Genomic DNA, 57,671 nt, shown 5'->3' on the forward strand with positions numbered 1-57,671 from the left:
GAGCCGTGAGTGGGGTTCTGTTTGGGGGGGGGGAAAGAGGGCAGGGTGACGAACCCCCAACACCCTGGCCCCCGGGGTTTCCCCCACTGAACGGGGCGGAACCCCCGGCGGCCCGAGGTCGTCGTCATCGTCGTCCTCATCGACATGGAGAGGGCGGGACGGCCGTCACGCCGCCGCCCGCCCGCCGCGCCGTCAGTCCTCGCGGGGCCAGTTCTCGGCCTCGAACATCCAGTGCTGCTTCTCCAGCTCGTAGGTGACGGAGATCAACAGGTCCTGTGTGACCTTGTCGGCCTCCTCCACGGACTCGATCCGCTCGCGCAGGCGCCCGATCGCCGTCTCCAATGCCTCCACCAGCAGCTTCACGACCTCGGTGTCCCGCAGCCAGCCGTCCTTCGGTCCCTGCAGGGCGAACCGGGCGGCCACGGTCTCCGGCCGCCCGTCGGGGGACACCCCGAGCGCCGCCGCGCGCTCGGCGACCTGGTCCGCGAACGTCCGTGCCGTGGACACCACCTCGTCGAGCTGCAGGTGGATCGAACGGAACCTCGGGCCCACCACGTTCCAGTGAGCCTGCTTCCCGATCAGGGAGAGGCCCAGCAGATCCACCAGGCTCTCCTGCAGCGCGTCGCCCGCGATCCGGCGGGCGGGCTCGGGAAGAGTGCTCCTCACCATCGTCATTGCGCAGTACTCCTCATCGGTTCATACCGGCGAACGCTTCGTGTCGGGCGGCGTCGGCGCTCCCGGCTCTGCGGAGCAGTTCGCCGCGTTCCTCCTCGTCCATGCCGCCCCACACACCTGCCAGCTGCCCGTTGCCGAGCGCCCAGTTGAGGCACTCACGGCGCACCGGACAGCGGGCGCAGACACGCTTGGCGGCGGCGACGTCGTCGAGCGCCGGCCCTGTGGTGCCCACGGGGAAGAACAGTTCGGGGTCCTCTCCCACGCAGGCAGCTCTCCGCAACCACTCCATGCGGGTCCGGGTGCCCGGGTCGCACGGGGGAAAACGCACGGAGTGAGGAGCGACTCAGCGCTCCAGCGCGGCGTCCACGAACTCCTTCACGTCCGCGAGCACCTCACCCTTGTTCGTCTCGTTCAGCACCTCGTGCCGGGCACCCGGATAGATCCGCTCGGTCCACTCGGCGCCCCGGAACTCCTCGATCCCGGTACGGCTGCCGGACAGCGGCACGATCCGGTCGTCGTCGCCGTGCAGCCACAGCAGCGGCAGAGCGCCGACCGGCCCGCTCTTCGAGATCGTCTCCAGGCCGCGGTGGATCGCCTCCAGCGTCGGCCGCTTGAACGGGCCGTGCCACACCAGCGGATCGCTCGCGTACGCGGCGCCGACCGCCATGTCCCGGGAGAGCAGCTTCGGGTCGAGCGGGACCTCGGGCACCTCCGGCGGCGCGAGCAGCGCCCGCAGCGGCTCCCAGATCCCGATCAGCGGCCCGGACAGCACGACCGCGGCGAGCCCGGCCCCGTACCGCTGGGCGTACCGCGCGGCGATCAGCCCGCCCATGGAATGGCCGATCAGCACCACCGGCAGACCCGGATACGCGTCCCCGGCCAGCACCTCCACCGCGCGGACATCGGTGACGACGTCCTCGAAGTCCTCGATCAGCACACGCTCGCCCGCCGATCTGCCGTGGCCCATGTGGTCGGGGCCGAACACCGCCGCGCCGTGCCGCACCAGGGCGTCGGCCACATGCTCGTACCGGCCGATGTGCTCCCCGTAGCCGTGCACCAGGAGCACGACGTAGCGCGCCCCCTCGCACGGCCATTCCCGTGCGGTGACACCGCCCCGCGTACCGGCGAAGCGGTGCTCGCGCGAGTCGGCCATGACTCCTCCAACTACGTCGGTGAAGGTACCCGGGGGATCTTGCCAGCCCGTCGGACGATGGTCCATGGGCCGACCGGGGCGAAACCCGGACCCGGCGGCGCGGGGCCGGCCGGAACCCGGACCGGGGCGGGGGCAGGGCCGACTGACGAGACGGTCCTGTCGCGTGCCGATAGGTGCGCATAGCATCGGACCCCGCATGAACACGATGACTCTCTGGCACCTGTCCACGGCCGAGTTCGCGGCCCTCGCCTTCGCGGCCCTGCTCGTCGGCTTCTCCAAGACGGCCGTCAGCGGTGCCAACACGGTCAGTCTCGCGATCTTCGCGGCCGTCCTGCCCGCCCGTGCCTCGACCGGTGTCCTGCTCCCGATCCTCATCGTCGGGGACGTCCTCGCCGTCCTGACCTACCGCCGGCACGCCCACTGGCCCACCCTGTGGAAGCTCTTCCCGGCGGTCGGCGCGGGTGTCGTCCTCGGCACGCTCTTCCTGATCCGCGCCGACGACCGGATCGTCCGCACCTCGATCGGCGCGATCCTGCTGCTGATGGCGGCCGTCACGATGTGGCGCCGGCGCACGGTCGACAACGACGACGATCCCGACGCCGTCACCACCCGCGCCGGCCGCGCCAAGGCCCGCTCCTACGGTGTCCTCGGCGGCTTCACCACCATGGTCGCCAACGCCGGTGGCCCCGTGATGTCGATGTACCTGCTCTCGGCGGGCTTCCGGAAGCTCGGCTTCCTCGGTACGTCGGCCTTCTTCTTCCTCATCGTCAACGTCTCCAAGGTCCCGTTCAGCGTGGGCCTCGGCCTCATCGACGCGCACTCCCTGCTGCTGGACGCCGCCCTCGCCCTCTTCGTGGTCCCGGGCGCCCTCCTCGGCAAGTGGGCGGTGAACCGCATCAACCAGAAGCTGTTCGAACAACTGGTCATCGCGGCGACGATCGTGGGCGGCCTGCAGCTACTGCTCCGCTGAGGGGCTCGTCGCGCAGGACCCCGGTGCCGTGTCCGTGCGGCGCAACCGGGGAGCCCAGGCTTCCGCGTCCACCGCACGGCCCTCCCGCTCCACGACGCCGGCCAGCCGCCGGGCCCAGGCCCCCACCCCGGCCAGATCCACGCCGTAGGGCCGCGGCCGTCCGCTCGCGGCACCCCATTCCTCGACGGCCCCGGCCCCGCGCCGCAGCAGCAGGACCCCGCCCCTGGCGTTCCCGCGGGCCGAGTGCGTGAGGCCCACCGCGAGCTGGGCGAGACCCCGCCACAGCGGGCGCTCCTCGTCCGGCCCGGACTTCCAGGCGTCCTCGAAGACCTCGTGCGCGTGGAACGGCTTCCCCGCGTCCAGCAGCGCCTGCGCCTCGACGACCGTCTCCTCCGGAGCCCGCACCACCCCCTCCGGCTGCCGCTCGACCCCCGGTGCCCCGTACGGCAGCGGGCGCCCCAGCCCGTCCCGGGGCCGCGCGCTGCGCGCCCGCCCCTCCTCGTCCCGGTCCCGCCCCGCTGCCGTCCCGTCCCGCACTGTCCCGCTCATCCCCCGATTGTCCCCCTGCCTCTCACCGGCTGCGGGGCAGTGGCCGACGTACGGTAAAGTTCTCAGTGCGCGATCACGCGGGTCACCGCGGACAGCGCACCGGGACGTGGCGCAGCTTGGTAGCGCACTTGACTGGGGGTCAAGGGGTCGCAGGTTCAAATCCTGTCGTCCCGACTTTACGAAGTCGCAGTGAAGTCGCAGATCAGGGGCCGTGGCGGAGCATTCCGCCACGGCCCCTGACGCATGTCCTGCCGCCGGGCCGGGTGGCCGCCCGGGCTGCACCGTGCGGCTACGCGGCCTGCGGGGTGAAGGGGCACAGCACGTTCTCTCCCGGCCGGACGACGCCGTAGCTGCTCTCTGGGACCTCGTTCCAGGCGCCGGGCATGTCGCCCAGGGGCTCGGAGACGATCAGACGGGTGTCGTCGGAGACCTCCCGCAGGAACGACACGTCGGGGTGGAGCGCGCGCAACGTCTCCACCCGGGTGCTGTAGAACAGCGAGCGTGACGCCTTCTGGCTGGAGTAACGGAAGGCCCACAGCGCCTCTCCGTCCGTCACGGCGACCGTCATCTGCAGGGGGAACTCCACCCCGTGCTCGTGGCCGACCCGTTCCACCAGCCCGGCCATCCGCGCGACCGCGCCCGGAGCGTCCTCCTCCAGGCCGAACGTGAGCGCCAGGTAGAACATCAGCTCGGAGTCCGTCTGCCCCTCGATGTCGGCGAAGAGCTCCGGGGCGACGGCCAGGGAGAGGTCCCGCCGGAGCCGGTGGAAGTCGGCGATCGCACCGTTGTGCATCCACATCCAGCGACCATGGCGGAAGGGGTGGCTGTTGGTCTGCTGCACCGCGGTACCGGTCGACGCCCGGATGTGGGCGAAGAACAGCGGGGAGCGGACATGGTCGGAGATCTCCCGCAGATTGCGGTTGCTCCACGCCGGACCGATGTCGCGGATGACCGCGGGGGTCTCCAGGTCGGGCGAGTACCAGCCGATGCCGAACCCGTCACCATTGGTGGTCTCGACGCCCAGCTTGGAGTGCAAGCTCTGGTCGATCAGGGAGTGCGCCGGCCGGTAGAGGATCGTGTCGAGCAGGACGGGCGTTCCCGAATAGGCGAGCCACCTGCACATCGGCTCCCACCTCCCTGGCGAACGGGGCGATATGGGTGAACGGGACGAAATCGGGCGAGTGGGGCGAGAGGTCCGTAGGGTGAACCCGCATCCCCATGGTCGTGCGGCCCCCCGTTGATCGCCACACGGCGGCCCGCCGGACCACGCCACGCCCGCCGCACGGCCCGCCGGACCACGCCACGCCCCAGCCGGCCGGCCGTCCGCGCGGAACCGCTCCGATGTGCGAACGACTCAGCCCCGGTACTCCCGCAGTTTCCGGTACAGCGTGGCGCGGGCGATGCCCAGCGACGCCGCCGTACGCGCCTTGTTGCCGCCGTTGCGGCGCAGGGCCTCCAGTATCGCGGAGCGTTCGGCGTGCTCCATGGGGCTCAGGCGCCGCGCCGCCGGCCCCTCGCGGACGGGATCGGGCAGTTCGGCGCGGCGGACGGGCCCGGACACGCGGCGCTGTTCGGCCAGGGCCCGTACCAGATGGACGAGTTCGGTGACATTTCCGGGCCACGGATGCCGCTCCAGGGCACGCAGGGCGTCCAGCGTCCAGGTGAGCGGCGGCTGACCGGGTTCCGGCTTCGGGGACAGGGCCGTCAGTAAATCCCGGACGTCCTCCGGCCGTTCACGCAGCGCGGGCAGGGTGACCGAGCGGGCTGCCAGCCTGTCCAGGAGGCGCTGGAGGCAGGGTCCGGGCGGTGTTCCGGGCGTGTAGGTGGCCAGCAGCGGTGTCCCCGGCTGTGATGCGAGGAGCGAGTTGAGGGTCGCGATGTCGGGCTGGACGAGGCGCTCCACATGGCGGATGAGGAGCGCGTGGCCTTCCCTCAACGCATGCAGCACAGAACCGAGTTCGCCCTCCGCCGCGTCGACGACCAGCAGCTCGGGGGTCAGTTCGCGGGCCAGCGCGGTCTTCCCGGTTCCGCGTTCGCCGACGAGCAGCAACGGTTCCGGCGACCGGGCCAGCTCCGTCGCCCGGCCGACCGCGTGCCGCCAGGGCACCGAATGCCCGGCCAGTGCCACGGCACCCCGCCCGAGCGGCACGGTGGTACCGGCTCCCAGCGGCTCCAGCACGGCCACCGCCCCGATGACCGACCCCCGGTGCGCCACCGGGGAGACCTTCGCCGAACACCGCACGCCGTCCGGCAGCCGCACGCGGTACGAGCCCGGGGCACCGGCGGTCACGGACGCCGGGGCGGGCGCGGTGGACCCTGTGACGGCCGCGGATCCCGCGACGGACACCGCTCCGGACGCCCACCCGGGACCGGACCGTGCCGTGTCCGCCCCCGGCCCGGCCTCGGCCCCCTCACCGGCCCCGTCCCGCAGCAGCGCGACCACGCTCCGCTCCAGCGCGTCCAGCCCCTCCGGTGACAGCAGCCGCCCCGCGGCCTCGCTGACCAGACGGTTGCGGCCGTCCAGGGCGACCACCGCCCGCCGCCGCTCCCGCGACGCCTGCAGATAGGCGTCCAGCAGCACCCGCTCGGCCGGCCGCGACCGAGCCAGCAGCTCCGCCTCGACGGCACCGGCCGCGGCCTCCGCGAGGGACGCCCACGGGTGCGGAGCGCGGTCGGCGCACAGTCCGGTGGTGACCGTCACCGTGCCCACGGCCCGCCCGGTCTCCGGCGCGAGCACGGGCACGCTGACCGCCGACACGTCCTGCCACAGATCGAGGAAGTGCTCAGGACCGTGCACCTCGGCGCGGCGCCGGGTGCGCAGGGCGAGCGCCGCGCTGTTGTTGCCGGCCACCTGCTCGGAGAGGTCCTCGCGGCACGGAGCGCCCGGCGCGCGTCCGGTCGCCCACAGCACCCGCAGCCGTTCGTCGGTCAGCAGGAGCGCCGCCCGCCCGGCGCCCACGACGGGGGCCAGCCGTTCGAGCACCGGCCGCGCGGCGGACAACAGGTGGCACCCCTCCCGTCGTACGGCGTCGCGCGGCACGGCGGCCGGCCCGCGGGCCGCGTCGGCGGCCGGGCCCGGCCCGTCGTGCCGCAGGCCGAAGAACCGGGCGCGCCGCCAGGCGGCGACGATCTCCTCCGGTACACCGTCCGGCAGTTGATGCCCCGCCAGGAACAACTCGCGGGCCCTGCCCAGCGATTCCAGGGCAGGGTGGACAGGAAGACGCTCCGCGGTAGTCACGACACCACTCACGGTACCCGGCGAGATCGGAAAGGTGGCGTCCGCCCGGGCAAACTCCGTCAGGTCGGCCCGCACCGCCGGCCCTCAGGGGCGCGGCCCGTCGCCGTACCCCGAACGGCCCCCGTCCGGCAAGCCGCGCGCACTGTCTCTTATTGAGACACCCACACTCCCGCGCCGCCCTCCATGATCTTGGACGCCGGTGCCTGTCCTCATCCCTTGGAGCGTCTCTCGTGCACACCGTAGAGCCGGATGTCGTGACCGACGTACTGATCGTGGGCAGTGGCCCCGCGGGCGCCACCGCCGCGCTCGCGCTGAGTACGTACGGCGTCCCGAACATCGTGGTCACCCGCTACTCGCGTCTCGCCGAGACGCCCCGGGCCCACATCACCAACCAGCGCACCATGGAGGTGCTGCGCGACCTCGGCGTCGAGGAGGAGGTCGTCGCGAAGGCCACACCGCAGGAGCTCATGGGCGACACGACCTTCTGCACCAGCCTCGCAGGGGAGGAACTGGGCCGGCTCCGCTCCTGGGGCAACGACCCGCTCGTCCAGGCCGCGCACGAGCTGGCCAGCCCCACGCGGATGTGCGACATGCCGCAGCACCTCATGGAGCCCGTACTCGTCGACGCGGCGGTGGCGCGGGGCACCAACCTGCGCTTCAGCACGGTCTACAAGTCCTTCGTCCAGGACGACGAGGGCGTCACGGTCACCGTCGAGGACCGGCTGCGCGGGGACGAGTACACCATCCGCGCCAAGTACCTCATAGGCGCCGACGGCGGCCGTTCCCAGGTGGCCGAGGACGCCGGCCTGCCGATGGGCGGCCAGATGGGCGTGGCCGGGAGCATCAACATCGTCTTCAACGCCGACCTGACGAAGTACACCGCGCACCGCCCGTCCACCCTCTACTGGGTGCTGGCCCCCGGCGCCACCGTCGGCGGGATCGGCGCGGGCCTGGTCCGGTGCGTCCGGCCCTGGGACGAGTGGCTGATCGTCTGGGGCTACGACGTCTCCGCGGGCGCCCCCGACCTGACCACCGAGTACGCCGAGTCGATCGTCCGCAGGCTGGTCGGCGACGACGAGATCCCGGTGACCATCAAGTCGTCCTCGTCCTGGACCGTCAACGAGATGTACGCGGAGACCTACTCCAACGGGCGGGTCTTCTGCGCCGGCGACGCCACGCACCGCCACCCGCCGTCCAACGGCCTCGGCTCCAACACCTCCATCCAGGACGCCTACAACCTGGCCTGGAAGCTCAAGCTGGTCCTCGACGGCACCGCGGCCCCCGCGCTCCTCGACAGCTACACCGCCGAACGCGCCCCGATCGGCAAGCAGATCGTCACCCGCGCCAACAAGTCCATCGGCGAGACCGCCCCCGTCTTCGAGGCGCTCGACGGGCTCTCCCCGCAGACCCCCGAACAGCTGTGGGCCAACATCGCCGCCCGCAAGGACGACACCGGGGCGGCCGAGAAGCAGCGGGCGAAGCTCCGCGAGGCGATCGGGTTCAAGGTGTACGAGTTCAACGCCCACGGCGTCGAGCTGAACCAGCGGTACTCCGCCGAGACCTCCGTGGCCGTCGTCCCGGACGGCACCCCCGACCCCGGCTTCGACCGCGACCCCGAGCTGTACCACCAGCCCACCTCCCGCCCCGGCGCCAAGCTGCCGCACGCCTGGATCACCGCGGGCACCCGCACCCTGTCCACGCTCGACACCGTCGGCAAGGGCCGCTTCACGCTGCTCACCGGCATCGGCGGCGCCGACTGGGTCCGGGCCGCCGGCGCCCAGGACCTGGTGGAGATCGCCACCGCCGTCATAGGCCCCGGCCGGCAGTACGAGGACCCGTACGGCGACTGGGCACGGCTCAGCGAGATCGCCGACGGCGGAGCCCTCCTCGTACGGCCGGACGGGTACGTCGCCTTCCGGCACGCGCGGGCGGCCGTGTCCCCGCAGGACGCGGAACGGTTGCTGACGGAGGCGGTGCGGCGGATCCTCGGGCGTGCCTGAGCCGGAGGTCCTCGGGGCGGGCGTCCCGGGCGTCGCGTGCGTCCCGTGCGGGGACAACAGCTGTCGGCTCCGCCGTGCGGAGCCCCGTGAACAGTCGTAGGAGTGGGGCATGAGCACCGAATTCACCACCCGGATCACCGAGGCGGTCGTCGACAGCTTCGAGGGCACGGCCGACCCGCGCCTGCGCGAACTGCTCGCCGCCCTCACCCGTCACCTCCATGCCTTCGTCCGCGAGGTCGAGCCCACGATGGCCGAGTGGGAACAGGCGATCGCGTATCTGACGGCGACCGGGCGGGCCTGCACGGACACCCGGCAGGAGTTCGTCCTCCTGTCGGACGTCCTCGGCGTCTCGATGCTGGTCGAGACGATCAACAGCGAGGGGCGCGACGGACGGGACGAGCGCCAGGAGAAGGAGAAGGTCAAGGACAAGGGCAAGGACAAGGGCAAGGCGGAGGGGAGCGGCGGGAGCGAGGGGCGCGGTGGTGTGACCGAGTCGACGGTCCTCGGTCCGTTCCACATGACCGAGTCCCCGGTCCGGGAACTGGGCGCGGACATCGACCTGGTCGGCGGCGGCGAGCCGTGCGTGATCAGCGGGCGTGTGCTGTCGAGGGACGGCACCGCGCTGCCCGGCGCGGTCCTCGACGTCTGGCAGGCGAACGCCGAGGGCTACTACGACGTGCAGCAGCCCGACGTCCAGCCGCCGGGCAACGGCCGCGGCCTGTTCACGGCGGACGCCGAGGGCCGTTTCTGGTTCCGCACCTGCGTACCCAGCCCGTACCCCATCCCCACGGACGGCCCGGTCGGCGACCTCCTGCGGGCGACCTCCCGGCATCCGTACCGTCCGGCCCACATCCACTTCATCGCCTCGGCGGAGGGGCACACCCCGGTCACCACCCACATCTTCGTGGCCGGCAGCGACCACCTCGACTCGGACGCGGTCTTCGCCGTGAAGGAGAGCCTCGTCCAGGACTTCACGGAGACCGACGACCCGGAGCTGGCCAAGCGGTTCGGCATCCCGAACCCGTTCCGGCACGCCCGGTTCGACCTCGTCCTCGGCACGCAGGACACGCCTGGCATGCACAACTCGGGGCGTGCGTGATGGAGTTCGAGTACGAGGCGCGGCCCATGCGGGTCGTCATGCGTCCCGGCGCCGCGGTGACAGCGGTGGCGGGGGAGGCCGAACGGCTCGGGCTGCGTCGGCTGCTGGTGGTGTGCGGCCCGAGGGGCGCCGAGACGGCCCGCGCGGTCGCCGACTCGCTCCGCGGCGCCCGCGCCGGACTGTTCGCCGAGGCCCGTCAGCACGTACCGGTGGAGGTGGCCGACCAGGCGGTCCGGGCAGCGCGGGACGTGGGCGCGGACGGCTGCGTGGCCGTCGGCGGCGGCTCGGCGATCGGACTGGGCAAGGCGATCGCGCTCCGCACCGAACTGCCGCTGATCGCCGTGCCGTCGACGTACTCCGGCTCCGAGATGACCCCGGTCTGGGGCCTGACCGAGAACGGTGCCAAGCGCACCGGCCGGGCCCCGTCGGTCCTGCCGCGCAGTGTCGTCTACGACGCCGAACTCACCCTCTCCCTCCCCGTCCCCCTCTCCGTGACCAGCGGCATCAACGCGGTCGCCCACGCCGTCGAAGCCCTCTACGCGCCGGACGCCTCGCCCCTGGTGTCGCTGACGGCACAGGAGGGTGCCCGTGCCATGGCCGAGGCACTGCCCGCGGTGGCGGCCGCCCCCGGGGACCTGGCGGCGCGCGGCCGGGCCCTCTACGGCGCCTGGCTCTGCGGCACCGCGCTCGGCGCGACCACCATGGGCCTGCACCACAAGCTCTGCCACGTCCTCGGCGGCACCTTCGGCCTCCCGCACGCCGAGACCCACACGGTCGTCCTGCCGTACGTCCTCGCCTTCAACGCCCCGGCCGCACCCGACGCCATGACGGCACTGGGCCGCGCCCTGAACACCGACGACCCGGTCCGGGCCCTGTGGGACCTGACGGGCAGCCTCGGCGCTCCCCGTTCGCTGGCCGAACTCGGCCTGGGCGAGGCCGACCTGGACCGCGCGGCGGCCGAGGTGACGGCACAGGCGTACCCCAACCCGCGCGAGGTCGGCACGGCGGACGTCCTGACGATCCTGCGAGGAGCGCACGAGGGCACCCGGCCGCCGGTGTGGCCCTGACCCACGTGTCCTTGGGGACCGCCCGCGGGCGTCTTCCGCTTCTCCGCACCCCCTCGTCCCGCCGTCCCCGGCCCGCCGGCCGTGTCACGGTCGTCGGGCGTTCACTCGATGGTCGCCCCCATGTCTGAGACCGGCGGCGACAGGGTAGGACCCCGGTGCCGTCGGTGCGGTCCGGCATGCTGGGGGGCGCCTTGGATCAGCCGTATTTCTTTCTCAGTTACGCCAGGCGGGACGACCGGGCGGCGTACGTGGGGCGGTTCTACAACGACCTGCTGAAGGCCCTCGCTCTCCCGGGCGCCGTGTCGGCCCGGCAGCCCACCTTCCGTGACGTCGAGAACATCATGCTCGGCGACGACTGGCTGCTGGAGCTGACCCGTGCCGTCGGAGCGTGCAGGGCGATGGTCGCGCTCTACTCACCGGCGTACTTCCGCAGTGAGTACTGCGGCAAGGAGTGGACCCACTTCGCGGCGCGTGTGCAGCGGTATCACGAGATGACCTCGGTGCAGCCGCGCGCCCTGGTCCCGGTGCTGTGGGAGCCCGTGTCGCAGCGCAGGATGCCCGCCGCGGTCAAGGCCGTGCAGTACACCGAACCGGGACTGGGGGAGGAGTACCTCAGGCACGGGCTGCTGCAGCTGATGCAGTCGGACCCCGGCGGGCCCGCGTACCGGCGTGTCGTCGAGGAGATCGCCCGCCGCGTGCGCAAGGCGGCGGACTTCTTCAACCTGCCGGTCGACGAGCCTCCCGCCTTCGACCTCTCGGCGGTCCGGGGCTGTTTCCCGGTCGGCGAGATACCCGAACTCGCGGGCCACGTGGCGATATTCGTCGCCGCCTGTACCAAGGAGCAGCCTCCGCTGGGCCGTTCGCACACCGCCTACTACGGGGAGGCACCCTGGGCGTGGGCGCCCTACAGCCCACCGCGGGTCCCGACCGTCGTGGAGCGGGCCACCCGGGTCATCACCGGTGACGGGCACACGGCGAGCGTGGAGGCGGTGAGCCCCCAGCTGATCCGCCGGCTCAACCGGGCCCGCCACCTCAACCAGGTGTGCGTGCTGCTGGTCGACGCCTGGTCGGCACGTGAGGACCCGTACCGGGAGGCACTGCGCCGCTACGACACGCTGCACCACCCGACGACCGCGGTCCTCGTGCCCTGCCACGAGCACGACAGCGAGTCGGGCACGGACAACGAGGCCCTCTGGGACGCGGTCCAGGAGGTCTTCGAGCGCAACTGGATGCGCCGCAACGACCATCACGATCCGGTCTTCTGGGCCCCCGTGGACCAGCACGACTTCGACGACACGCTGTCCCGGGCGGTGACCGTGACCCAGAACCGGATCGCGGCCAGCGGCCAGGTCCGCCGCCTGCCGCCGGGCGCGCCACCGCCGGCGATGCCCCGGCTCTGACCCGCCCGACACGACTGCCCAGGAGACCGGATGAGCATGTCCAGCGCACCGGACGGCCGAGGCCAGGTCGTCACGTTCTACTCGTTCAAGGGCGGCGTCGGCCGCACGATGGCTCTGGCGAACGTGGCGTGGATCCTGGCCAGCCGGGGCAAACGCGTTCTGGCCGTGGACTGGGACCTGGAGGCTCCGGGCCTGCACAGCTACTTCCACCCGCTGCTCACCGACCCCGAACTGCGCGACACCGACGGGCTGATCGACCTGCTGCGCGCCTACCAGCAGGCCGTTCTCCTGCCCGGCCGCGAGGAGGCCCCGCAGGACGACGGCTGGTTCCGCCGGACGCTGGACCTGACCCCGTACGTGGTCGGTCTCGACCTGAGGTTCGCGAGCGGCGGGCGGCTGGACTTCCTGCCCGCCGGGCGGCAGAACGCCGCCTACTCGGACTCCGTGACCTCCTTCGACTGGCACGCCTTCTACGAACGACTCGGCGGCGGATCGTTCCTGCTGGAGATGCGCGAGGAGATGGCCGCCCGCTACGACTACGTCCTGATAGACAGCCGCACAGGTGTCACCGACAGCTCGGGCATCTGCACGGTCCTGCTCCCCGACACCCTCGTCCTGGGCTTCGTCTACAACGTCCAGAACATGCGCGGTTCCGCCCACGTAGCCCGTGCCGTGACGAAGGGCTCCCGGCGGCCGATCCGGCTGCTGCCGGTGCCGATGCGGGTCGAGGACGCCGAGCGGGAGCGGCTGGAGATCAGCCGCGACCGCGCCCGGGACGTCTTCGGCGGCCACCTGACGTGGCTGGACGAAGGCAGCGTCGAGCGGTACTGGGGCGATGTGGAGATCCCGTACAAGACGTTCTACGCGTACGAGGAGATCGTCGCGCCCGTCGGTGACCGGCCGTTGCAGGAGGGCACCGTGCTCAAGGCGTGCGAACGCCTGACGGACTGGCTCACCGACGGCGAGGTCCGGCGCGGGGTGCCCCTGCCGGACGAGGAACGGCAGCGGCTGCTCACCGCGTACATGAACAAGAGCCGGGCCGTCAGCGCCTGTCTGTTCGTCAGTCACGTGCCCGAGGACCGGGTCTGGGCGGAGTGGGCCGCCTGGCACCTGGAGTCCGCCGGATTCCGCGTCACGCTCCACGACGTCACCGCGACCAGGCCCGGCGAGACCGCCCCGGAAGTGGTCCGCGCCCTCGCCGAGGAGGGCAGGATCCTCGTCCTGCTGTCCGCGGAGTACGCGGCCGTGCCGCAGTCCGCGGCGCTGTGGCGCGCGCTGGCGGCCAGGGAGCGGTCCCTGGCACCCGAACTCGTCGCCGTCCGCGTCCACGGCGGCGAACGTGCCCTGGAGCCCCCCTTCGACCTCGCGGCCGCCCCCAGCGTCGCCCACCTCAGCGCGGTGAACGCCGTACGACGGCTGCGGCAGAGCGTCGGCCCGCCGCCCTCGGCACCCACCCCGGCCCGGGGCGCGGGCGCGCCGCTGGCACCGGATCCCCCGCGCTACCCGGGCACCAACCCGGCCGTCGAGTCGCTGCAACCGAGGAACACCGGCTTCACCGGACGCAACGCGCTGCTGCACGAGCTGCGGGACCGGTTCACCGCGGCCGGGGGATCGTCGACGCCTCAGGTCCTGGTGGGACTCGGCGGAGTCGGCAAGACGCAGACAGCGCTGGAGTACACCTACCGGTTCCGCGGCTCCTACGACGTGGTGTGGTGGGTGCCTGCCGCCGAACCCACGGTCATCGCCGGGGAGTTGGCACGCCTCGCCCCCCAACTCGGCATCGAGCACGGGGAGGACACCGCGCTCACCGCCGGGCGGGTGCTCAGGGCGCTGGCGAGCGGGACGCCGTACCGCAACTGGCTGCTCGTCTTCGACAGCGCGGGTTCCCCGGACGAGACGGCCGAATGGCTGCCCGCCGACACCGCGCGCGGCGGACACGTGCTCGTCACGTCCCGCGACCGTACCTGGGAGGAAGCCGGGAACGTGCTGCCGGTCGAGGTGTTCGAACGGTCCGAGAGCGTGGCACTCCTCGGCCGGCGCAATCCCGGACTCGACCCGGCCAACGCCCAGCAGATCGCCCACGAGCTGGGCGATCTCCCGCTCGCCGTCCACCAGGCCGCGGTGTGGCTGAGCGCCACGGCCATGCCCGTCGACCGGTATCTGGGGCTGCTGCGCACCCACGCGACGGAACTGCTCAAACGCACGGAGAAACGCTCGCTGGAGATGGCCGGCTGGCTGGTGTCGCTGGAGGAGATCCGGTCCAACAGCCCTGCGGCCGCGGACCTGTTGGAGATCTGCTCCTTCTTCGGCGCCGACCCCATCCCGATGGACCTGCTGTACACCCGTTCCCTGATGGACGCGCTCACGCTGGACGAGGACGAACCCCGGGACGAGGTGACCATCAGCGAGGTCTTCCAGGAGATCAACCGGTTCGGGCTCGCCCAGGCGGACCCGGAGGAGGGAACCATCGTCGTGCACCGCCTGGTGCAGGCCGAGATCCGCCACTCCCTGCCGGTCGAACGGCGCCTGCACCTGCGCGCGGTGGTGCACTCCGTGCTCGCCGCGGGCAACCCCAAGACACCCGGCGCGCCCGAGAGCTGGCCGCGCTACGCGCAACTCCTGCCGCATCTGTGGCCGAGCCGGGCGACGCGCAGCGACGACCCGGACGTACGGCAGTGGATCATCGACACGGTGCGCTGCCTGTGGCGGCGCAACCTGCTGTCGTCCGGACGCGACACCGCCGAACGCGTCCTCGCGGAGTGGACCGCGCGCCTGGGTCCGGACGACACCCAGGTCCTCCTGCTGCGCACCCAGCTCGGCAACATCCTGCGCTCCCAGGGTGTTTCGCGGGAGGCCTACGACAACGACCTCGACGTGCACCGGCGGATGGCCGCCCTCGTGGGTCCGGGCCGCCGCCGTACGCTCATCGCCGCCGCCAACGTGGCCGCCGACCTCAACGCCCTCGGCCGGTACGACGAGGCCCGGGAGTGGGACCGCGCCACCTACGAGGCCAGCAAGCGGGTCTGGCCGCCAGAGGACCTGCGGCTGTCGATGCACGCCAGCAACCTCGGCGTCTCGGAGTACCTGTGCGGGGACCGGCGCGCGGCACTGGAGATACACCGGAGGGTCTACCGCGACCGCCTCGACCTCAAGGGCCCGACCGACATCTACACGCTCAGCGCGGCCTCCAACTACGCCCGCGACCTGCGCGAGACCGGTGACCTCCGGACCGCGCTCGACATCCTGGAGGACACCTGCCAGGTGCTCTGGGAGCGGCTCGGCAAGAGACACGCCCAGAGCCTGTCCACCCAGCGCAACCACGCGGTGGCACTGCGCCGGGCCGGCCGCTACGAGGAGGCCCGCGACCTCGTCGCCTCCGTCCACCTCATGTACGCCGAGGACCGCGGCCGCGACCATCCGGACACCCTGGCCGCCCGCGCCGACCTGGCCAACGTCCTCGCGGCCCTGGGTGACGTCGACAGCGCCCGCGACCACGCCGACCACATCCTGGCCCGTCAGCGGCAGACCCTGGGGGAGACGCACCCCTACACACTGGGGTGCCAGAACAACCTGGCGATCTACCTGCGCCTCGGCGGCCACGCGGCAGCCGCCCGCGCCACGTCCGAACGGGCCCTCAGGGCCCTGACCGACACCCTCGGCGAACGACACCCCTACACCCTGGACGCGATGATCAACTACGCCAACTGCCTCGTCGACACCGGCGAGCCCGAGGCCGCGATCACCCTCGAACGCGAGGCGCTCGCCGGGGTGTTGGAGACCCTGGGAGCGGACCACTACGACGTCATCACCCTGCGGTCCAACCTGTCCGTGGATCTCGCGGGTGCTGGTGTGACGGACGAGTCGGAGGAGCACTACAGTGAGGCTCTGCAACTCGCCGCCCAGACCCTGGGAGTGGACCACCCGACCTACGAGGCGGTGGACAGCGGGGTGCGCCTGGACGCGGACATCGAGCCACCCTTCACTTTCTGATCCCGTGTCACGGAGCGATACGAGCGAGACGAGCGGCACGCGCTCCGGCCCGTGCGGCGCCGTTGTTCCTGGCGCCGCTTTGTGTTGCTTCCTGCCGTTTTTCTTTGCTCCGCTGCTATTCTCCGCTCACCGCTACGGGCATGTCCCGCCGGGCGGACGCCCCGTGTCAGCATGCCCCTAGGAGTGCGGTGTCACCCTTCCTGTCCTCGCCGGACACGTCCGAGGACCGCGCCGCCTCCGGCGCGCGCCCGATCGGACCTGCCGAGGACCGCCCCGGTGCCGTGACCGAGACCAGCGCTCTCGGTCATGTACTGCGCCGTCTCGCTCTGGAGGCCGCGCACCCGGACGCCACATATCCGGCCGAGTTCGAGTCCTCACTGCCGAGCGAAACGCGGATGTGATGACCCCCGCGCCGGGCCACGCGCCCTTGGCGTTCCTGCGGCAGTTCGTCCTCAAGGTGCACAGCCGCTGCAACCTGGACTGCGACTACTGCTACGTCTACCACTCCGCCGACACCAGCTGGCGCGACAAGCCCCGCCTCATGGAAACGGCGGTGGCCGAGCGGGTGGCCGGGCGCATCGCCGAGCACGCCACGGCCCATGGCCTGCCGGACGTCCGGATCGTGCTGCACGGCGGGGAGCCGTTGCTTCTCGGGGCCCGGCGGCTGGAGGAACTGCTCGGGATCCTCGGGCGGGGCCTGGAGAGGGCGGGGGTGCCCGTCCGCTTCTCGGCGCAGACCAACGGGGTGCTGCTCACCCCGGACGTCCTGGACGTGCTCCTTCGGCACCGGGTCGGCGTCAGCGTCAGCCTCGACGGCACGCGGGCGGGCCACGACCGGCACCGGGTCTTCCCCGGCGGCGAGGGCAGCCACCGGCGGGTGACGGAAGGGCTCGCCCGGTTGCGAGCGGCCCCCTACCGCCCCCTGTACGCGGGCCTGTTGTGCACGATCGACCTGGCCGACGACCCCGTGGACACCTACGAGGCGCTGCTGGCCGCACACCCCCCACGTGTCGACCTCCTGCTGCCGCACGGCACGTGGGACGCCCCGCCCCCCGGACTCGCGGACCGGCGCGGCCGGATTCCCACCGCTCCGCCGGTGTCCGGGCACGGCGTGACGGCCCAGCCGGACAGCACGCCGTACGCCGACTGGCTGCGACGCGTCTTCGACCGCTGGTACGACGCCCCCGTACGGGAGACGGGTGTCCGGCTCTTCGAGGAGCTGATGGCGGGCGTCCTCGGTGGGGCGATGCGCACCGAGTCGGTGGGGCTGGCCCCGGCGACCCTGGCGGTGATCGAGACCGACGGCACCATCGAACAGTCCGACTCCCTCAAGGTCGCCTACGAGGGTGCGCCGGTGACGGGCCTCGACGTGTTCCGCAACAGTCTCGACGACGTCCTCGACCAGCCGCGGTACCGTCAACGCCAGTCCGGAGCATCGGGGTTGGGTCCCGTCTGCGGGCGCTGCCCGGTGCTCGCGGTGTGCGGGGGCGGGCTCTTCGCCCACCGGTACGCCTCCGGGAGCGGCTTTCGCAACCCCTCCGTCTACTGCGCCGACCTGGCCGCGCTGATCCTGCACATCCGCGCCCGCGTCCTGGCCGACCTCGGCGGGACGTCGCGGGTCTTGCCCGAGCTGGACGTCAGGGGTACGTAGGGTAGGGTTTGTCTGCGCGTTCACAGTCGGCATCGTGGATCGCGCGACGGGACGTGGCGCAGCTTGGTAGCGCACTTGACTGGGGGTCAAGGGGTCGCAGGTTCAAATCCTGTCGTCCCGACATGCAACAGGGCTTCGAGCCCGGGTCAGGGCCTGTCTCACTTCGGTGAGACAGGCCCTTTGATCGTCTGCCCCTTTGATCGTCTGACCCCCGACGACCTCACCGTGTCGCGCGCAACCGGAGCACGACCGCGGTGTCGGGGCTGGGCAGAAGGACGGTGAGAGCCGCTTCGGCCGCGTCCCACCGTGCGGTCACCTCGGACGGGCCGGAGTGGAGTACCTGCGGTTCGACGTGGACGCCACGCAGGTGGGGCACGACGAGTGTGCGGCTGCTGCTCGCAGAGGCCCTGCGCCACACGGCCAGAAACGTGGACTGGCGGCCGCGGAGTCCATGAGCGATCCAGGTGTCGTCCCAGGCGGGCAGTCCCAGCGGCCAGAAGGGGTGCGCCTGCGCGAGCTCGGGCCGGATGTCCTTGTACACGCGGATCGCCGAGCGTACGAGTGCGGCCTGCTGGTCGCTCATGAGATTGAGGAAGCCGGAGAGGTGCACCCTGCCCAGCAGTGCCCCGGTGAGGGTGAAGGCGATCTCGTCGAGGGTCTGACCGGGCTGGGGGTAGGCCCAGACGGCGGCCTGTTCAGGTGTCGCGGCGGTGGCGGCAGCGGCGGCGATGGGCGGGTAGAGCAGAAAGTCCTGCTGGTCGCTGGTGGACTGCAGTTGTGCCACGGCCAGCTGGGCGTAGTCCATGCGCAGGCCGCCCGACCCGCAGTTCTCCAGCACGAGGCCGGGATGGCGGTCCAGGAGCGAGGCCATCCAGTCGAGGTGAGCGCGGTGGTGTCCGAGCAGGCCGGCTCCCGGGCTCTCCGGTCCGTTCTCCGTGCCCGGGCCGATGTTGATGTTGTAGTCGAGCTTCAGGTACCCCACACCCCACTCGCCGACCAGCCGGTCCACGACCGCGTCGAGATGCCCCCGGGCGGCCGGGTGGCGCAGGTCGAGGTGGTGCCGTCCGTGTTCGGTGACACGCAGTCCGCCGCGACGGAAGAACGCCTCGGGCGGCAGACCGCGGGCCAGCGGGCTGCGCACGCCGACGACTTCGGGTTCGAGCCAGAGTCCCGGGGTCATGCCGTGCGCCCTGATGGCGTCCAGGACCTCCGGCAGCCCGCCCGGAAAGCGGCGGGGTGCCGGCTCCCACGCGCCGACGGCGTCCCACCAGCCCTGCGCGTCGTCGTCGTACCAGCCGGCGTCGATCACGAACACCTCGGCACCCGCCGCGGCCGCCGCCTCGATCAACGGCATGAGCCGTTCGGTGGTGGGATCTCCCATCAGGGTGTTCATGTAGTCGTTGTAGATCACCGGCAGCGTGCGGAGGTCGGGATGGGCACGGCGAATGCTCCGGCGGTAGTCCGTGAGTTCCCCGAAGGCCGCGTCCAGCCCGCCGGTCTCCGCGTGGACCAGGACGGCGGGGACGGTGCGGAACTCCTGGCCGGGCGCCAGGGTGTGGTGCCATTGGTGGTGCGCGTCGTCGGGGCCGAACAGCGCCACGTAGGCGGCGCCCTCGCGTTCCCCGGTCTCGAAGCGCCAGCCCGCGCTGGACTCGATCTGCCACAGCCAGGCGCGGCCGGCCCTGTCGGTGAGGCCGGCCACGGGGAGATGGCGGCCGGTGGACCAACTCCCCTGCGAGTACCGCTCGAAGCAGCCTCGGCCCTCGTGGCCGTGGGCGGCCCGATTGAGCGGGACCACCTGGGCGCGGAAGGCGTCCTGGCGCCACCGGCACTCGGCGAGCCAGGCGTTGTCCGCCCAGTGCAGGGTGAGGCCGTCGAGACCGCCGTCCGGGTCCACCAGGCCGCCGAGAGTCAAGGTGGAGACGCTCTCCAGCCGCAGCGCCGTGCCGCCCTCATTGGCCAGGCGGATCTGGGAGCGCAGGGAACCGCTGCCCGGCCGCGTCTCCAGTGTGACGTCGGCGGCGAGGCCGGTCGCGGGGTCCGCCAGCCGGATCGTCGTACGTTCCCGCCCCTCGCCCCGAACCGTCTCGTGGCCGCGGTAGGCGAGGCGTTCACCGATGGCCGTCTCGATGAAGCGCTCTCCCGACCACATGCGTCCGTGGCCGGTGGCGGTGACCTCGACGAGGGGCACCAGGCACGCCCAGTCCTGGCCCGGCCTGCCCAGTCGCACCGCCCCGGTGGCATCCATGACGGCGCACAGGCCGGACTCCGGATGCGACCAGACCCGAGACCCCTCGGCTGCTTCGACGACTGCGGTCAACGCGGTTCCCCTTCCGGGCTGTTCAGGTCCTGCGGTGGTCCCCGTGAGGTTGATCCGGGGTTTCACGGGCGGTGGTGAGGATGCGTCGGGCGGGCGGCTGCGCCGGAGGACCGAACCCCGGACTCGCGTTCCCTGGACGCCCGCGTTGTGACCGCTCACGATCCTCGCATCGTGTGACCGGTCACACAAGGTCCGGCAGCCCTCCCGGCCCTCCTCGGGGCCACCGGAAAGCCGCGAGCATCCGCGATGTCGCCCAGGCGGCGGGCGTCTCCTGCCGGACTGCCGTCGACGTCCCGAGGACGGGCACGTACGACCTGGACGTCTTCTACGGCAACGAGTCCGCCGGGCCCGCCACCCACACCCTCACCGTCGACGGTGGCTCGCCCACGACCCTCACGTACGGGTCCACCCTGAACCGGACCTACCGCGCCACGGCGAGCACGCCCGTGTCCCTGACGGCGGGCGAGCACACCCTGACCCTGTCCAAGGGCACGAACGATGTCACCCTCGACAAGACCGACCTCACCGCGTCCAGGACCCCGGACTCCGTCTACCCCGCGGCCTACGCCGACATCAGCGGGTCCCCGTCGTACGACCACTCGGCCTCGGGCATCAGCGGCGCCGGCGCCGTGGAGCTGGACCACCGGGACACGGCCGCCTTCGACGTCCACGCCCCGGCCGACGGCTACCGCACCGTGCACGCCGGCTGCTCCGCCACCGGCGGCGCCGTCCTCGGCCCGGACGGCGCCGCCGCCCTCCCCTCCACCGAGGGCGCGCTCACCGACAAGCCCCCGCGGCTGGGCCTCCGGGAACGAGTACGTGGGCCATGTCGGCCTGGGCGCCGGGAACACCCTCGCCTTCAAGGTGGACGCCCCCTCCGCCGGGCGCTGCGTGATGAACGTGCGCTACGCCGCCAACGAGGTTGCCGGGTCCGGGAACTACAACACCGACGTCGTCTCCTCCGCTGAAGGGCTGACGTCACCACCGCCCGCGCGGCGCGCGAAGGGGCGGCACCTTCGGAAGGTGCCGCCCCTCACGTGCGTGGCTCCGGCCTCGGCCGTCAGGCGGCTACCGAACTCGCCCAGTCGTTGTAGGCGCCGAGGTTGGAACTGTAGGTGTTGGGGCTGATGGAGATCTGCCCACCGTTGCCCCCCTCGTCACGGGCCAGCCAACCCCACTGGCTGGAACCCTGGTTGTTGCGCCACGAGGACGTCTGGTCGTTGAAGCCGTACTCGTTGAGGTTGTGCCAGTAGTAGTCGCTGAAGATCAGCCGGCGTCCGCCCCCGTTGGCGTGCTCGTACAGGCACAGCCAGCCGCTCGCGCAGGCCGGTGTGGCCTGGATCTGAGCCGCGTTCTTGCCCTTCATCAGGGGGTCGGTGGCGCGGGAGTAGCCCAGCACCCGGTCGGCTTCCTCGTGGGTCTTGAAGCAGCGCACGGATGTCTTGGAGTACACCACGCAGCTCTCCGCGGAACCCCACCCGTCCTGCTTCAGGTTGATCTTCTGCTGTCCGAGGGCGGCGACGGCGCCGCCCACCGACGACTCGGAGGTGGCCGCCGACGACGCCGGTCCCGTGAACAGGACGCCGGTCGCGGCGATCGCGGTGGCGAACAAGATCGAGCTGACTTTCTTCATTCTTCCCCCTTGCCTGGTTCTGCAGGCCGGTCCTGCCCTTGTCCCCCTTGGTACGTCGACTCCGGCGAGGCCCGTCCTTGGTCATGGCCATGTCTATGGGGTGGCTCCCGGGGGGTCAAGAAGTTGCGCACCCGATCATGGCTTTTGGCTCAAAAGCCGCAGACGCCCGCTATGGCCCCGTACGGCTCTCGCCGCCCCGCTCAGCCGCCCCCGTCGAGGTCGTCGCGGCGGCGCAGCACGCTCAGTTCATGACCGTCGAGCCGCATCTCGTAGAGCTTGCCGCGGGCGTTCTCGAAGGGGCGGTGGAGGATCATCATCAGGCGGCCGTCGAAGGTGTGGAACAGCATGCCGTGGCCGCTGTCCTCGCGGACCAGGGGTCGTCGTTGGGTCCACGGCCCCTGGATCTCCCCGGACCGGGAGACCGCGTAGGTCTGCACGTAGCCGCCGCCGACGGTGCCGTCGGCGCCGGCCGTGTTCTTCTCGTACGTGGACCACAGCATGAGCAGGGAGCCGTCGGGAGTCCGGTGCAGCTGGGGGCCGTCGGTGATGTACGGGGCGAGCTGGTGCGGTACTCCGCCGGGGATCTGCTCGGTGAGCCAGGGCGCGTCCGAGGCCTTGAACAGGAAGACCGGGTCCCCGATCGTGCGGGTCAGGTCCGGGGCCAGCCGGATGGCCTCCATGGTGCCGTCGACGGTCTGCAGCCATTCGTGCGCGTACACCATCCAGGGCTGCCCGGACGGGTCGGCGTAGAGGGTGCCGTCGAGGGTCATGAGGTGCTCGGGCGGGGTGGGCCGGGTGGGGTCCACGACGGAGAACGGGCCCAGCAGCGAGTCGGAGACGGCGGTGATCGTGCCGCGCATGTGGTTCGGGAGCGGGAAGGGCGTGCCCCACCGGTTCGCCGGAGGCACCTTGAGTGGCTTGTTCTCGTCGTGCAGCGTGGTGAACAGGTAGTACCTCCCGTCCCACGCGTGCACCTCCGGCGCCCACGCCCCTTCCGTCGCCCAGATCCCTTGTTGCTCGGCGGTCCGGAAGACCACGACGGGGTGCGTCCACTCCCTCAGGTCGGTACTGCGATAGACCATCGTGCCGGCGCCGTCCACGCCCGAGACCGCCGGCTCGTTGGACGTGTAGAGGTGGTAGGTGCGGCTCGCCTCGTCGGCGACCACGAACGGATCGTGCAGGGGCATGCCGGGAAGCCGCATGCCGGGCTGCCGTTCGTCGCGGGGCCGTGTCGGTTCGGTGTCGGTCACGGTCGCAGAATAGTGAGCGAAGGGCGCAGGCTTCGCGGGCGCGGCTCCCCGGGGCGGGTCACGTCCGGCCGACGTTGGCCGTGAGCAGCCGCAGCAACTGCTTGGCCGCGATGTGCTGTTCGGGGGTGAGACCCATGACCTCGCCCATCTCCACCGGGACGGTCCGGGCCCGCTCCTGGAGCCGGGCGCCGGCCTCGGTGAGGCGGATGGCGACGGAGCGCTCGTCGTCCGTACGGCGCTCGCGGCGGAGCAGGCCACCGGCCTCCATGCGCTTCAGGAGCGGGGAGAGGGTGCTGGACTCGAGTTGGAGCGCGGCGCCCAGGTCACGTACGGAGATCGAGTCCTGTTCCCAGAGCACGAGCAGGACCAGGTACTGCGGATAGGTCAGCCCCAGTTCGTCCAGCAGCGGCCGGTACCGGGCCGTGACCGCGCGCGAGGCGGCGTACAGAGCGAAACAGAGCTGGTCGTCCAGGAGCAGACTGCGCCCCGGTGCCGGTGCCGGTGCCGGTGCGGGTGCCGGTGCCTGGGCCGTTCCGGTCGGGCCCACGATGTCGCCGACTGCGCTCACGGTGTCGCTCCTCCGCCCTGTTCTCTGTATGACGATCGTCAACCCTACCTTCAAGATCTCGCAATTATATCGAGCACGACTCAGTCGTGCGCGAAGCGGTTGCGAGATGTCGGCCGACCGTCCGAACGCCGGGCACAGCAGAGCCGCCCCGGCCGGGAAGGGACCCGGCCGGGGCGGCGGTGTGCGGGCACGCGGGCCCGCGCGGAGGTGCGAGGTCGGGCTCAGGCGAAGTTCGCCAGCGCCTCGTTCCAGGTGGCCGACGGGCGCATGACCGCGGCGGCCTTGGCCGGGTCGGGCTGGTAGTAGCCGCCGATGTCGGCCGGCTTGCCCTGGACGGCGATCAGCTCGTCCACGATCTTCTGCTCGTTCGCCGTGAGGGTCTCGGCGAGCGGGGCGAAGGCCTTGGCCAGGTCGGCGTCGTCGCTCTGGGCGGCCAGTTCCTGGGCCCAGTACAGGGACAGGTAGAAGTGGCTGCCGCGGTTGTCGATGCCGCCGACGCGACGCGAGGGGGACTTGTCCTCGTTGAGGAAGGTCGCCGTGGCGCGGTCGAGGGTGTCGGCGAGGACCTTGGCCCTGGTGTTGCCGGTGGCCGTCGCGTACTGCTCCAGGGACGGGACCAGCGCGAAGAACTCACCGAGGGAGTCCCAGCGCAGGTAGTCCTCCTTGACCAACTGCTGGACGTGCTTCGGGGCGGAGCCGCCGGCGCCCGTCTCGAAGAGGCCGCCGCCCGCCATCAGCGGGACCACCGACAGCATCTTGGCGCTGGTGCCCAGCTCCAGGATCGGGAACAGGTCGGTGAGGTAGTCACGCAGCACGTTGCCGGTCACCGAGATGGTGTTCTCGCCGCGGCGGATGCGCTCCACCGACAGCTTGGTGGCCTCGACCGGGGCGAGGACGCGGATGTCCAGGCCCTCGGTGTCGTGCTCGGGCAGGTACGCCTCGACCTTGGCGATCAGGTTGGCGTCGTGCGCGCGGGTCTCGTCCAGCCAGAACACCGCCGGGTCACCGGTGGCGCGGGCGCGGGTGACGGCCAGCTTCACCCAGTCGCGGATCGGGTCGTCCTTGGTCTGGCAGGCGCGGAAGATGTCACCGGCGGAGACCGTCTGCTCGATCACCACGTTCCCGGCCTGGTCGACGAGGCGGACCGTGCCGGTGGTGGGGATCTCGAAGGTCTTGTCGTGGGAGCCGTACTCCTCGGCCTTCTGCGCCATGAGGCCGACGTTCGGGACGGAGCCCATGGTCGACGGGTCGTAGGCGCCGTTGGCGCGGCAGTCGTCGATCGCGACCTGGTAGACGCCGGCGTAGGAGGAATCCGGGAGCACCGCGAGGGTGTCGGCCTCCTGGCCGTCCGGGCCCCACATGTGGCCGGAGGTGCGGATCATGGCCGGCATCGAGGCGTCGACGATGACGTCGGACGGCACGTGCAGGTTGGTGATGCCCTTGTCGGAGTCGACCATCGCCAGCGCCGGGCCCTCGGCCAGTTCGGCGTCGAAGGCGGCCTTGATCTCGGCACCCTCCGGCAGGGCCTCCAGACCCTTGAAGATGCCGCCCAGACCGTCGTTCGGGGACAGACCGGCCGCGGCCAGCGTCTCGCCGTACTGCGCGAACGTCTTCGGGAAGAAGGCGCGCACGACGTGACCGAAGACGATCGGGTCGGAGACCTTCATCATCGTGGCCTTGAGGTGCACGGAGAACAGCACGCCCTCGGCCTTGGCGCGGGCGACCTGCGCGGTCAGGAACTCGCGCAGCGCGGCGACACGCATCACGGAGGCGTCGACGACCTCGCCCGCGAGGACGGGTACGGACTCGCGCAGCACCGTGGTGGAGCCGTCGTCGCCGACCAGCTCGATCCGCAGCGAACCGGCCTCGGAGATCACCGCGGACTTCTCGGTGGAGCGGAAGTCGTTCTCGCCCATGGTCGCGACGTTCGTCTTCGAGTCGGCGGACCAGGCGCCCATGCGGTGCGGGTGGGTCTTCGCGTAGTTCTTCACCGAGGCGGGGGCGCGGCGGTCGGAGTTGCCCTCACGCAGGACCGGGTTCACGGCGGAACCCTTGATCTTGTCGTAGCGGGCGCGGATCTCGCGCTCCTCGTCGGACTTCGGGTCGTCCGGGTAGTCCGGCAGCGCGTAGCCCTGGCCCTGCAGCTCCGCGACGGCGGCCTTGAGCTGGGGGATCGACGCCGAGATGTTCGGCAGCTTGATGATGTTCGCCGCAGGCGTCTTCGCCAGCTCGCCCAGCTCGGAGAGGGCGTCGGGGATGCGCTGCCCCTCCTCCAGGTACTCCGGGAAGACGGCGATGATGCGCCCGGCCAGCGAGATGTCACGGGTCTCGACGGAGACACCGGCCTGCGAGGCGTACGCCTTGATCACGGGCAGGAACGAGTGGGTCGCCAGGGCGGGCGCCTCGTCAGTGTGCGTGTAGATGATGGTCGAGTCAGTCACCGGGTGCTCCGCTCCACGTCTGCAACATTGCTCGACATCAAGATATCTCGTGCCGGGGCCGGACTCGACAGGGGGCGGGGAGTGGGGTGGGTCATCGGCCGCGGGTGGGCGGGGCTTCTCGCGCGGTTCCCCCGCGCCCCTTTTTCAGGGGCGCGGGGGAACCGCGCGAACGGGGTCCGGGGCGGAGACCCGAGGACGGGACGGGCAGGGGCGGCGGGGGCGAAACCCCTACGGCGCCACCCTTACGGCGCCAGCCCTACGGCGCCACCTCGACGGCAGTCTCCCGCTGATGCGGAATCTCCACACTGCCACCCCCGGTCTGCAGCGTGATCGCCCGCCGTGGCACCGGCACGCTGATCCCCTCCGCCCGGTACCGCTTGTGCAGCCGTTTGATGAACTCGTGCTTGATCCGGTACTGGTCGCTGAACTCCCCGACCCCGAGGATCACCGTCATCCCGATCCGCGAGTCGCCGAAGGTGTGGAAGCGGACGGCGGGCTCGTGGTCGGGGACCGCGCCCTCGACCTCCTTCATGGTCTCGGCGATGACCTCGTTGGTGACCCGCTCGACGTGCTCCAGGTCGCTGTCGTAGCCGACGCCCACCTGCACCAGCAGGGTCATGTCCTGCTCGGGCTGGTTGAAGTTGGTCATGTTGGTGCCGGCGAGCTGGCCGTTGGGGATGATCACCAGGTTGTTGGAGAGCGACTTGATCGTCGTCTGGCGCCAGTTGATGTCGACGACATAGCCCTCCTCGCCGCTGCTCAGCTTGATGTAGTCACCCGGCTGGACCGTCTTCGAGGCGAGGATGTGGATGCCCGCGAAGAGGTTGGCGAGGGTGTCCTGGAGGGCCAGGGCCACCGCGAGACCGCCGACACCCAGAGCGGTGACCAGCGGGGCGATCGGGATGCCCAGCGTCTGGAGGATCACCAGGCAGCCGATGGCGAGCACCGTGACCCGGGTGATGTTCACGAAGATCGTGACCGAGCCCGCGACCCCGGCCCGGGACTGGGCGAGGCTGCGCACCAGCCCCGCGATCACCCTGGCCGACGTGATCGTCGCGACGAGGATGAACAGCACCGTCAGGGACTGGTTCACGTTGTGCTGCACGGTCCTCGTCAGCGGCAGCACCGCCGCCGCGGCCGCCGCGCCGCCGACGAACGTGCCCCACGGCACCAGCGACCGCAGCGTGTCGACGATGACGTCGTCACCGCCCCAGCGGGTCTTCGTCGCGTGGCCGCCGAGCCAGCGCAGCAGCAGCCGCAGCAGGAACGCGGCCAGCAGGCCCGCGGCCAGGGTGATTCCGGCCACGAGGTAGTCGTCGAGGGTGAGGGCCCGGGTCATCGGTCGCCTCCCGGGGGACGGGGGGAGCGGCTGCGGGGCCGTATGCCGGTTCCCGTGGGCCGTATGTGATGTGTCGTCACCTTGCCACCTGCTCGAATTCGAGATGCACGATCAGCGCCTGCCCGGACGTGCGTACGACGCCGGGCGCGATCGCTCATCCTGCCGTATCCGCACGGCTGATCGGCACCGGACCTGCGCGGATCGGCCGACGGCGGGCCCCCGCGCTCCCTGGATTGTCCGGATGTGCACCGCGGTACGGCCGCCTCCCCCGTCGGATCCGCGCGGGGTGTCCCACCCGGCGTCAGATCACCTTCAGCCGGACCAGCACGCCGAGCGTCAACGCGCCCGGCAGCAGCGGCAGCCAGACCGTGATGATCCGGAACGCCAGCACCACCGCGGTCGCCACCGCCACCGGGCCACCCGCCGCCACCAGGGCGACCACGAGCGCGGCCTCCACCGAGCCGAGCCCGCCCGGGGTCGGTACGAGGGCGACCGCGACCGTGGCGGCGAGATAGGCGAGCGCCATGTGCGCCACCGGGACGTCCAGCCCCAACGCCAGCCCCACGGCCACCAGTACGCCCGCCTGGAGCGCCGGGAACGCCAGCGAACCGCCCCACAGCGCCAGCACCCGCGTCGGCCGTGTGTGGATCGAACGGGCCTCTCCGAGCGCCGTACGCACGAAACCGAACACGGCCGAACGCAGCCGTCGGACGAGGAGGACCACGGCCACGGCGACGCCCGCGGCGGCGACGGCCCCGATCAGCAGGGGGGCCGACGCGCCGTCAGGGAGCAGCGGGCCCAGCCGCAGGGCCCGCGGGAACGCGAGCAGCAGGGCCAGCAGCAGGCCGACGCGGGCGACGGACTCGGCGAGCAGATACAGCGCGAGCGCCGCCGACGAGCGGGGCAGCGACACCCCGCACACGGTCATGAACCGCAGGTTCACCGCGCTCGCGCCCAGCCCGGTCGGCAGCAGGTGGTTCGCCGCGCCCGCCGCGAACTGGGTGGCCAGCAGCCGCCCCGCCGGCAGCCGTTCGACGAGCGCGCCCTGCCGGGTCACCGCCGCCGCGACCCAGGTCAGACAGGTCGCACCGAGCGCCGCGGACAGCCAGGGCCACCGTGCGGTCGCGAGCCGGTCGAACCCCTCGGCGAGGACGGAACGATGGCGCACGGCCACCACCAGAACCAGGACCAGGGGAACAGGCCAGAGGATCCGCCGCACCGGAACCCGCCCGGCGAGCCGTCGTGGGAGTCGTATCGCTGTCACACCCGGAGAGGTTCTCCGCGCCCGGCCAACACGGGGTTGCGGACGCGCGGACGGCGGCCGACCGGCGGGGGACCAGGTGACCCGAGGACGCACGCCCCGGCCCGCGCCTTGACCTCAAGCTTGGTCGAGGTCCTAGCGTCCTCCCCATGAGTATGGAGACCACCGCCTGGACCCAGCTGCAGGGCATGATGACCGCCCAGCGGCACACCCGCCCCTTCGCCCGCGCGACGCTACGGCGTATCGGCGCCTTCGCCCGTCCACATCGTCGCCGTATCGCGTGGTTCGTCGCCCTCAGTGTCGTCACCGCGCTGCTCGCCGTGGCGACGCCGGTGCTCGCGGGGAGCGTCGTGGACGTGATCGTGTCCGGCGGGGACGAGACACACGTCGTCCGCCTTGCCGTGCTCATCGCCCTCATCGCGGTCGCGGAAGCGGCGCTCGGCCTGCTCGGCCGACGCCTGTCCGCGACGCTCGGCGAGGGACTCATCCTCGATCTGCGGACCGCCGTCTTCGATCATGTGCAGCGCATGCCGGTCGCGTTCTTCACACGTACTCGTACGGGAGCGCTCGTCAGTCGTCTCAACAACGACGTCATCGGCGCCCAACGAGCTTTCAGCAACACCCTGTCCGGAGTGGTGAGCAATCTGGTCACCCTGGTGCTCACCCTCGCCGTCATGCTCACGCTCTCCTGGCAGATCACCCTCCTCTCGCTCGTCCTGCTGCCGGTCTTCGTGATCCCCGCCCGGCGCATGGGCAGCCGGATGGCCCGGCTCCAGCGGGAGGCGGCCGACCTCAACGCGGCGATGGGCACCCGGATGACCGAGCGCTTCTCGGCACCCGGCGCCACGCTCGTCAAGCTGTTCGGACGGCCCGACGACGAGTCCGCCGAGTTCGCCGAACGCGCCGCCCGGGTGCGGGACATCGGCATCCGTACGGCGATGGCGCAGTCGGCGTTCATCACCGCCCTCACCCTCGTCTCGGCCCTCGCGCTCGCCCTGGTGTACGGCCTCGGCGGCTGGTTCGCGCTGCGCGGCACCCTGGACGCGGGCGCGATCGTGTCCCTGGCGCTGCTGCTGACCCGGCTGTACGCGCCCCTGACCGCACTGGCCGGGGCACGCGTGGAGATCATGAGCGCCCTGGTGAGCTTCGAGCGCGTCTTCGAGGTGCTGGACCTCAAGCCGCTCATCGAGGAGAAACCGGACGCCCGCGCGGTGCCCGAGGGCCCGGTGGCCGTGGAGTTCGACGACGTCCGCTTCGGCTACCCGTCCGCCGACAAGGTCTCCCTCGCCTCCCTGGAGGAGGTGGCGTCCCTCGACAGCCGGGGCGGTACCGAGGTCCTGCACGGTGTCTCCTTCCGCGCCGAACCCGGTCAGACCGTCGCGCTCGTCGGCTCCTCCGGTGCCGGCAAGTCGACCGTCGCCCAGCTGCTGCCCCGGCTGTACGACACGGACACCGGGGCCGTCCGCGTCGGCGGCGTCGACGTGCGCGACCTCAGCGCGGCATCACTGCGCGCCACCCTCGGCATGGTCACCCAGGACGGCCACCTCTTCCACGACACCGTCCGCGCCAACCTGCTCCTCGCCCGCCCCGACGCCACCGACGACGACCTGTGGGAGGTGCTGCGCCGGGCCCGCCTCGACGACCTCGTCCGGGCCCTGCCCGACGCCCTCGACACCGTCGTCGGCGAACGCGGCTACCGGCTCTCCGGCGGCGAACGCCAGCGCATGACGATCGCCCGGCTGCTCCTGGCCCGCCAGCGCGTGGTCATCCTCGACGAGGCCACCGCCCACCTCGACAACACCTCGGAGGCGGCCGTCCAGGAGGCACTGGCCGAGGCGCTGGAGGGGAGGACGGCCGTGGTCATCGCCCACCGCCTGTCGACCGTGCGGACCGCCGACCAGATCCTCGTCGTCGAGGCGGGCCGGATCGTGGAACGCGGGCGCCACGAGGAGCTGTTGGCGGCGGGCGGACGGTACGCGGAGCTGTACCGCACGCAGTTCGAGAAGACGGCGGACTCCGTCGAGCAGGCGCCGGTGGGCGCCGCGTAGATGAGCCCTGTCCCCGGGGTTCGGCCCTCGACGCCGGTCGCCGTACGAGCGGCGCCCACCGGCTCGGACTCCGGGGAGCAGGACGGCTCCCGCCGCCGTCCCCCGTCACTGCCGCCAGGGCATCCGGGGCCTCCCGTCCGGCCGTCCACATCGGTGTCGCGGGACGGTGACCCCCGCCCGCGGCGCTCACCGAGGGTGCCGCGCGAGGCCCGGGGCCGACGTCCCCCGGTCGGGGAAAGGCGGCTACGAACCGTCCGTGCCCCTGGCGGGTGCCTCGCCCACCGGCAGCCCGTAGACCGCGAAGGCGCGCCGGATCACCGGCTGGGCGACATTGCGCACCCGCACACCGCCGCTCGTGATGCCGTGCTCGGTGCCCAGGTGGGCATGGCCGTGGACGGCGAGGTCGGCGCCGGCCTCGTCCATCGCCTCGGCCAGGAGGTAACTGCCCAGGAAGGGATAGATCTCCAGCGGTTCGCCGACGAGTGTGTCCGGTACGGGGGAGAAGTGGGTGAGCGCGACACGGACCGCGCAGCCGTCCTCCGCCAGTTCGGCCAGCGCGCGGCGCAGCCCGTCCGCGAGCCCCCGGGTGTGACGGACGAAGGCCTTCATCTCCGGTTCGCCGAACTCGCTGCCGCTGCGCCCGGCGAAGCCGCCGCCGAACCCCTTGGTCCCGGCGACCCCGACCCGTACGCCGTCGACCGGGACGACGGTCCCCTCGCCCTCCAGCACGGTCACCCCCGCCTCCCGCAGCACGGCCGTCACGTCCTCGGGGCGCTCGGCGTGGTGGTCGTGGTTGCCGAGTACGGCGATCACCGGCACCGGCAGTCCCGCCACCTCGTCGGCGACCACCCGGGCCTCCTCCGGTGTGCCGTGCCGGGTGAGATCCCCGGCGAGCAGCAGCAGGTCGGCGTGGTCGGGCAGGGTGTCGAACGCCGGGCGCAGCAGACCGCGGCTGTCCAGGCCGAGATGGATGTCCCCGACGGCCGCGACCCGTATCACGACAGCTCCTCGGGACGGTCCGGCGCGGTGACGTCGGCCAGCGTGATGTCGGCCCGCACGGGCACGCCAGGCAGTTCCTGGGACGCCAGGCGCAGGATCGCCTCACGATCGGCCGCGGTGGAAGCGGTACCGGTGATGTGCACGGCGTCGCCGCGCGCCTCGATCCGCATCCCGAGTTCGGCCAGGTCGCTCCGGGCGAGGCGTTCCTCCAGGTGGGCTATGCGGTACTCGGTGTGCCCGGCCAGGCGGGCGGCTCGCTCGCCCGGTCCGCCGGCCGGTGGGGGGTCAGGTCCTGTGTCCATCTCCGGTCTCCTCCGGCTCGATCACGTCGAGGCGCTCCAGCAGATACAGGAAGGCGGCCGGCATCGGCTCGGCACCGCACTCCTGGCGCACCCGGCTCCAGTCGATCTTCTCGCGCAGGGCGCGGGCGATCGGCAGCACGGCACCGAAGTCGCAGTAGTGCTCGGAGAACGCCAGGAGCCGCCCCACGAGCAGGTCCGTCGCCGCGAGCACGGGCATCCACACGGACTGCACCGACAGCACCTCGGCCCGGTCCAGCAGTGCTCGGGTGACGGGTGCCCGGGAGGGCCGGAAGATCAGGTCGACCTCCTGGCCCTGGCTGCGGGTCTTCAGCAGCCAGTCCTCGGGCGGCTGCACCACGGCCAGCCCCGCCGCCTCCAGGGTGGCGGTGACGGCGTCGATGTCCTCCGGCAGTACACAGAAGTCGACGTCGTGCTGGAGCGTCCCCGGCCCGCCGTGGGCGTACACCGCGACGCCACCGGCCAGCGCGAACGGGTGTCCACCGGCCTTGAGCAGGGACGCGACCTCCTTCGCCGCTTCGAGGATGGCCTGGGTCCGGTCGGGGGGAAGCCCGTCGTCGTCCGGGCCGGCGAGATCGCCCATGCCCTCCACGATAGTGCGGCCCGTGCCGATGGCCAGACGTGCGGGCCCGCGCCGATGGGTCCGGACATGCGAGAGGCCCGCCGTCGCGGCCGGTCCGGGCCGCGGTGACGGGTCTCTCGCGAGGAGTGGTCAGTCCTCCAGCGTCACATCGAACAGATCCAGCTGGAGCAGCGGAGTGACGGTGACGTTCCGGGTCCGGGTGGACCAGCCCGACTCCACCTTCTGGTACCACAGCGGAATCGCGGGCATGTCCTGGAGGATCAGCTGCTCCGCCCGCTGGTAGAGCGCCCAGCCCTCCTGCTCGGTCGGAGCCGCGTCCGCCTCGGCCAGCAGCGCGTCCACCTCCGGGTTGGAGTAGCCGGAGCCGTTGACCGCCGCGCCCGTACGGAAGATCGGGTTGAGGAAGTTCTCGATGGACGGGTAGTCCGCCACCCAGCCGGAGCGGAAGACGGTGGTGATCTTCCGCTCGTTGATCAGCTTGCGGAACTCACCGAAGGTCGGGACCGGCGCGTACCGTGCCTCGACGCCCAGGGCCGCGGTGATCGTCTCGCAGGCCGCGTCGATCCACACCTGGTTGGCCGAGTCGTCGTTGGAGGTCAGCTCGATGGGGCCCTGGAAACCGGACGCCTCGAACAGGGCCCTCGCCTTCTCCGGCTGGTAGGTGCACAGCTCGCCGCCCGCCCCGCCGCCGTACCCGGGCACGATCGGCGGCACCAGCCCGTCCGGCAGCATCTTGTCGCCGTCGAACGCCTTGTCGATCACGTACTGCCGGTCGATGGCCATGGAGAGCGCCTGACGCAGACGCGGATCGGCGAAACGCTCGTCGTGCATCGGGAACGAGATCGACTGCACCCCCATGTACGGCTTGGAGACACAGCGTCCGGCCAGCTCCTGCTTGTACCTGCCGCCGTCGAGCGCGTCCGCCGGGACGAAGTCGAGGTAGTCGAGCTTGTTCGCCACCACGTCCGCGTAGGCGTCCTCCAGCATGCGGTAGAACCGGAACTCCACGCCGTCCACGCGCGGGGTGCGGACGCCGGCGTAGGCGTCGTGACGCATCAGCAGGATGTGCTCGCCGGGTACGCGGGAGTCGTAGCGGAACGGCCCGTTGCCGACCGGGTGGGCCTCGAACGCCGCACGGTCGGCGAAGAACGCCTGCGGCAGCGGGAAGAACGCGGTGTAGCCCAGCTGGGTCACGAACGCGGAGAACGGTGCCGACAGGGTCACCTCGAAGGTGTGGTCGTCGATCACCTTCAGGCCCGACAGCTCGTCCGTCGATCCGCTCTGGGTCGCCTCGTAGCCCTGGATGTGGGACAGGTACTCGGCGCCCTGCAGTCCGTTGGGTCCGTAGGCGGTGTAGTTCCAGGCGTCGACGAAGCTCGCGGCGGTCACCGGGGTCCCGTCGTGGAACGTCCATCCCTGGTGCAGGGTGATCCGGTAGACCCGGGAGTCGGCCGACTCCATCGACTTCGCCACCGCCGGGCGGGGTTCGGCCGTTTGGGGGTCGTACTCGACGAGGCCGGTGAACAGGGCGTTCACGATCTTCACGCTGTCGCGTTCGGTCGCGTCGCCCGGCACCAGCGGGTTCTCCGGTTCGGTGCCGTTCCAGCTGATGATGTTCATACGGGTGCGTCTCCTCAGGTCCTCAGGTGTGTGGTCGGGGGCGGTGATCAGCCGGCCGCGTACGCCGGGCGCGCGCCTCGGGCGTCGACGCGGGCGCCGTGCAGCCACGCGACCCGGTCGCGCAGGTCCCGTGCGGACAGCGCGGCCAGCGTGGCGTCGCGTCGCCGGGCCGCCTCACCGGTCGCGTGGAAGAGGCGGCTGCCCATCTCGCGGGCGGCCAGCTGGGCGGCGGCGGTGCGGTCGAGCCGCTCGTCGGCGAACTCCTCGAACCGCCGCTCGAAGTCCGCCTCCTCGGTGCCGATCAGGTCACCGAGGACCACGGCGTCCTCCAGGGTCTGACATGCGCCCTGGGCCGCGTACTGCAGCATCGGGTGGGCCGCGTCGCCGACGAGGACCACACGGCCGTCGGTCCACCGCCGGACCGGTTCGCGGTCGCAGAGCACCCACGAGCGCCAGTCCTCGCCGAGGCCGAGCAGCCTGCGGGGGGTCTCGCTGAGCCCGGGGAACGCGGCGAGCACCTGGTCACGCGGCACCGGGGTGCCCGTGACCTCCTGCGTGGCCCCGTCGTCACGGGTGGCGGCCAGGTTCAGGAACCTGCCGTTGCCGATGGGGTAGTGGACGAAGTGCCGGTCGGGTCCGGCCCACAGGGTGACCGTGTTCCAGCGCAGTTCCTCGGGCACCGCCTCCATCGGGACGACGGAGCGGTAGATGGTGTGCCCGGACACCCGGGGGCGGCCGTCGCCGACCAGCTGACCGCGCACGGCGGAACGGATGCCGTCGGCGCCGATCAGCGCCGCGCCGCGGATCCGTTCGCCGGAGGCCAGCTCCACGGTCACGCCCGAGTCGTCCTGTGCGTAGCGCAGCACCCGGGCGCGGGTGCGCAGCCGGACGGCGGACGAGGCCCGGCATGCCTGCAGCAGCGGCGCGTACAGGTCGACGCGCCGGACCACCGCGTAGGGGTTGCCGAAGCGCCGACGGTAGGCGTCGTCGAGCGGCAGGCCGGCGATCCGTTGTCCGGTGGCCCCGTCCATGAGGCTGAGTTCGTCGATGTGGACGGCCCGGGCCCGGACGGAGTCGCCGACACCGAGCCGGTCGAGGGCGTGGAACGCGTTGGGTGCCAGCTGGATGCCGGCGCCGAGTTCGGCGAAGTCACTGCGGCCCTCCAGCACCAGCACCCGGTGACCCTGCCGGGCGACGCTCATCGCGGTCGCCAGCCCGCCTATGCCGCCTCCTGCGACGAGTATCTGCGCCATCTCGCTTCCCGGCTCCCTGGTCGTGGCGGATCGTTCGGTCGTACTTCGGCCGCCGGCGGCGGTTTCGACAGCGGGGAAAGGCAGCGCCGCGGTACTCCGGAACGCCTGCCGTATTTCCGCTCTCCTGCCGGAAACGCCGGCGCCGGCCCGGAACGAGCGCGGGTATTCGCTGAATTCACCGGAACTCGCCCGAACTCACCGGAATTCCCGCGCTCGTGTCGGCGTCGGATCAGAGGGCTTTGAGGCCGATGTTGAGTGCCGTGGCGATCTCGACCGCGCGGCGGGCCTGGAAATCGATCGCATCCAGCTTCTCCTCGCCGGGAGGGGTGGTGTCGTGCGAGACGTGGCTGGTGCCGTACGGATTGCCGTTGGCGGCGGAGAACTGGATCGGGTCCGCGTAACCGGGGGCGACGATGATCGCGCCCCAGTGGTAGAAGGTGTTGTTCAGCGCGAGCAGGGTGCTCTCCTGGCCGCCGTGGCTGGTGGAGGTCGACGTGAACGAGGAGACCACCTTGTTCACCAGCCGGCCCTGGTTCCAGAGGTCGCCGGTGCTGTCGATGAACTGCTTCAGCTGGGCGGCCGGCAGGCCGAAGCGGGTGGGCGTGCCGAACAGCAGGACGTCCGCCCACTCCAGGTCCTCCAGCGTCGCCGTGGCGATGTCGCCGGTGGCGGCGACATGCTCGGCCCATTCCGGGCTCGCGGCGACCACGGACTCCGAAGCGGTCTCGGCGACCCTGCGCAGGCGCACCTCGGCGCCCGCCTTCTCGGCCGACACGGCGGCAGCCTCGGCCATCTTGTGCACATGACCGGTGGACGAGTAGTAGATGACGGCGACGTTGGTCACGATCGGAACTCCAATTCGCAGGGACTGCCGGACGGGGCGAGCCGATGAGCGGGCCGCGCAGAAATGACTCTTCCTCGACCGCGGGTGCCACGGCGAACGGTCGGCCACGATTTCGTCACCTTGCGGGGCGGACGGAAGAACGCGAGCCGGTCGAGGAGGAGAGGCCGGACCCGGAAAGGATCGAGAAGAGAGTGAGACGAGAGCGAGAAAGGAGCGAGAAAGGAGCGAGAAGGGATCGGGAGGGGATCGGTAAGCGATCGGGAAGACAGGGCGAGCCGATGCGATTCACCGCCGGTCTATGTCAAGTCGGCGCGCCGCCCGGGCGATCCGGCTCCTAAACTGTCCCGATATCCGAAGTCCACTCTCCGACGCGGAAGGAGCGTCCACGATCCATGTACACGGACCGGACACCCATGGACCGGACACCTTCCGGAGACGGCGAGGGCAACCGCGTGGCGGTCCTCGGGTCGCCGGCGGGCCACTCCCTGTCGCCCACGCTGCACCGAGCCGCCTACGCGGCCATGGGACTTCGCTGGGACTACGAGTCGATCGAGTGCGACGAACCCGCCCTGCCCGCGCTGTTCGACTCGCTCGGCGACGGCTGGGCCGGGCTGTGCCTGACCACACCGCTGAAGCGCGCCGTGCTGCCGCTGGTCGACGAGGTGTCGGATCTGGCCCTGGACGTGGGGGGCGCGGACACGGTGGTCCTGCGGCACGGCCGGAGCTTCGGTGACCACTGCGGCGTGTACGGCATCGTCGCCGCGCTGCGGCAGGCCGGGCTCGACGCGCCCGGCTCCGCCGTGGTGCTGGGCGGCGGAGCCGCGGCCTGCGCCGCGCTGGCCGCCCTGCGGGAGGTCGGTGTCCGGGAGCCGGTGGTCGTGGTCAGGGAGCGCGGTGGCGCCAAAGAGGCCGAGGCGGCGGCCGGCCGGCTGGGTGTCTCGGTCGACCTGCATCGCTTCGAAGAGCTGGACCGGCTGCTCCGGGGCGTCGGCGTCGTGGTCTCCACCCTGCCCGCCGGCGCGGCCGACGTCCTCGCCCCGAAGGTCGCCCGCTCCGGCGCCGCCGTCCTCGACGCGGCGTGTTCGGCCTGGCCGACCCGGTTGGCCAAGGCGGCGGGCTTCGTCGGCGGCATCGTGATCGACGGTGTGTCCCCGTTGCTGTACCGGGCCCAGCGGCAGATCGAGCTGCTGACCGGTCGGACCGTGGTGCCGGTCGCGGCGATGCGCGCCGCGGCCCACGCCGAACTGGTCCGGCGGGCGGGCCTGGAGGCCGAGCCCGCCGTCTCAGGCGGACAGTCCATGTGAGACGCCGGTGTGCTGCCGGCGGGCCGAGGAGAGCACCAGGATCGCGTGCGCCACGGAGCAGAGCGTCACATGGCGGTGCCAGCCGGCGTAGGAGCGTCCTTCGAAGTCCCGCATGCCCACCCGGGTGCTGACCTCCGTGAAGTCCTTGCTCGCCCGCCGGGTGAGCCGCCCCAGGCGCAGGAGTGCGGCCGGCGGCACGTCCACCAGGTTCGACAGCCAGAGTTCCGGTGAGCCGCCCTTCTGCATCGGCCAGCCGCCGACGAGCGTCAGCGCCTGATCGGGCAGCGCGGGCAGGCCCGGCCCGCCCCCGATCGGTACGGTCACCCTGGTTCCGCTCACCAGGACCGACCGTGTGATCGCGTATTCCGGGTCGACCCAGCAGACCGGCTTGGACAGCTTCTTCCCCCGTTCGACCAACTGCCGTGCCTGGAAGAGCTGTTTGCCCGCATGGGGCTGACCGGGGTCGAAGCCGAGCACCCGGGTCGCCCCGTCGACGCGCATGACGAAGGGGATCCCCCGGCGGGTGATCTCCTCCAGCAGGGCGGGGGCATCCAGGGTGCGGGCGTCCAGGACCACCGGACGGCGCCGCAACCCCCATGCCCCGTCGGCGAGTTCGGCCGCCGTGTGCACCGCGCCCGCCTCCACGCTCATGGCCGTGGCGTCGTCCGGGATCCGGGCCCGGCGCCGCCGCTCCGGGTTCTCCAGCCACTCGGCCGGCAGGTTGAGGCCCCAGTTGACGGGCACGCTCAACTGCTCGTTGGCCAGGGAGACGCCGTAGGCCTGCTGGCTGTTGACGACACGGCCGAGGTCGAAGCGGAAGGACTCCTCCACACCGACGGAGTGCGCCCCCGCCTTGGGGATGGCCATGGAGCCGATCACCCAGGCCTGGGGCAGCAGGACCCGGTCCAGATGGCGGGCGAGCGCCTGCCGTACGGGCGCCCACGCCCAGGAGGAGTCGCTGATGAAGTGGTGCAGGCTCTGTTCCGCCGCGCCGTGGTCGGTCACGGCGGCCAGGGCGCGCATGGACTTGCGTCCTGGCACGGAGAGCAGTCCGGAGACGTACCACTCACCCCGGGTGCGCTGGTCGCGTCGCTTCAGCGAGGCCAGCATCCGCCGGCAGAACTCGGTGACGAAGTCGTCCGCGACGTCTCCCCAGGTCTGCGCCTGGTCATCGCTCTCCACGCCTTCCATGGCCCCCTCCTTCTGCTGGACGTCGAGACCGACCATACAATACCGGACGGTTGGTTTTCTATACTTCGTCAGGTCGCGTGGCTCGGGTGAGCGGTGTCGACCTGAAGCAATAATATACCGCACGGTTGGTTTATTGTGGGAGTGTTCACCGGCTGCACTCTGGCGCGGGCCCGAGGGAGATCGCCGTGACGAGGGAGAAGCCATGCCACGCCAAGAGCGAGCCGAACGCACTCGTGAGCAGATCGTCCGGGCCGCGGCCCTCTGCTTCGACACGAGGGGTTTCGGGGCGACGAGTCTGAGCGACATCGTGGAGGCGGCCAGGGTCTCCAAGGGGGCCCTGTACTTCCACTTCACCTCGAAGGAGAAGCTGGCCCAGGCCGTCGCGGCGCAGGCGAGCGCGGACTGGCGGATCATCCTCCGAGCGGCCAGGGCGCCCGGCGGGCCCGTGCTGCAGGTGCTGATCGACACGACGCACGGTCTGGCCCACCGGATCAGGCACGACGTCGTGTTCCGTGCGGGTCTGCGGCTCTCCGACGAGCGCCGGCCGGGCGGCAGCGGCCACCCCGGCCCGTACCCCAGCTGGCGGCGGGCCGTGGCGCTCATGCTGGCCCGGGCCGGACGCCGGGGGGAGCTGCTGCCCGGTCTGGATCCGGGGCATGCCGCCCGGATGCTCACCGCGGCCACCGCCGGCGTCGAGATGCTCTCCCGCCAGGATCGGAGCTGGCTGGCCACGACGACCGTCACCCATGTGTGGGAGTCCCTGCTGCCCGCCCTCGTGCCCCCGGGCCGGATCCGCCACCTGCGGCCCGGTGGGCGGCTCACGCTCCCGACCCCGCGCGGCGTCAGCGCGCGGGAACGCGGACGCCCGGGGGCACGGACGGGCTCGCCGGGCCGCGCCGGTGTGGGCTGAGGGGGAGGGGTGCGTGGCGGGAGCCCGGTGTCGTCGAGTGGCGGCTGCTGGGGTCCCGGTGCTGGCGGGGTGCTGCGAGGTGGGGGTGCGGAGGGTCGTCTGCCGTCCGCCCTGCCGTCTGCCGTCTGCCGTCTGCCGTCTGCCGATTGCCCCTGCCGTCGGCCGTGGCGGGCGGCAGGCCCGCGTGCCGCGTCGATGTCGGCGGGGTGCGGTGGTGGTCGTCGGGGTGGGGGGATGCCGTTCTGTCGCTGGTCAGAGGGCTGATGGGCGTGCGTCCCTACGATCCACGCGTCCTCGCGCACTCGGGTACGCGGCGCCGACCGGGTATGCGGCGCCGACCGGGTATGCGGCGCCGACCGGGTATGCGGCGCCGACCGGGTACGCGGGCCCGACGGTCGGGGTGGTGCCGGAGGAGGCCCTGCGTGTCGCGGCGAGGCCGGGTCGACGCGGCCTCGCGCGCGGCTCGGTCGGGGCGAGGCCGGCGGGGTTGCTGCTCGGCATCGGGGCGAGGCGGCCGAGTTCCTACGTGTTGTTCGTGTGCCGCCGCCGCGTCGGTGGTGAGCCCACGTACGAGGACGGGCCGACGTGGGTCGAGTTCCCCGGCGCTGTTCCCCGCGCGCCGTTCCTCACGCTGCTCGTGGCGTCGGCCGGGGTGGGGGGCGGGGTGCGTCCTCCGGACTCAGGCAGGGCTGAGCCCCCGCGCCGCTGATCGGCGCGGGTCGGAATGCCCCTGTGCACGGGCGGTCGTCGGCCGAAGCGGGCTGAGTGTCGGCGCGCCGGCCGTCGCGGCTGTCGGCGTGGGCCGGAGGAGGGGCGCGCCCCCGGTTCTCGGTCGGCCGAGCGCCCACGCACGCTGATCGGCGCGGGTCGCACTCGTGCGCGCCCGTTGTGCGCGCCTGCCGGTGGTCCCGTACCGGCCTGGGTTGGGCCGAGTGTCCGCGGGCACCGCCGGCGCGTGCGGGCTTGGGGCCCCACCCGCCGCTCGAAGCGGCCGAGGGCCCCTTGGTCACCGCTGGGCGAGCGCCGCCTCCTGCAGGCGGGCGCCGCGGTCGGGAGCCGTGTCGAGGCGGGCGAGCGCGGCCGGGACGGCGACGGACGGCAGGATGTGCTTCCACATCGCCGACACCCGTTTCTCCAGATCCAGCAGAGCCGAGCTGATCTGGGAGAACGCCTGGATCCCGGTGAAGGATCCGACGATCAGCTCCGCCGTCTCGTGGCAGTCGACGTGCGGCAGCACCTCACCGTCCCGCCTGGCCTGCTCCAACAGGTCCTCGCACACCTTGGCCCAGGCCAGGAAGGGGCTGTGCGACGCGAAGTCGATGGACCCCCGTTCCAGCGCCAGGCGGCTCCCGGCGCGCAGCATCGCGTCGTTCGGCAGTGCGTGCGCGACCGCCATGGTCAGGTCGATCACTTCCTGCAGCTTGGACGTCTGGGGTGACACGTGCAGGTGGAGCGTCTGCTCCTCCAGCACGCCGCGCGCCAGGTCCTCCTTGGACGGGAAGTGGAAGTACAGGGCGCCCTTGGTCACCGACACCCTGGACAGGATCTCCTTGATCGACGCCGCGTCGTAGCCCATCTCGTCGAAGACCAACGCCGCACCCTGCAGGATGAGCCGCCTCGTCTCCACTGCCCGCGCCTGCTGTGCCATGCGGTTTCTCCTGTGCTCGAGGTTTTGCCACCGCCGACCGGAGTGGTCCTCGGAACGGCCGGTACGACAACTTATCAAGTCGGTGCCCTCAGACGCTGGAAAAAAACCGGCTGACCTGTATTGTGATGGAGCCGACAGGGGTTCGAATCTCCTTTTGGGGGGGACATGTCCGTAACAATGCTCGAGAACGACGTGGAACTGGAAGCCCCGCTTCCGCTGCTCGACCGGCTCTACGGCTCCGATTCCAGCTCCGAGGTCTTCATCCCGGCCCAGAGACGACAGTCACGCTTCACCACCACGGTGCCCAAGGAGTACGTCCACCGCGCCGCCGTGGCCGAGGTGCTGCTGACCGGGTGGCAGCGCCTGGGCGACTCCCGCTTCGTGGCCTCCGCGCAATGGCCGCGCGCACACAGCTACTTCACCTCCTCGTGCGGGGAGCATTACGACCCGACTCTGGTCGCGGAGACCATCCGCCAGGTCGGCACCCTGCTCTCGCACGCCGAGTTCGGTGTTCCGCTCGACAGCCACTTCATCCTCAACGGCCTCGAATACACCTGTGACCCCGCGCAGTTGCAGATATTCGGGACGCCGGCCGAGCTGTCGCTGTCCATCACCACGGAGAACGTGCGGCGCCGGGGTGGGCAGTTGGCCGGGGTGGACTTCCACGTCGACATCATGCGCGACGGCCGGCCGGTGGGTTCGGGCGTGGCGAAGGCCAGCATGCTCCGGCCGCAGGTCTACCGCCGGATCCGCGGCGAGCGGCTGACGCAGGGGGCCCCGGCGGTGGCACCGCTGGCCGAACCGGTCGAGCCCGCGCTGGTCGACCGCCGGTACGCCCCGGACGTGGTGCTCTCCCCGGGGGACTCCGCGGGCCGGTGGCTGCTGCGGGCCGACCAGCGGCACCCCATCCTCTTCGAGCACCCCAACGACCACATACCCGGCATGGTGCTGCTGGAGGCCGCCCGGCAGGTCACGCGGGTCCTCGCTCCCGGCACCACGGTGATCTCCACCGAGAACTCGTTCGAGCGGTACGTGGAGTTCGACGCGCCCTGCCTGATCGAGGCGGAGGAGTGCGAGTCGGCCGATCCGGCGGTCAGGGTCGTGTCCGTGCGGGCCGAACAGGACGGCCGTACGGCGTTCACCAGCACCATCGTCCTGGCGGTGCCCACCGCGTAGGCGAGCCTCGGGGGAGGGGGCTCGCCGACCGCCACGGCGGAGGCGGCGGACACCGGTCGCTGCGAACGCGACGCACGCGACGCTTTGGGCGAACGCGGCGCACGTGATGAGCGCGACATCGCAAGACGTACGACGAACGGGGTTCCGCAGGCGCGGAACCCCGTTCGTCGTACGGTCGGTCAGAGAATCGTGAAGCCGCCGTCCACCGGCAGGACCACACCGGTGGCGAACGAGGCGCGTTCGCTGCACAGCCAGGCGGCCGCTTCAGCGATCTCCTCGGGTTCCGCCGTCCGTGACTGCGGGGTCAGTTGATGGAGTATCGGCTCCACGGCGGGGTTCTCCCGGAACCAGTCGGTCACCATCTCGCTGCGCGTCGTCCCCGGGGCCACCGCGTTGACCCTGACCCCCTGGTCGGCGTACTCGGCCGCCGCCGCCCGGGTCAGACCGACGACCGCGTGCTTGGAGGTGACATAGGGTGCCGCGACCGGCGTCGCCACCAGGCCGCCCACGCTGCTGGTGTTGACGATGGAGCCACCGCCCGTCTCCAGCATCGCCGCGATCTCGTGGCGCAGGCAGTTCCAGACGCCGCGGACGTTCGTGTCCATGATCCGGTCGTACGTCTCGTCGTCGATCAGATGGAGCGGGGTCTGCCCCACTCCGTACCCGGCGTTGTTGAAGGCCACGTCCAGCCGTCCGAAGTGCTCGACGGCCGCCCGTACCGCCTCGGCCACCTCGCTGCCGCGCGCCACGTCGGCGACCGCGTACCGTGCCTTGTGTCCGTCGGCCTGCAACGCGTCGACCAGATCGGCCAGTTGTCTCTCCCGTCGGGCGACGAGCAGCACGCTGGCACCTTCGCGCGCGAAGACCCTTGCGGCGGCTGCGCCGATCCCGCTGCTCGCACCCGTGATGAGGGCGACCTTGTCGGCGAGAAGTCCACTCCCTGAGGATGTCATGCCCACTTCATAGCGCAGCTAAGGCGTCACAGAACGGAATCGCGTCTCTCAATTGGTCGATGGCGCAAGATACTTCGATTTATCCGTCCCGCTCATCCGTCCCGCCCCCGCTCTGCCAGCAGGTCCCGGCCGCCGCCTCGGCGTCCAGGGTGCGCAGCAGTTCCTCCCCGATCTCGGCCGGTGACCGCACCAGATGCCGTACGCCCGCCTCACGCATCGCCTTCCGCTGGAAGCCGTGCTCGAAGTCGCTGGGGCTGCCGATGAAGGGCACCCCGAGCCCGCGGGCCGTCTCGGCCACCCGTGCCACGTCGTCGATGACGACCACCTGGTCGGGCCGCAGCGCGAACGTCTCCGTGACCAGCTCGCGGATCCCGGGACGGTAGGCGTCGGTGCACACGTACCCGGGGTCGTCGAACAGGTCGGCGTGCTCGCCCAGGGCGCTGTCGAAGTGGGAGCGGTCGAGGCCGCCGTAGCAGACCGTCCGCAGACCCGACGCACGGAGCAGTCCGACCAGGGCGAGCGCCCCGTCGAGGATGCGCACGCCGTGGCGTTCCACGTACTCGGCCCTCTCGCGGAAGTACACCTCCAGGACCTTCTCCGGGGACCAGGCGACGCCGGCCGCCTCGGCGATCACCCGCGCGGCCTCGGCCTGCCGCTGGGAGAAGATCCGCCGTTCCAGATCCGCCGTGTAGACACCGCCCCGGCTGACGATGAAGTGGTGGATCACCGGGCTGAACGTGTCGTTCAGCATCACGCCGTCGATGTTCACCGCAGCCGCGCGCAGATGTCGGAGCCGTCCGCCCGTCATGCCCTTCCCCCTCCTGTCGGCGAGGTCATCCTAACCTCGCGCTTTCACGACCGTGAGTGTTCGAGCAGCCGATGAGCGCCTTTGACCTGGGGTGATGCGACTTTCCAGGATCATGCCGCCGTCAGGAAAGCCGCACTCCTCAGGTGAAGAAGGGTCTCGGGTCCTCCGCACGTCCGCGTCGAGGACGGTGGCCGTGGAGCGGTCTCGCAGGCCGGGGCCGTGTGGAGACGGTCCGCAAAAGCGTCCTGGACACGGTGGTACCGGCGGCGTCGGTGCGGGCGTCACGCGTCCAGTGACAGCAGGGACTCGCCGCCGATGTGGTTTCGCAGCGTGCGCAGAACGGTGGTCACGGGGTCTCCAGTCGGCACATAGGTGGTTTTCGCGTGGGTCTTCGGGTCCCCGACCACCGGGGCGACGTCGCACGGCAGCCGCTGGGCCGCGGACGGGGACACGTACCGGGGACGGCAGCACGAGCACGGCGGCGACATCGACCGACTGCCCCGGCCGTGAACCCCCACTGCCCGCGACTCGGACGGCGCCGGCTCGGTGCCGGACACCGGGGGTACGCGGAAGCCGCCGCGGAGCGTGGCCTGCCCTCTGGCTGGTGGGGGCGGGTGCCGCCGTCGGCCCGGCGCAGTTCCATCAGGTGCGGGGCGTCGGGGTCGTAGGAGACGGTCGCGAAGAACCCGTTGCCGCCCAGGTGCATCAGCCGGCCGCCGTTCGCGGTGAACTCCTCGAGGGCGTCGAGTTCGCGCCGCGTGACGTACTCGGGGTGGCTTCCGGTGATCACGACGCGGTGGTCGCGCAGCAGGTCGTAGCCTTCCCGGTCGAGGTCCTCGTCGCTGAGGGCGTCGAACTCGCACTCCGCCGTCTCCAGCCAGTGCACCAGGGACAGGTCGGCGGGCAGGCCCCACGGGCCTTCGCTCATGAACGAGGCCCGGTACCGCGGCTGCAGGCTGATCAGCGGGCGGCGGACGCTGCCGAACACCACACCGGATCCGTCGTTGTGGATCTCGTACAGGGAGCGGCCGAACTCGGGGTGGTCCTGCAGGACCAGGTCTTCCTTGTGGACGACGGGCGTGTGCCCGAGGAGCATCTCCATGCCGTCCGCCTCGAAGGGGATCCGGTCGTTGGCGTAAGCCAGGTAGGTGGCCGTGGGGAACAGGACGGCGACGTCCCTGCGCCGGCGGCCCGGCCCGACGAGGAAGGGCACGTGCTGCTCGATGCCCTCGGCCCGCAGCCGCACCGCGTAGACACCGCTGGGCAGGTCCTCGGGCACCTCGAAGGTGAACGCCGCCGGCCACTGGGCGTCAGCGATGTCGTCGTCGTGGAAGTGGATGGCGTCGAACTCGTCCGGCGCGAGCCGGAAGTCCTCCACGACACCTTGGAACGCGGGTCCGGTGACGCCCCGGCCGGGCGCGTTGACGCAGCCGCCGTGCAGGCCGTGCGGCCCCTCGTCGACCACATCCCGCAGCAGCAGCCCGTCGGGGCGCCCGCTGCGGCCGAAGTGCCAGGCGGCCACCGGCTCGCGCACGTGGCCGGTGCCCCGTTCGACGCGGATGCCACCGATCTTCCCGTTGAACGCCGTTGCCGCGAGCAGCCGTTCGCCGTCCCGGCGAGCCAGGGCGCCGATACGGAACGGCATCGAGGAAACCGTCCAGGCCGCCGATGCGGTCGCCTGCGCCTGCGCCTGCTCGGGTAGGGCGGACGCGGCAGTCGGCGCCACCCGGTCCGCAGAGTGGTCAAGTGGTGTCTGCCGAAGGATGATCTGCGGGAAACCCCACCCTGGACAAGCAGAAACGGGCTTGCCGTCCGAGCGTCATGCAAGATCGAGGCTAATGAGCGGGGACGCAGAGATCCCGTCGTTCCGTGCCCCGGCGGGTGCGGACCCGGTCCGCGGGCGGGTGCCGCTCCTCCAGGAGGGAGACGAGCAGATCGGCCATGAGATTCGGGCCGTTCTGGCTGAGCACCGACTCCGGGTGGAACTGAACCGAACGGAAACCCGGCCCGCGCAGGGCGTGGACCTGTCCGTTCTCCCGGTCGCGGCACACCTCCACGACGTCCGCCACCCCCGGGGCGACGATCAGATCCGTGTCCGTGCGGGCGGCGAAGGTGTTGTAGAAGCCCACAAGTTCGGGCCGGCCGAACAGATCGATCTTTCGCTGCACACCCTGGTCGGGGTGCTCCTTGCGGACGAGGTCGAGGCCGAGCAGACCGCTCAGCACCTGGTGGCTCAGACACACCGACAGAAACGGCCGCCCCTCGTCCAGCAGCCGCCGCGTGAGCGCGCGCAGCCGGGCGATCTTCGGGTGGCGCAAATGTCTCGGGTCCCCGGGCCCCGGGCCGAGCACGACGAGGTCGTACGCGCCGAGGTCGTAGGCGTCGGGGTCGGACCCGTCGGGGGCGTACGCGTCGTCGAAGCGGCGCACGGTCACGACCGGCCCGAGCGCACGCAGCTGGTGGTCCCACAGCGCGGTGAAGGTGTCCTCCGCGTCCACCACCAGCACCCTGCGGCCAACGAGCCCGGGCACCGGGCGGGCGCTGGACGCGGTGTCACCCAGCCAGAAGGAGGAGAGGGCGCTGTTGCGCTGCCGCAGGGCGGCGAGGACATCGGGATGCCGGGCGAAGGACGCCGGCCCCAGCCCCAGCCCCAGGCCCAGGCCCTGCCCCTGCCTCAGCCCCTGCCCCTGCCCCGGCCTTAGCCCCGGCCCCGAGGACGGCACGGTCCGCTCGGGCTGGGGCTGGGGCTGGGGCTCGGGCTCGGGAGCGTGGCCGAGGGCGGAGAGCAGTCCGGCCGCCTTGGCCCTGGTCTCGGCCGCCTCCGTCCGCGGATCGGAGTCGCGGACCACGGTGGCGCCCACCCCGAGGGTCATCCGGCCCGTGGCGTCGATGACGGCGGTCCGGATCATGATGGAGGAGTCCAGGGTGCGGCCGCCCTCGGCGTCGCGGCCGATGAGCGCCAGCACCCCGCTGTAGTAGCCGCGGCCGTGCGGCTCGAACCTGCGGACGACCTTGGCCGCGCTCTCCAGCGGACTCCCGGTCACCGTGGGCGCGAACAGGGTCTCCCGCAGGACCTCGCGCACGTCGGCACTCGTCCGGCCCTCGACGACGTACTCCGTGTGCGCCAGACCCGCCATCTCGACCAGCCGCGGACCGTGCGCCCGGACCCCGGAGTCGCTGATCCTGGCCACCATCTTCAGTTCCTCGTCGACGACCATCGAGAGCTCGTCGGCCTCCTTGGCGTCGGCGAGGAAGGACAGCACCCCGGTCAGCGTGGGGCCCTGTGCCGGGTACCGATAGGTGCCGCTGATCGGGTTCATGACCGCGACCCCGTCCGACAGGCTCAGATGCCGCTCCGGCGTCGCGCCGACGAACGTCCGGCCGCCCACGTGGACGACGAAGGTCCAGTACGTCCCCCGCTCCCGCTCCAGCAGGCGGCGGAAGACCGCCAGGGCAACGAGCGGGGAGTACGCGGAGATGTCCGCGACGAACGTCCTCCTGACCACGAAGTTGGCGCCCTCGCCGCTGCCGATCTCCTCCTCGACCACACGGCGGACCAGGTCCGCGTACGCCGCGTCGTCGATGTCGAAGCCACCGCCGGCCAGGTCGGTCCGGGTGTCCGGCAACCGCGTCAACGCCTCGGCGACGGGCATCGACGTCTGCGTACGGACCCGCAACGTGATCACCGGGGCTCCGTCGTCCACCGCCTCGAACCCGCGCTCGGAGAGCTGCCGGTAGGGGATCACGACCAGTACCTCGTGCTCGGCGCTCCCGGTGCCCGCGACCCGTGCCGCGTCCCGGCCTGCGATGTCTCCCCGCAGCGGGATGTCGACGAGGCGCGCCACCTCCGCCGAGTCGCCGACCAGCACCTCGATCCGGTCGGCAGGCCCGGTCCTCGGCCGGTGCAGCAACGCGAACTCCGGGTACGGCGCTGCCAGGATCCGCCCGAGCGGCGACGTGTCGTACGGGTCATACGTGTCGCTCGGTTCACGCGGTTCGCTCAGTTCACCGGGTTCGTTCGGTTCGCTCGGTTCGCCCAGTTCACTGAGTTCGTTCGGTTCGGTCCGCTCCGTGCGCGTCATGGCGCTCCCTCCTGGCGGGGACGTCCGCCGGCCTCCGCCGGGGAGAGCCGGTCGAGGACGGCCGCGGTCGTCAGCGTCATCGCGCACCGCTCGGCCGCGTAGCGCAGGGCGAACCGGTGGTGCTCGGGGGTGAAGTCGGCGACGGCGTCGGCGACGAGGAATGCCTGGATGTCCGAGGCGAAGGCGTCCGCGCTGGTCATGAGGATTCCGACGTGGGCGTACACACCGCACACGATGAGCTGGTCGCGCTCCCGCGCCCGCATCGAGGCGAGGAGCCCGGTGCGATGGAAGGCGCTGTAGCGCCACTTGGTCAGCACCAGGTCGCCCGCGGCGGGCCGGATCGCGTCGACCACCTCACGATGCTCCTGGGCGACCGTCATTCCGGGCCCCCAGAAGTCCCGCAGCAGACCACGCTGTTCCTCCGTCATCCCGCCGGGCTGGGTGGTGTAGGCGACCGGGACGCCGAGCGCCGCGCACCGCTCCCGCAGGGCGGTGACGTTGCGGACCAGTTCCGTCACCGGGGACCGGCCCGCGGGAAAGGGCTCGACGAAGTACTTCTGCATGTCGTGGATCAGCAGGACCGCCCGCCGTGGGTCCACCGTCCACCGGGCGGTGTTCTGCGGCAGTTCGTCCTCGGTCGGCATCGGGTAGGCCGCGATGGCCGGGATTCCCATACGGGAGGTCTCCTCTCCGGGGGCCGGTGCGGCCCCGGTGGCGCGGGGTGCGGTGCGGGACGCGCACGGCACGCCGCGCCACCAGGGCCGACGGGAAGGTGACGACAGGACCTAGTGACCCAGCGCCGCGCCGCCGTCGACGGTCAGGTCCTGCATCGTGATGTGCGCGGCCCGGTCGGAGAGCAGGAACACCACCGCGTCGGCGATGTGCTGGGGACGCGCGATGCGCCCCAGCGGGATGCCGACACGGAAGGCGGACGAGACGCCGTCGATCGACGCCCGCTCGGCGTCCGCGTCCCAGAGGGCGGTCAGCATCGGGGTGTCGGTGGAACCGGGGGCCACCACGTTGCAGCGGATACCGAAGCGCGACACCTCCAGACCCAGACACTTGGTGAACATGGTCGAGGCGGCCTTGGACGCCACGTACGCGGCCATGTCCATCCGGGGAGTGCCGGCCGCGTTGGACGCCACCGTCACGATGGCGCCCCGCCGCCGTTCGATCATGCGTCTGACCACCGCGCGGGAGACGTGGAAGACGCCCGCGGTGTTCACCGCGAAGGTGGTCGCCCAGTCCTCGTCGGTGAGGGCCCAGGCCCGGCCCGGTCGCAACACCCCGGCACCGTTGACGAGATGGGCCAGCGGGCCGAGGCGCCGCTCGATCAGTTCGACGGCGGACTCGACGGCTGCGCCGTCGGTGACGTCGGCGGGGAACGCCTCCGCCCGCCCGCCCGACTCCCTTATCCGCGCGGCCAGTTCCTCCAGCCGGTCCGCCCTCCGGTCGAGCATCGCGACCACGGCGCCGCGCTCGGCGAGGGTACGCACCACGGCCTCGCCCATGCCCCCGGCCGCTCCGGTGACCAGGGCGACCCTGTTCTCTATTCCATCGACGTTGTCTGTTCCACCGACATCCATGACGAATCCAAAGATCGACGACGATCGGCCGGGGCCGACCAGGGGTTTCGCTGTGAGACCGGGACGCGGCGCGCGTCAGCGCAGCAGCGACCGGCCCTGCCAGGCGGCGGCCACCTCCAGTGCCTGCGCCGGATTCAGCCGCGGGTCGCACAGACTCGTGTACCGGTCCCCGAGGGAATCCATGAAACGCGCGTCGTCGACGCATTCGACGACGTCGTCGGGAGTGGTCTCCAGATGCAGACCGCCCGCGACCGCCCCGGCCTCGTCGATCGCCTTCTGGAACTCCCGCACCTCACGGACGACGCTCGCCACGAGCCTGGTCTTCAGGCCGCCCGCCCCGCTGACCGTGTTGCCGTGCATCGGGTCCGACAGCCAGACCACCGGATGCCCGGCGTCGCGCACGGCCGCGGCCATGGCGGGCAGCCGCTCGGCGACCGCGTCCGCGCCCATCCGGGCGATCAGTGTGAGACGGCCCGGCTCGCGGTCGGGGTCCAGCCGTTCGCACAGGGCCAGCAGATCGTCGACCCGCATGTCCGGGCCGACCTTGGAGGCGACCGGGTTGGCCACGGACGCAAGCAACGCCACATGGGCGCCGTCCAGTTGATTGGTGCGGTAACCGATCCACGGCCAGTGGGTCGAGGCGAGATAGCGCCGGCCCGTCTCGTCGGTGCGGATCAGCGGCGCCTCGTAGTCGAGCAGCAGGGCCTCGTGGCTGGTCCACACCGGGGTGACGAAGGCCGGGGGCTGCAGGGCGATCCGGGACCGCAGCGCCTCCATGGCCCGGCTCGCCGCGTCGTAGCCCGAGCGCAGCCGGCGCGGGTCCGGGCGCCGGGAACGCGCGTCCGGCTCCGGGCCGTTGACCATGTGGCCCCGGTAGACCGGCAGTTCGACGCCGCCCACCAGCTCGGTCGGGCGGGAGCGCGGCTTGGCGAACTGGCCGGCCATCCGGCCGACCCTGAGCGTGGGCAGCAGGGTGTTCATGGACATCACCCCGGCCAGGGCCTCCAGCAGCGCCACCTTGCGGGTGACGTGGCCGGGCTCGCACTCGGCCGGGTCCTCGGCGCAGTCCCCCGCCTGGACCACCTGGAACCGTCCGGCCACCACCTGGGCCAGCAGGCCGCGCAGTTCGGCCACCTCCCCGGCGGTGACCAGCCCCGGCCGGTCGGCGAGGTCGAACGTGACAGTGGCCAGGAGGTCGAGGTTCTCCCACTCCGGCTGCTGCCGCGCGGGCAGGGCCCGCCACAGCTCTCCCGGGTCGTCCAACAGGGCCGGCCCGGCTGAAACCGGTCGGGTCGCGATCGCGTCGCTGGTCACCAAGAACCTCCGTGGTCGTGAATCGTTCACCGAAACTGAGAGGGCATGCCCGAAACGCCGCACCGCTCCCCGCGCCGCGCGGACGGATGACTCTCGCCGAACGTGCCGTCGTGGCACGGGCGGTCGATCGCGCGGCGGCCGACTTCGCAGGGCTCCGCGGGACTTCGCCGTACGCCGGAATGCGAAGCCGTTCGGAACCGGCTCCTTGAATACTCCGCGACCGCGCACCGGCCCGATCCCCTTCTCCGAAAGTGCCGGGCGGACTCCGTCAAGTCCGTACCTTTGGCGCGCGGCGAGGTCCGGGGGGTGTTCCGCGGGGCGCGCGGCGAGGTCCGGGGAGGTGTCCTACGAGGGGGTGCCGAGGTCCTGGGCGGTGTCCTGCGGGGGGTGCCGACGGCCGGGTCCGCGTTCTGCCGGAGGTGCCGACGTCCGGGTCCGCGTACTGCCGGAGGTGCCGACGCCCGGGTCCGTGTTCGGCGCGCGCCCACGGGCCGCGCGGGTGCGCGCCCCCGAAAGGCCGTGGCGGCGAACGACGCCACCCCACCGCGGACTTGATTGCTTTCGCCGTTCAAAGCTCCCGGTCAATCCGAGGCCCTGTTGGACTCGTTGGTACGCGGACGCCGATCACCCCAGCCGGGAGCGGACCGAACACACCGTCGATCCGGTCCGAGGCGGCCGCGCGAGACGTACGGGGCCCGGCCGACCGGGCGGCTCCTACAGACCACCAGAAAGGGCACCGTGAACAGCGAACTGCTTGTCTCCGACGTGAGCCACTTCCGGGTCGACTACGCGATCAACCCCTATATGGACACAGCCGTCCAGCCCGACATCGAGGCGGCCCACGCCGAGCACCAGGCCATCGTGGACGCGCACCTCGCGGCCGGCCGCAAGGTGGAGTACGTGCCGTCCGCACCGAACTGCCCGGACATGGTGTTCACCGCCAACGCCGCCGTCGTCCGCGGCGACCGGGCCGTCCTCGGCAACCCGCCGCCCGAACGCAAGGCCGAACTGCCATACTTCGAGGAATGGCTGGCCGACCGCGGGTTCGAGGTCGTCGAGGCGCCGTACGCGTTCAGCGGCCAGGGCGACGCGCTGGCGTACGGGGAGCTGCTGCTCACGGCGTACGGCCAGCGCACCGACGAGCGGATGCTCCGGGTGCTGGCCCGCGAGCTGGACTACGAGGTGGTACCGCTGCGTACGGTGAGCTGCCACTGGTACGACCTCGACCTGGCCGTCGGTGTCATCGCCCCGGGCCTGCTGGCGTACTGCCCGGCCGCCCTCGACGCACCCAGCCTGCGGACCCTGCGCGGGCTCGGGGCCGAGCTGGTCGAGGTGTCCACCGAGGAGGCCGCGCGGTTCGCGCTGAACCTCGTCAGCGACGGCACCACCGTGACCATGACCCGGGGCGCGCCGCGGCTCGCCGCCGCGCTGCGCGACCGGGGCCTGGAGGTGGTCGAACTCGACACGACCGAACTGTCCAAGGGCGGCGGCGGGGTCCGCTGCACCGCCCTCACGCTCGACAACCCGCCGGCGCGGCGGAGTTCATGACGCCGGGGCCGTGCGCACCCGGGGCCGGGTCCGCGCGGCCGTCCACGACCACGAGTCCGTCACCCCGTCCCGCTCGCGCGCGGGGCGGGCCGATCACCCACCGACGGGGGAGCAGGCAGGTATGAGCAGGGGATCCGTGCGGGTGCGCCGGGCACTCGGCGCGCTGACGGCGGTGCTCACGGCCGTACTGATCGTGCTGGGCGGGGCCGGAACCGCGGCCGCCCACGCGGAACTCGACTCCACCGACCCGGCGGCGGACTCCGTCGTACCGAGGCAGCCGTCCGCCGTCACGCTCACCTTCAGCGAGGGGGTGACGCTGCCGGCCGACTCGCTCCGGGTCCTCGACCCGGCGGGCGAACGGGTCGACACGGGCACCCCCGGACACGCCGGCGGCCGGAACGAGACGGCACGGGTGGCCCTGCGCGACGGCCTCGCGGACGGCACCTACACGGTGGCCTGGCAGGTCATCTTCGCGGACTCGCACCCGGGCGGCGGCGCGTTCACGTTCTCCGTCGGGAAGCCGTCCGCCAGCTCCGTCTCCGTCGAGGAACTGCAGGGCACCCGCACCGACGGTCTGATCTCCTTCCTGTACGGCACCGGGCGCGCGGTCGCGTACGCCGCGTTCGCGCTGCTCGCGGGTGCGGTGGCGTTCGTCCTGATCTGCTGGCCGGCGGGCGCGGCGGTCCGGCGGGTGCAGAGGCTGCTGGCGACCGGCTGGATCGGTCTGCTGGGCTCCACCATCGTGCTGATGATGCTGCGCGGCCCGTACGAACAGGGCAGCGGGGTCACGCCGTCGGCGGATCCCGCGTCGGCGGAGGCCCATGTCCCCATGGACGAGCGGATCTACGTCGCCCTGGCGATCCGCCTGCTGCTGCTCGCCGCGAGCGGCGTGTATCTGGTGCTGCTGGTGGGGCAGTTGGGCCAGTCAGGCCAGTCAGGCCAGTCAGGCCAGTCAGGCCAGTCAGGCCAGTCAGGCCAGTCGGGGCAGTCGGGGAATTCCGGCGACGGGGTGAAGGACCGGTCCTGGTCCCGGAGGCGGCTCGGCGCGGCCGGACTGGTGCTGGCGGTCGGGCTGTCGGCGACCTGGGTCATGACGAACCACGCCTCCGAGGGCACCCAGGTCTGGCTGGCCCTGCCGGTGACCGCGCTGCATCTGCTGGCGATGGCGGCCTGGCTGGGCGGCCTGGTGACGCTGGCGGTCGGGCTCCGGCGAGGGCTCACGCCCGCCGCGGTGGACCGCTTCTCCCTGGTGGCCGCCGGCTCGGTGACGGTCCTCGTCCTGACGGGGCTGTACCAGTCCTGGCGCGGGCTCAACTCCTGGGCGGCACTGTTCGACACCGAGTACGGGCGGCTGCTGCTGATCAAGGCCGGGTGCGTGGCCCTGATGCTCGGGGCGGCGTGGTTCTCCCGCTCCCGACTGGCCCGCCTGCGACGCTCCGAGACACCTGCGGGAGCCTCCGCCGGCCCGGCGGCGGACCCGGCACCGTCGGAGGCCGAGGACGGGTCCGCGCGAGTGGGTCCGCGTGGGTCCGCGCGGGTGGCCCTGCGCCGTTCGGTCCTGACGGAGTCGGTCATGGCCGTGGCGGTCCTCGCGGTGACCACGATGCTCACCGCCACACCGCCGGCCCGGACGGCGGGCGCGGACGGCTCCGCCCCGCGCGGCCCGGCCGCGTCGGCCGCGAACGCCGTGCCCGACCGCCCCCTCACGCTGACGATCCCGTACGACACGGGCGGCCGGACCGCGAACGCCCGGGGCACGGCGACGGTGCGGCTCGTCCCGGCCGCGACCGGCGGCCGTACCGTGACTCTGCGGTTGGCCGGGGCGGACGGGCGGCCGGCGGAGGTACCCGAGACCGGTCTGGCCTTCACACTGCCGGCCGAGGACCTCGGACCGCTGAGGGTGACGCTCCGGGCGGACGGTTCCGGGCGCTGGAAGGGCGTGGTCCGGCTTCCGCTGCCGGGCGAGTGGAGGGTGACGCTGACCGTACGCTCGTCCGACATCGACCAGACGACCGAGAAGCGGCGGCTCACCATCGGAGACTGAACACCCCGTCGGCCGACGGCAAGCGCGGACCTGACAAGGTGTCCGCGCTCGGCTTTCCGGGCCGTCGGGCATCCACCACGCTGGGCGAATGATTCGTCACAAGTTCATGTGGCCGTGGATGATCGCGGCCATCGGATTCGTCGCGCTGGTCGCGGCGGCTGGGTTCCGGGCGACCCCCGGTGCCCTGGTGGAGCCGCTGCATCGTGAGTTCGGATGGTCCAACGGGACCATCGGATTCGCCATGTCCGTCAACCTCGCCCTCTACGGCGTCACCGCGCCGTTCGCCGCCGCGCTGATGGAACGCTTCGGCGTGCGCAAGGTGACCGCGGGCGCCATGTCGCTGATCGCCCTGGGCAGCGGCCTGACCGTCTTCATGACCGCGTCCTGGCAACTGGTCATGCTCTGGGGCGTCATGGTCGGCCTGGGCGCCGGCGCCATCTCCCTGGGCTTCGTCGCCACGATCGGCACCCGCTGGTTCGTCAAGCAGCAGGGCCTGGTCACCGGCCTGCTCTCGGCGGGCGGCGCCACCGGCTCCCTGGTGTTCCTGCCGCTGGTGGCCAAGCTCTCCGAGGCGCCGGGCGGTTGGCGGACCGCGGCGATCGTGGTGGCCGTGGTGGCCTTCGCCACGGTGCCGCTCGTGCTGATCTTCTTCCGTGAGCACCCCGCCGACGTCGGGATCCCGCCGTACGGCGCGGACGAGATCGTCCCCACCCCGCCGCCCGTCAACAACGCGGCACGGCTCGCCATCGACGGTCTCAAGAGCGCCGCCCGCACCAAGCCGTTCTGGTTCCTCGCCCTGGCGTTCGCCATCTGCGGCGCCACCAGCAACGGGCTGGTCAACACCCACTTCATCCCCGCCGCCCACGACCACGGCATGCCGACGGTCACCGCCGCGGGGCTGCTCGCCCTGATCGGGATCTTCGACCTCATCGGCACGGTCCTGTCCGGCTGGCTCAGCGACCGCTACGACTCGCGGATCCTGCTGCTCGCGTACTACGCGCTGCGCGGGGTGTCGCTGCTGATCCTGCCGCAGCTGTTCAGCGAAGAGGTCACCGGCTTCATGCTGGTGTTCGTCATCTTCTACGGACTCGACTTCATCGCCACCGTGCCGCCGACCGTCGCGCTGTGCCGTGAGTACTTCGGCATGTCCGCGCCGATCGTGTTCGGCTGGATCTTCGCCGCCCACCAGCTCGGTGCCGCCTTCGCCGCCACCGCGGCCGGCCTCACCCGCGACGGCTTCGGCAGCTACGCGCCCGCGTGGTACGTCGCCGGTGCCCTCAGCATCGCCGCGGCGATCATGTCCGTGACGATGAAGCGTCCGGCGCCCGACAAGACACTGCTGCGGGAGCCCGCGGCCGTTTGACGTCCGCGATCCGAACCGCCGCACACGTCCGTCCCCCTCCCGTCCGGCCGGCCTCTTCCGTTCGGTCCCCTCCGAAACGCCCTTTCCGGCCCCGCCCCCCCGCACCCGGTCCGCCTCTCCACCCGGTCCTGGGTCATCCGTCCTTCCGACCCGTCCGTCCGCCCGTCCTTCCGACCCGTCCCTTCCGATCCGGAGGTGGCGCCCCCGCCGTGCTCCACGGAGGCGCCACCTCGGTTCGTGGGCCGGTCGCGGACCCGGCCACGCGCGCGGTCACGTGGACCGGCCAAGGGGTCCCCCTCCCGCAAGGCCTCGGCCTCAGGCCCCGGGCGCGGCTCTCCGGTCCAGACCTGACGGAGTCCCCCGGAATCCGTCGACCGTTATTCCCTTATAGGGAAGCATGTTATGTAGATCCTCTTTTGTGAAAGGTGCCGTCATGGCGAACAACCAGCAGGTCAAGGCCGTCCTCCTCCGCGAACTGCACGAGAAGGGCGTCCTGGTGCTGCCGAACGCCTGGGACGCCGGCAGCGCGGCGCTCATCGCCCAGGGCGGCGCCAAGGCCATCGCCACCACCAGCGGTGGCGTCTCCTGGTCGGCGGGCAAGCCCGACCAGCAGGCCCTCGACCGGGACGAGATGACGACCCTGGTGCGCCGCATCGTCGACGCCGTGGACGTCCCCGTGACCGCCGACATCGAGGGCGGGTACGGACTCGCGCCCGAGGACGTCGCGGAGACCGTCACCGCCATGGTCGGGGCGGGCGTCGTCGGCGTGAACCTCGAAGACTCCAAGCCGAACGGCGAGCTGTTCACGGCAGAGGAGCAGGCGGCCAGGATCCGCGCCGCGCGCCAGGCCGCGGAGCGCGCCGGGCTGCCCGAGCTGGTGATCAACCTGCGTACCGACGTCTTCCTCTTCCAGATCGGCGCACCCGAGGGCCGGGCGGCCGACGTGCTGGCCCGTGCCACGGCCTGTGCCGAGGCCGGGGCGGACGTCCTGTTCGTGCCGGGCCTGCTCGACCTCGCGGTGATCGCCGAGCTGGTGAAGGGCCAGCCGCTGCCGGTCAACGTGATGGCCGGTCCGGGCGCGCCGACGGTGTCCGAGTTCGAGGCGGTCGGCGTCCGCCGGGTCAGCGTCGGCACCGCCATCGCCCAGGCCGCCTACACGGTGGCCCAGCGGGCCGCCGCGGAGATGGTCGGCAAGGGCACGTACGACGTGCTGGCCGACGCGCTCGACTTCGGCGCGGTGAACAGCAACTTCAGTCGCTGAGCGGCGCGGGAGACACCTCGCGGCCCGGAGACGTACCCGCGCACGGGGGCGCGGGTCGGTCGGTGACACCGGACTGGTCCGCCCCTCGCGCTTTCCAGAGGTATACGAGCCCATCCAGTACGTATACGAGAGATCTAGGGGATGGAAATGGGGAGACCGGAGAAACCGGTGGACGCCTCGGGGGGAGCGGTCGCGGACTTCGCTGGCCGCCT

46 protein-coding genes and 2 tRNA genes (1 of these 48 only partly in view) are annotated in these 57,671 nt (G+C 71.8%); 20 read left to right on the plus strand and 28 right to left on the minus strand.

Annotation, left to right across the window (positions count from 1 at the left end; all coding sequences use genetic code 11):
* Window positions 1-192 precede the first annotated feature (192 nt).
* Genes ACZ6BB_RS04725 through ACZ6BB_RS04735 form a run of 3 tightly spaced genes read right to left on the minus strand, consistent with a single transcriptional unit; the run spans window position 193 to window position 1,828 of the window.
* Window positions 193-675 carry a Dps family protein gene (locus ACZ6BB_RS04725; protein WP_471613858.1) on the minus strand — a complete coding sequence of 161 codons (483 nt, stop codon included), beginning with the start codon at window positions 673-675 and terminating at the stop codon, window positions 193-195.
* Between the two features lie 13 nt (window positions 676-688).
* Window positions 689-964, minus strand: a complete 276-nt coding sequence (locus ACZ6BB_RS04730; RefSeq protein ID WP_471613859.1) for a WhiB family transcriptional regulator — start codon at window positions 962-964, stop codon at window positions 689-691.
* Between the two features lie 54 nt (window positions 965-1,018).
* A complete protein-coding gene (locus ACZ6BB_RS04735; RefSeq protein WP_471613860.1) occupies window positions 1,019-1,828 on the minus strand; it encodes an alpha/beta hydrolase in 810 nt (269 codons plus the stop codon).
* Window positions 1,829-2,024: 196 nt separating this feature from the next.
* Between ACZ6BB_RS04735 and ACZ6BB_RS04740 the strand changes: the two genes are divergently transcribed.
* Window positions 2,025-2,798, plus strand: a complete 774-nt coding sequence (locus tag ACZ6BB_RS04740) for a sulfite exporter TauE/SafE family protein (protein ID WP_471613861.1) — start codon at window positions 2,025-2,027, stop codon at window positions 2,796-2,798.
* Here the strand turns inward: ACZ6BB_RS04740 and ACZ6BB_RS04745 are convergent.
* A complete protein-coding gene (locus ACZ6BB_RS04745) occupies window positions 2,784-3,347 on the minus strand; it encodes a DUF309 domain-containing protein (RefSeq protein ID WP_471613862.1) in 564 nt (187 codons plus the stop codon). The genes ACZ6BB_RS04740 and ACZ6BB_RS04745 overlap by 15 nt on opposite strands.
* A gap of 100 nt (window positions 3,348-3,447) precedes the next feature.
* Between ACZ6BB_RS04745 and ACZ6BB_RS04750 the strand changes: the two genes are divergently transcribed.
* Window positions 3,448-3,521 (plus strand) — tRNA-Pro (locus ACZ6BB_RS04750).
* Window positions 3,522-3,636: 115 nt separating this feature from the next.
* Here ACZ6BB_RS04750 and ACZ6BB_RS04755 read toward each other — a convergent pair.
* Together ACZ6BB_RS04755 and ACZ6BB_RS04760 are read right to left on the minus strand one after the other, a co-directional pair.
* Window positions 3,637-4,470: a class II glutamine amidotransferase gene (locus ACZ6BB_RS04755; protein WP_471613863.1), complete on the minus strand. Its 834-nt coding sequence runs from the start codon at window positions 4,468-4,470 to the stop codon at window positions 3,637-3,639.
* 231 nt (window positions 4,471-4,701) lie between these two features.
* Entirely contained in the window at window positions 4,702-6,585 is a 1,884-nt protein-coding gene (locus ACZ6BB_RS04760) for a helix-turn-helix domain-containing protein (RefSeq protein WP_471613864.1), read from the minus strand.
* Window positions 6,586-6,815: 230 nt separating this feature from the next.
* Between ACZ6BB_RS04760 and ACZ6BB_RS04765 the strand changes: the two genes are divergently transcribed.
* The 8 genes from ACZ6BB_RS04765 (at window position 6,816) to ACZ6BB_RS04800 (ending at window position 17,913) form a co-directional block, all read left to right on the plus strand.
* Window positions 6,816-8,585, plus strand: coding sequence for an FAD-dependent oxidoreductase (locus tag ACZ6BB_RS04765; protein ID WP_471613865.1), 1,770 nt, complete (start codon window positions 6,816-6,818; stop codon window positions 8,583-8,585).
* A 109-nt stretch (window positions 8,586-8,694) separates the two neighbouring features.
* Window positions 8,695-9,684, plus strand: a complete 990-nt coding sequence (locus ACZ6BB_RS04770) for a dioxygenase family protein (RefSeq protein ID WP_471613866.1) — start codon at window positions 8,695-8,697, stop codon at window positions 9,682-9,684.
* Entirely contained in the window at window positions 9,684-10,751 is a 1,068-nt protein-coding gene (locus tag ACZ6BB_RS04775; RefSeq protein ID WP_471613867.1) for a maleylacetate reductase, read from the plus strand. The genes ACZ6BB_RS04770 and ACZ6BB_RS04775 overlap by 1 nt, the downstream gene beginning before the upstream one ends.
* A gap of 191 nt (window positions 10,752-10,942) precedes the next feature.
* A complete protein-coding gene (locus ACZ6BB_RS04780; protein WP_471613868.1) occupies window positions 10,943-12,151 on the plus strand; it encodes a TIR-like protein FxsC in 1,209 nt (402 codons plus the stop codon).
* A gap of 30 nt (window positions 12,152-12,181) precedes the next feature.
* Entirely contained in the window at window positions 12,182-16,141 is a 3,960-nt protein-coding gene (gene fxsT / locus ACZ6BB_RS04785; RefSeq protein WP_471613869.1) for an FxSxx-COOH system tetratricopeptide repeat protein, read from the plus strand.
* Between the two features lie 188 nt (window positions 16,142-16,329).
* Window positions 16,330-16,542, plus strand: a complete 213-nt coding sequence (locus ACZ6BB_RS04790) for a hypothetical protein (RefSeq protein WP_467344570.1) — start codon at window positions 16,330-16,332, stop codon at window positions 16,540-16,542.
* Entirely contained in the window at window positions 16,542-17,792 is a 1,251-nt protein-coding gene (locus ACZ6BB_RS04795; protein WP_471613870.1) for an FxsB family cyclophane-forming radical SAM/SPASM peptide maturase, read from the plus strand. The genes ACZ6BB_RS04790 and ACZ6BB_RS04795 overlap by 1 nt, the downstream gene beginning before the upstream one ends.
* A gap of 47 nt (window positions 17,793-17,839) precedes the next feature.
* Window positions 17,840-17,913, plus strand: a tRNA-Pro gene (locus tag ACZ6BB_RS04800).
* Between the two features lie 99 nt (window positions 17,914-18,012).
* Here the strand turns inward: ACZ6BB_RS04800 and ACZ6BB_RS04805 are convergent.
* On the minus strand, window positions 18,013-20,040 hold the full coding sequence (locus tag ACZ6BB_RS04805; RefSeq protein WP_471614121.1) for an alpha-galactosidase: 2,028 nt from the start codon (window positions 20,038-20,040) through the stop codon (window positions 18,013-18,015).
* A gap of 245 nt (window positions 20,041-20,285) precedes the next feature.
* On the opposite strand from ACZ6BB_RS04805, the gene ACZ6BB_RS04810 reads away from it, so the two are divergent.
* A complete protein-coding gene (locus ACZ6BB_RS04810) occupies window positions 20,286-21,080 on the plus strand; it encodes a carbohydrate-binding protein (protein ID WP_471613871.1) in 795 nt (264 codons plus the stop codon).
* Between the two features lie 92 nt (window positions 21,081-21,172).
* On the opposite strand, the gene ACZ6BB_RS04815 is transcribed toward ACZ6BB_RS04810, so the two are convergent.
* The 6 genes from ACZ6BB_RS04815 to ACZ6BB_RS04840 form a co-directional block, all read right to left on the minus strand.
* Complete coding sequence (locus ACZ6BB_RS04815; protein WP_471613872.1) at window positions 21,173-21,745, minus strand: peptidase inhibitor family I36 protein; 573 nt, start codon at window positions 21,743-21,745, stop codon at window positions 21,173-21,175.
* A gap of 200 nt (window positions 21,746-21,945) precedes the next feature.
* Complete coding sequence (locus ACZ6BB_RS04820) at window positions 21,946-22,995, minus strand: glycoside hydrolase family 43 protein (protein ID WP_471613873.1); 1,050 nt, start codon at window positions 22,993-22,995, stop codon at window positions 21,946-21,948.
* Window positions 22,996-23,053: 58 nt separating this feature from the next.
* Window positions 23,054-23,473: a MarR family winged helix-turn-helix transcriptional regulator gene (locus tag ACZ6BB_RS04825; RefSeq protein ID WP_471614122.1), complete on the minus strand. Its 420-nt coding sequence runs from the start codon at window positions 23,471-23,473 to the stop codon at window positions 23,054-23,056.
* A gap of 311 nt (window positions 23,474-23,784) precedes the next feature.
* A complete protein-coding gene (locus tag ACZ6BB_RS04830) occupies window positions 23,785-26,004 on the minus strand; it encodes an NADP-dependent isocitrate dehydrogenase (RefSeq protein WP_471613874.1) in 2,220 nt (739 codons plus the stop codon).
* A 256-nt stretch (window positions 26,005-26,260) separates the two neighbouring features.
* Entirely contained in the window at window positions 26,261-27,343 is a 1,083-nt protein-coding gene (locus ACZ6BB_RS04835) for a mechanosensitive ion channel family protein (RefSeq protein WP_471613875.1), read from the minus strand.
* 301 nt (window positions 27,344-27,644) lie between these two features.
* On the minus strand, window positions 27,645-28,607 hold the full coding sequence (locus tag ACZ6BB_RS04840) for a lysylphosphatidylglycerol synthase transmembrane domain-containing protein (RefSeq protein WP_471613876.1): 963 nt from the start codon (window positions 28,605-28,607) through the stop codon (window positions 27,645-27,647).
* Window positions 28,608-28,759: 152 nt separating this feature from the next.
* Here ACZ6BB_RS04840 and ACZ6BB_RS04845 point away from each other — a divergent pair, with 152 nt between their 5' ends.
* Window positions 28,760-30,652 (plus strand): ABC transporter ATP-binding protein, encoded by a 1,893-nt coding sequence (locus tag ACZ6BB_RS04845; RefSeq protein ID WP_471614123.1) that lies wholly within the window; start codon window positions 28,760-28,762, stop codon window positions 30,650-30,652.
* A gap of 243 nt (window positions 30,653-30,895) precedes the next feature.
* Here ACZ6BB_RS04845 and ACZ6BB_RS04850 read toward each other — a convergent pair whose 3' ends face one another.
* The 6 genes from ACZ6BB_RS04850 to wrbA form a co-directional block, all read right to left on the minus strand.
* Window positions 30,896-31,651 carry a metallophosphoesterase family protein gene (locus ACZ6BB_RS04850; protein ID WP_471613877.1) on the minus strand — a complete coding sequence of 252 codons (756 nt, stop codon included), beginning with the start codon at window positions 31,649-31,651 and terminating at the stop codon, window positions 30,896-30,898.
* On the minus strand, window positions 31,648-31,953 hold the full coding sequence (locus ACZ6BB_RS04855; RefSeq protein ID WP_471613878.1) for a BON domain-containing protein: 306 nt from the start codon (window positions 31,951-31,953) through the stop codon (window positions 31,648-31,650). Before ACZ6BB_RS04855 ends, ACZ6BB_RS04850 begins: the two co-directional genes overlap by 4 nt.
* The gene (locus tag ACZ6BB_RS04860; protein WP_471613879.1) at window positions 31,937-32,554 is read right to left on the minus strand and encodes a nucleotidyltransferase family protein; all 618 of its coding nucleotides are present in this window, start codon (window positions 32,552-32,554) and stop codon (window positions 31,937-31,939) included. Before ACZ6BB_RS04860 ends, ACZ6BB_RS04855 begins: the two co-directional genes overlap by 17 nt.
* Before the next feature lie 129 nt (window positions 32,555-32,683).
* Window positions 32,684-34,174, minus strand: coding sequence for a peptide ABC transporter substrate-binding protein (locus tag ACZ6BB_RS04865; protein WP_471613880.1), 1,491 nt, complete (start codon window positions 34,172-34,174; stop codon window positions 32,684-32,686).
* Between the two features lie 47 nt (window positions 34,175-34,221).
* Window positions 34,222-35,427 (minus strand): 3-hydroxybenzoate 6-monooxygenase, encoded by a 1,206-nt coding sequence (locus ACZ6BB_RS04870; RefSeq protein ID WP_471613881.1) that lies wholly within the window; start codon window positions 35,425-35,427, stop codon window positions 34,222-34,224.
* Between the two features lie 229 nt (window positions 35,428-35,656).
* Complete coding sequence (gene wrbA, locus ACZ6BB_RS04875) at window positions 35,657-36,271, minus strand: NAD(P)H:quinone oxidoreductase (RefSeq protein ID WP_471613882.1); 615 nt, start codon at window positions 36,269-36,271, stop codon at window positions 35,657-35,659.
* 392 nt (window positions 36,272-36,663) lie between these two features.
* On the opposite strand from wrbA, the gene ACZ6BB_RS04880 reads away from it, so the two are divergent.
* Entirely contained in the window at window positions 36,664-37,575 is a 912-nt protein-coding gene (locus tag ACZ6BB_RS04880; protein WP_471613883.1) for a shikimate dehydrogenase, read from the plus strand.
* Here ACZ6BB_RS04880 and ACZ6BB_RS04885 read toward each other — a convergent pair.
* Window positions 37,555-38,766 (minus strand): IS701 family transposase, encoded by a 1,212-nt coding sequence (locus ACZ6BB_RS04885; RefSeq protein ID WP_471614124.1) that lies wholly within the window; start codon window positions 38,764-38,766, stop codon window positions 37,555-37,557. The two genes, ACZ6BB_RS04880 and ACZ6BB_RS04885, sit on opposite strands and share 21 nt — an antisense overlap.
* A 202-nt stretch (window positions 38,767-38,968) precedes the next feature.
* Between ACZ6BB_RS04885 and ACZ6BB_RS04890 the strand changes: the two genes are divergently transcribed.
* Entirely contained in the window at window positions 38,969-39,676 is a 708-nt protein-coding gene (locus tag ACZ6BB_RS04890) for a ScbR family autoregulator-binding transcription factor (RefSeq protein WP_471613884.1), read from the plus strand.
* A 1,006-nt stretch (window positions 39,677-40,682) separates the two neighbouring features.
* Here the strand turns inward: ACZ6BB_RS04890 and ACZ6BB_RS04895 are convergent.
* Window positions 40,683-41,324 (minus strand): ScbR family autoregulator-binding transcription factor, encoded by a 642-nt coding sequence (locus ACZ6BB_RS04895; RefSeq protein ID WP_471613885.1) that lies wholly within the window; start codon window positions 41,322-41,324, stop codon window positions 40,683-40,685.
* 177 nt (window positions 41,325-41,501) lie between these two features.
* Here ACZ6BB_RS04895 and ACZ6BB_RS04900 point away from each other — a divergent pair, with 177 nt between their 5' ends.
* Complete coding sequence (locus ACZ6BB_RS04900; RefSeq protein WP_471613886.1) at window positions 41,502-42,500, plus strand: ScbA/BarX family gamma-butyrolactone biosynthesis protein; 999 nt, start codon at window positions 41,502-41,504, stop codon at window positions 42,498-42,500.
* A gap of 179 nt (window positions 42,501-42,679) precedes the next feature.
* Here the strand turns inward: ACZ6BB_RS04900 and ACZ6BB_RS04905 are convergent, their stop codons facing one another.
* From ACZ6BB_RS04905 to ACZ6BB_RS04935, 7 genes are all read right to left on the minus strand, one after another.
* Window positions 42,680-43,453, minus strand: a complete 774-nt coding sequence (locus ACZ6BB_RS04905; RefSeq protein WP_471613887.1) for an SDR family NAD(P)-dependent oxidoreductase — start codon at window positions 43,451-43,453, stop codon at window positions 42,680-42,682.
* A 79-nt stretch (window positions 43,454-43,532) separates the two neighbouring features.
* Window positions 43,533-44,261 carry an HAD family hydrolase gene (locus ACZ6BB_RS04910; protein ID WP_471613888.1) on the minus strand — a complete coding sequence of 243 codons (729 nt, stop codon included), beginning with the start codon at window positions 44,259-44,261 and terminating at the stop codon, window positions 43,533-43,535.
* Window positions 44,262-44,607: 346 nt separating this feature from the next.
* On the minus strand, window positions 44,608-45,906 hold the full coding sequence (locus ACZ6BB_RS04915) for a N,N-dimethylformamidase beta subunit family domain-containing protein (protein ID WP_471613889.1): 1,299 nt from the start codon (window positions 45,904-45,906) through the stop codon (window positions 44,608-44,610).
* A gap of 190 nt (window positions 45,907-46,096) precedes the next feature.
* Entirely contained in the window at window positions 46,097-48,343 is a 2,247-nt protein-coding gene (locus ACZ6BB_RS04920) for an anthranilate synthase family protein (protein ID WP_471613890.1), read from the minus strand.
* Window positions 48,340-49,017, minus strand: coding sequence for an isochorismatase family protein (locus ACZ6BB_RS04925; protein ID WP_471613891.1), 678 nt, complete (start codon window positions 49,015-49,017; stop codon window positions 48,340-48,342). Before ACZ6BB_RS04925 ends, ACZ6BB_RS04920 begins: the two co-directional genes overlap by 4 nt.
* Window positions 49,018-49,128: 111 nt before the next feature.
* Window positions 49,129-49,929, minus strand: coding sequence for a 2,3-dihydro-2,3-dihydroxybenzoate dehydrogenase (locus tag ACZ6BB_RS04930; protein WP_471613892.1), 801 nt, complete (start codon window positions 49,927-49,929; stop codon window positions 49,129-49,131).
* 75 nt (window positions 49,930-50,004) lie between these two features.
* Complete coding sequence (locus ACZ6BB_RS04935; RefSeq protein ID WP_471613893.1) at window positions 50,005-51,243, minus strand: 3-deoxy-7-phosphoheptulonate synthase; 1,239 nt, start codon at window positions 51,241-51,243, stop codon at window positions 50,005-50,007.
* Window positions 51,244-51,981: 738 nt separating this feature from the next.
* Between ACZ6BB_RS04935 and ACZ6BB_RS04940 the strand changes: the two genes are divergently transcribed.
* From ACZ6BB_RS04940 to ACZ6BB_RS04960, 5 genes are all read left to right on the plus strand, one after another.
* A complete protein-coding gene (locus ACZ6BB_RS04940; protein WP_471613894.1) occupies window positions 51,982-52,791 on the plus strand; it encodes a dimethylarginine dimethylaminohydrolase family protein in 810 nt (269 codons plus the stop codon).
* Between the two features lie 121 nt (window positions 52,792-52,912).
* The gene (locus ACZ6BB_RS04945) at window positions 52,913-54,835 is read left to right on the plus strand and encodes a copper resistance CopC/CopD family protein (protein WP_471613895.1); all 1,923 of its coding nucleotides are present in this window, start codon (window positions 52,913-52,915) and stop codon (window positions 54,833-54,835) included.
* Window positions 54,836-54,923: 88 nt separating this feature from the next.
* Window positions 54,924-56,198: an MFS transporter gene (locus ACZ6BB_RS04950; protein WP_471613896.1), complete on the plus strand. Its 1,275-nt coding sequence runs from the start codon at window positions 54,924-54,926 to the stop codon at window positions 56,196-56,198.
* 433 nt (window positions 56,199-56,631) lie between these two features.
* Window positions 56,632-57,459, plus strand: coding sequence for an isocitrate lyase/PEP mutase family protein (locus ACZ6BB_RS04955; RefSeq protein ID WP_471613897.1), 828 nt, complete (start codon window positions 56,632-56,634; stop codon window positions 57,457-57,459).
* Between the two features lie 147 nt (window positions 57,460-57,606).
* Window positions 57,607-57,671, plus strand: the 5' end (the start) of a protein-coding gene (locus tag ACZ6BB_RS04960; RefSeq protein WP_471613898.1) for a helix-turn-helix domain-containing protein. The gene runs 1,312 nt beyond the window's last position; the window shows 65 of its 1,377 coding nt (coding positions 1-65); its start codon is at window positions 57,607-57,609; its stop codon lies off the right edge, out of view.

It is taken from the genome of Streptomyces sp. NPDC041108 (assembly GCF_055592645.1).

What these genes read in the sequence shown, in the direction of transcription:
- ACZ6BB_RS04725 (WP_471613858.1), bottom strand. Translation starts at nt 675, where the DNA reads ATGACGATGGTGAGGAGCACTCTTCCCGAGCCCGCCCGCCGGATCGCG.
- ACZ6BB_RS04730 (WP_471613859.1), bottom strand. Translation starts at nt 964, where the DNA reads ATGGAGTGGTTGCGGAGAGCTGCCTGCGTGGGAGAGGACCCCGAACTG.
- ACZ6BB_RS04735 (WP_471613860.1), bottom strand. Translation starts at nt 1,828, where the DNA reads ATGGCCGACTCGCGCGAGCACCGCTTCGCCGGTACGCGGGGCGGTGTC.
- ACZ6BB_RS04740 (WP_471613861.1), top strand. Translation starts at nt 2,025, where the DNA reads ATGAACACGATGACTCTCTGGCACCTGTCCACGGCCGAGTTCGCGGCC.
- ACZ6BB_RS04745 (WP_471613862.1), bottom strand. Translation starts at nt 3,347, where the DNA reads ATGAGCGGGACAGTGCGGGACGGGACGGCAGCGGGGCGGGACCGGGAC.
- ACZ6BB_RS04755 (WP_471613863.1), bottom strand. Translation starts at nt 4,470, where the DNA reads ATGTGCAGGTGGCTCGCCTATTCGGGAACGCCCGTCCTGCTCGACACG.
- ACZ6BB_RS04770 (WP_471613866.1), top strand. Translation starts at nt 8,695, where the DNA reads ATGAGCACCGAATTCACCACCCGGATCACCGAGGCGGTCGTCGACAGC.
- ACZ6BB_RS04775 (WP_471613867.1), top strand. Translation starts at nt 9,684, where the DNA reads ATGGAGTTCGAGTACGAGGCGCGGCCCATGCGGGTCGTCATGCGTCCC.
- fxsT (WP_471613869.1), top strand. Translation starts at nt 12,182, where the DNA reads ATGAGCATGTCCAGCGCACCGGACGGCCGAGGCCAGGTCGTCACGTTC.
- ACZ6BB_RS04795 (WP_471613870.1), top strand. Translation starts at nt 16,542, where the DNA reads ATGACCCCCGCGCCGGGCCACGCGCCCTTGGCGTTCCTGCGGCAGTTC.
- ACZ6BB_RS04805 (WP_471614121.1), bottom strand. Translation starts at nt 20,040, where the DNA reads ATGGATGCCACCGGGGCGGTGCGACTGGGCAGGCCGGGCCAGGACTGG.
- ACZ6BB_RS04815 (WP_471613872.1), bottom strand. Translation starts at nt 21,745, where the DNA reads ATGAAGAAAGTCAGCTCGATCTTGTTCGCCACCGCGATCGCCGCGACC.
- ACZ6BB_RS04835 (WP_471613875.1), bottom strand. Translation starts at nt 27,343, where the DNA reads ATGACCCGGGCCCTCACCCTCGACGACTACCTCGTGGCCGGAATCACC.
- ACZ6BB_RS04845 (WP_471614123.1), top strand. Translation starts at nt 28,760, where the DNA reads ATGGAGACCACCGCCTGGACCCAGCTGCAGGGCATGATGACCGCCCAG.
- ACZ6BB_RS04855 (WP_471613878.1), bottom strand. Translation starts at nt 31,953, where the DNA reads ATGGACACAGGACCTGACCCCCCACCGGCCGGCGGACCGGGCGAGCGA.
- ACZ6BB_RS04860 (WP_471613879.1), bottom strand. Translation starts at nt 32,554, where the DNA reads ATGGGCGATCTCGCCGGCCCGGACGACGACGGGCTTCCCCCCGACCGG.
- ACZ6BB_RS04865 (WP_471613880.1), bottom strand. Translation starts at nt 34,174, where the DNA reads ATGAACATCATCAGCTGGAACGGCACCGAACCGGAGAACCCGCTGGTG.
- ACZ6BB_RS04870 (WP_471613881.1), bottom strand. Translation starts at nt 35,427, where the DNA reads ATGGCGCAGATACTCGTCGCAGGAGGCGGCATAGGCGGGCTGGCGACC.
- ACZ6BB_RS04880 (WP_471613883.1), top strand. Translation starts at nt 36,664, where the DNA reads ATGTACACGGACCGGACACCCATGGACCGGACACCTTCCGGAGACGGC.
- ACZ6BB_RS04885 (WP_471614124.1), bottom strand. Translation starts at nt 38,766, where the DNA reads ATGGAAGGCGTGGAGAGCGATGACCAGGCGCAGACCTGGGGAGACGTC.
- ACZ6BB_RS04890 (WP_471613884.1), top strand. Translation starts at nt 38,969, where the DNA reads ATGCCACGCCAAGAGCGAGCCGAACGCACTCGTGAGCAGATCGTCCGG.
- ACZ6BB_RS04895 (WP_471613885.1), bottom strand. Translation starts at nt 41,324, where the DNA reads ATGGCACAGCAGGCGCGGGCAGTGGAGACGAGGCGGCTCATCCTGCAG.
- ACZ6BB_RS04900 (WP_471613886.1), top strand. Translation starts at nt 41,502, where the DNA reads ATGCTCGAGAACGACGTGGAACTGGAAGCCCCGCTTCCGCTGCTCGAC.
- ACZ6BB_RS04905 (WP_471613887.1), bottom strand. Translation starts at nt 43,453, where the DNA reads ATGACATCCTCAGGGAGTGGACTTCTCGCCGACAAGGTCGCCCTCATC.
- ACZ6BB_RS04910 (WP_471613888.1), bottom strand. Translation starts at nt 44,261, where the DNA reads ATGACGGGCGGACGGCTCCGACATCTGCGCGCGGCTGCGGTGAACATC.
- ACZ6BB_RS04915 (WP_471613889.1), bottom strand. Translation starts at nt 45,906, where the DNA reads ATGCCGTTCCGTATCGGCGCCCTGGCTCGCCGGGACGGCGAACGGCTG.
- ACZ6BB_RS04920 (WP_471613890.1), bottom strand. Translation starts at nt 48,343, where the DNA reads ATGACGCGCACGGAGCGGACCGAACCGAACGAACTCAGTGAACTGGGC.
- ACZ6BB_RS04925 (WP_471613891.1), bottom strand. Translation starts at nt 49,017, where the DNA reads ATGGGAATCCCGGCCATCGCGGCCTACCCGATGCCGACCGAGGACGAA.
- ACZ6BB_RS04930 (WP_471613892.1), bottom strand. Translation starts at nt 49,929, where the DNA reads ATGGATGTCGGTGGAACAGACAACGTCGATGGAATAGAGAACAGGGTC.
- ACZ6BB_RS04945 (WP_471613895.1), top strand. Translation starts at nt 52,913, where the DNA reads ATGAGCAGGGGATCCGTGCGGGTGCGCCGGGCACTCGGCGCGCTGACG.
- ACZ6BB_RS04950 (WP_471613896.1), top strand. Translation starts at nt 54,924, where the DNA reads ATGATTCGTCACAAGTTCATGTGGCCGTGGATGATCGCGGCCATCGGA.
- ACZ6BB_RS04955 (WP_471613897.1), top strand. Translation starts at nt 56,632, where the DNA reads ATGGCGAACAACCAGCAGGTCAAGGCCGTCCTCCTCCGCGAACTGCAC.